The organism is Actinomadura sp. 9N215, from assembly GCF_044326345.1.
GTDB lineage: Bacteria > Actinomycetota > Actinomycetes > Streptosporangiales > Streptosporangiaceae > Spirillospora.
The window spans coordinates 171482-227943 of sequence record NZ_JBIRBA010000012.1 but is presented as its reverse complement, the minus strand read 5'-3'; the positions used below and the strand labels follow the sequence as shown (position 1 = coordinate 227943).

Annotated in this window: 54 protein-coding genes (2 of these 54 running past the window's edge); 21 read left to right on the top strand and 33 right to left on the bottom strand. The window is 73.1% G+C overall.

What is annotated here, in order from left to right; translation table 11 throughout:
- Positions 1-883: the 3' portion of a glutamate decarboxylase gene (locus tag ACH34T_RS21640; protein ID WP_395993995.1), read on the top strand. It extends 671 nt beyond the left edge of the window; only the last 883 of its 1554 coding nucleotides appear in the window; its start codon lies beyond the left edge, outside the window; the stop codon is at positions 881-883.
- Here the strand turns inward: ACH34T_RS21640 and ACH34T_RS21635 are convergent.
- Both ACH34T_RS21635 and ACH34T_RS21630 read right to left on the bottom strand, forming a co-directional pair.
- Positions 857-2029 (bottom strand): acyl-CoA dehydrogenase family protein, encoded by a 1173-nt coding sequence (locus ACH34T_RS21635; protein WP_395993994.1) that lies wholly within the window; start codon positions 2027-2029, stop codon positions 857-859. The two genes, ACH34T_RS21640 and ACH34T_RS21635, sit on opposite strands and share 27 nt — an antisense overlap.
- Before the next feature lie 40 nt (positions 2030-2069).
- Positions 2070-3182 (bottom strand): acyl-CoA dehydrogenase family protein, encoded by a 1113-nt coding sequence (locus ACH34T_RS21630; protein WP_395993993.1) that lies wholly within the window; start codon positions 3180-3182, stop codon positions 2070-2072.
- A 168-nt stretch (positions 3183-3350) separates the two neighbouring features.
- Between ACH34T_RS21630 and ACH34T_RS21625 the strand changes: the two genes are divergently transcribed.
- The 3 genes from ACH34T_RS21625 (at position 3351) to ACH34T_RS21615 (ending at position 6123) form a co-directional block, all read left to right on the top strand.
- Positions 3351-3995 (top strand): TetR family transcriptional regulator, encoded by a 645-nt coding sequence (locus ACH34T_RS21625; RefSeq protein WP_395993992.1) that lies wholly within the window; start codon positions 3351-3353, stop codon positions 3993-3995.
- A 196-nt stretch (positions 3996-4191) separates the two neighbouring features.
- On the top strand, positions 4192-5631 hold the full coding sequence (locus ACH34T_RS21620; protein WP_395993991.1) for a S1 family peptidase: 1440 nt from the start codon (positions 4192-4194) through the stop codon (positions 5629-5631).
- A 258-nt stretch (positions 5632-5889) separates the two neighbouring features.
- Positions 5890-6123 carry a DUF397 domain-containing protein gene (locus ACH34T_RS21615; protein ID WP_187412408.1) on the top strand — a complete coding sequence of 78 codons (234 nt, stop codon included), beginning with the start codon at positions 5890-5892 and terminating at the stop codon, positions 6121-6123.
- Between the two features lie 57 nt (positions 6124-6180).
- Here ACH34T_RS21615 and alc read toward each other — a convergent pair whose 3' ends face one another.
- From alc to uraD, 9 genes are read right to left on the bottom strand one after another with little or no spacing between them, the layout of a single operon-like run.
- Positions 6181-7197: an allantoicase gene (alc, locus tag ACH34T_RS21610; protein WP_395993990.1), complete on the bottom strand. Its 1017-nt coding sequence runs from the start codon at positions 7195-7197 to the stop codon at positions 6181-6183.
- Positions 7194-8501 carry an allantoinase AllB gene (allB, locus tag ACH34T_RS21605; protein ID WP_395993989.1) on the bottom strand — a complete coding sequence of 436 codons (1308 nt, stop codon included), beginning with the start codon at positions 8499-8501 and terminating at the stop codon, positions 7194-7196. The genes alc and allB overlap by 4 nt, the downstream gene beginning before the upstream one ends.
- A 1-nt stretch (position 8502) precedes the next feature.
- On the bottom strand, positions 8503-10839 hold the full coding sequence (locus ACH34T_RS21600) for a molybdopterin cofactor-binding domain-containing protein (protein WP_395993988.1): 2337 nt from the start codon (positions 10837-10839) through the stop codon (positions 8503-8505).
- Positions 10839-12230 carry an 8-oxoguanine deaminase gene (locus ACH34T_RS21595; RefSeq protein ID WP_395994042.1) on the bottom strand — a complete coding sequence of 464 codons (1392 nt, stop codon included), beginning with the start codon at positions 12228-12230 and terminating at the stop codon, positions 10839-10841. Before ACH34T_RS21595 ends, ACH34T_RS21600 begins: the two co-directional genes overlap by 1 nt.
- Before the next feature lie 2 nt (positions 12231-12232).
- A complete protein-coding gene (locus ACH34T_RS21590) occupies positions 12233-12724 on the bottom strand; it encodes a (2Fe-2S)-binding protein (RefSeq protein ID WP_395993987.1) in 492 nt (163 codons plus the stop codon).
- A complete protein-coding gene (locus ACH34T_RS21585) occupies positions 12724-13602 on the bottom strand; it encodes an FAD binding domain-containing protein (protein WP_395993986.1) in 879 nt (292 codons plus the stop codon). Before ACH34T_RS21585 ends, ACH34T_RS21590 begins: the two co-directional genes overlap by 1 nt.
- A 13-nt stretch (positions 13603-13615) precedes the next feature.
- A complete protein-coding gene (gene pucL / locus ACH34T_RS21580) occupies positions 13616-14485 on the bottom strand; it encodes a factor-independent urate hydroxylase (RefSeq protein ID WP_395993985.1) in 870 nt (289 codons plus the stop codon).
- 4 nt (positions 14486-14489) lie between these two features.
- Complete coding sequence (uraH, locus tag ACH34T_RS21575; RefSeq protein ID WP_395993984.1) at positions 14490-14822, bottom strand: hydroxyisourate hydrolase; 333 nt, start codon at positions 14820-14822, stop codon at positions 14490-14492.
- Complete coding sequence (gene uraD, locus ACH34T_RS21570) at positions 14819-15274, bottom strand: 2-oxo-4-hydroxy-4-carboxy-5-ureidoimidazoline decarboxylase (protein ID WP_395993983.1); 456 nt, start codon at positions 15272-15274, stop codon at positions 14819-14821. Before uraD ends, uraH begins: the two co-directional genes overlap by 4 nt.
- A 111-nt stretch (positions 15275-15385) precedes the next feature.
- Here uraD and ACH34T_RS21565 point away from each other — a divergent pair, with 111 nt between their 5' ends.
- The gene (locus ACH34T_RS21565) at positions 15386-16912 is read left to right on the top strand and encodes a PucR family transcriptional regulator (protein WP_395993982.1); all 1527 of its coding nucleotides are present in this window, start codon (positions 15386-15388) and stop codon (positions 16910-16912) included.
- A 53-nt stretch (positions 16913-16965) separates the two neighbouring features.
- Here the strand turns inward: ACH34T_RS21565 and ACH34T_RS21560 are convergent, their stop codons facing one another.
- From ACH34T_RS21560 to ACH34T_RS21525, 8 genes are all read right to left on the bottom strand, one after another.
- Complete coding sequence (locus ACH34T_RS21560) at positions 16966-17826, bottom strand: alpha/beta fold hydrolase (RefSeq protein ID WP_395993981.1); 861 nt, start codon at positions 17824-17826, stop codon at positions 16966-16968.
- Positions 17827-17856: 30 nt separating this feature from the next.
- Positions 17857-18582, bottom strand: coding sequence for a Clp protease N-terminal domain-containing protein (locus ACH34T_RS21555; RefSeq protein WP_395993980.1), 726 nt, complete (start codon positions 18580-18582; stop codon positions 17857-17859).
- A gap of 50 nt (positions 18583-18632) precedes the next feature.
- Positions 18633-19550 (bottom strand): NAD-dependent epimerase/dehydratase family protein, encoded by a 918-nt coding sequence (locus tag ACH34T_RS21550; RefSeq protein WP_395993979.1) that lies wholly within the window; start codon positions 19548-19550, stop codon positions 18633-18635.
- The gene (locus ACH34T_RS21545) at positions 19547-21079 is read right to left on the bottom strand and encodes a class I adenylate-forming enzyme family protein (protein ID WP_395993978.1); all 1533 of its coding nucleotides are present in this window, start codon (positions 21077-21079) and stop codon (positions 19547-19549) included. The genes ACH34T_RS21550 and ACH34T_RS21545 overlap by 4 nt, the downstream gene beginning before the upstream one ends.
- On the bottom strand, positions 21076-22242 hold the full coding sequence (locus ACH34T_RS21540) for a cytochrome P450 (RefSeq protein WP_395993977.1): 1167 nt from the start codon (positions 22240-22242) through the stop codon (positions 21076-21078). Before ACH34T_RS21540 ends, ACH34T_RS21545 begins: the two co-directional genes overlap by 4 nt.
- Positions 22239-22991, bottom strand: a complete 753-nt coding sequence (locus ACH34T_RS21535) for a glycosyltransferase (RefSeq protein ID WP_395993976.1) — start codon at positions 22989-22991, stop codon at positions 22239-22241. Before ACH34T_RS21535 ends, ACH34T_RS21540 begins: the two co-directional genes overlap by 4 nt.
- Positions 22992-22993: 2 nt before the next feature.
- Positions 22994-23995: a 3-oxoacyl-ACP synthase III family protein gene (locus ACH34T_RS21530; protein ID WP_395993975.1), complete on the bottom strand. Its 1002-nt coding sequence runs from the start codon at positions 23993-23995 to the stop codon at positions 22994-22996.
- A 157-nt stretch (positions 23996-24152) separates the two neighbouring features.
- Positions 24153-24530, bottom strand: coding sequence for a hypothetical protein (locus ACH34T_RS21525; protein ID WP_395993974.1), 378 nt, complete (start codon positions 24528-24530; stop codon positions 24153-24155).
- Positions 24531-24708: 178 nt separating this feature from the next.
- On the opposite strand from ACH34T_RS21525, the gene ACH34T_RS21520 reads away from it, so the two are divergent.
- From ACH34T_RS21520 to ACH34T_RS21495, 6 genes are all read left to right on the top strand, one after another.
- Complete coding sequence (locus ACH34T_RS21520; RefSeq protein WP_395993973.1) at positions 24709-25869, top strand: steroid 3-ketoacyl-CoA thiolase; 1161 nt, start codon at positions 24709-24711, stop codon at positions 25867-25869.
- Positions 25870-25905: 36 nt separating this feature from the next.
- Positions 25906-26895, top strand: coding sequence for an MBL fold metallo-hydrolase (locus tag ACH34T_RS21515; protein ID WP_395993972.1), 990 nt, complete (start codon positions 25906-25908; stop codon positions 26893-26895).
- 172 nt (positions 26896-27067) lie between these two features.
- On the top strand, positions 27068-28324 hold the full coding sequence (locus ACH34T_RS21510; RefSeq protein ID WP_395993971.1) for a cytochrome P450: 1257 nt from the start codon (positions 27068-27070) through the stop codon (positions 28322-28324).
- Positions 28325-28523: 199 nt separating this feature from the next.
- A complete protein-coding gene (locus tag ACH34T_RS21505) occupies positions 28524-29801 on the top strand; it encodes a glycosyltransferase family 4 protein (protein WP_395993970.1) in 1278 nt (425 codons plus the stop codon).
- Between the two features lie 58 nt (positions 29802-29859).
- Positions 29860-30624, top strand: a complete 765-nt coding sequence (locus ACH34T_RS21500; RefSeq protein WP_395994041.1) for a class I SAM-dependent methyltransferase — start codon at positions 29860-29862, stop codon at positions 30622-30624.
- Complete coding sequence (locus ACH34T_RS21495) at positions 30614-31726, top strand: prenyltransferase (RefSeq protein WP_395993969.1); 1113 nt, start codon at positions 30614-30616, stop codon at positions 31724-31726. Before ACH34T_RS21500 ends, ACH34T_RS21495 begins: the two co-directional genes overlap by 11 nt.
- On the opposite strand, the gene ACH34T_RS21490 is transcribed toward ACH34T_RS21495, so the two are convergent.
- On the bottom strand, positions 31707-32432 hold the full coding sequence (locus ACH34T_RS21490) for a class I SAM-dependent methyltransferase (protein ID WP_395993968.1): 726 nt from the start codon (positions 32430-32432) through the stop codon (positions 31707-31709). The two genes, ACH34T_RS21495 and ACH34T_RS21490, sit on opposite strands and share 20 nt — an antisense overlap.
- A gap of 125 nt (positions 32433-32557) precedes the next feature.
- Between ACH34T_RS21490 and ACH34T_RS21485 the strand changes: the two genes are divergently transcribed.
- The 3 genes from ACH34T_RS21485 to ACH34T_RS21475 all read left to right on the top strand — a co-directional run bounded on the left by ACH34T_RS21485 (position 32558) and on the right by ACH34T_RS21475 (position 34227).
- On the top strand, positions 32558-32749 hold the full coding sequence (locus ACH34T_RS21485; protein WP_395993967.1) for a ferredoxin: 192 nt from the start codon (positions 32558-32560) through the stop codon (positions 32747-32749).
- A gap of 82 nt (positions 32750-32831) precedes the next feature.
- Positions 32832-33917: an alcohol dehydrogenase catalytic domain-containing protein gene (locus ACH34T_RS21480; protein ID WP_395993966.1), complete on the top strand. Its 1086-nt coding sequence runs from the start codon at positions 32832-32834 to the stop codon at positions 33915-33917.
- Between the two features lie 124 nt (positions 33918-34041).
- Positions 34042-34227, top strand: coding sequence for a hypothetical protein (locus tag ACH34T_RS21475; protein ID WP_395993965.1), 186 nt, complete (start codon positions 34042-34044; stop codon positions 34225-34227).
- A gap of 223 nt (positions 34228-34450) precedes the next feature.
- Here the strand turns inward: ACH34T_RS21475 and ACH34T_RS21470 are convergent, their stop codons facing one another.
- On the bottom strand, positions 34451-37072 hold the full coding sequence (locus ACH34T_RS21470) for a hypothetical protein (RefSeq protein ID WP_395993964.1): 2622 nt from the start codon (positions 37070-37072) through the stop codon (positions 34451-34453).
- 286 nt (positions 37073-37358) lie between these two features.
- Here ACH34T_RS21470 and ACH34T_RS21465 point away from each other — a divergent pair, with 286 nt between their 5' ends.
- The 4 genes from ACH34T_RS21465 (at position 37359) to ACH34T_RS21450 (ending at position 40553) form a co-directional block, all read left to right on the top strand.
- Positions 37359-37943 (top strand): Uma2 family endonuclease, encoded by a 585-nt coding sequence (locus ACH34T_RS21465; protein WP_395993963.1) that lies wholly within the window; start codon positions 37359-37361, stop codon positions 37941-37943.
- Between the two features lie 75 nt (positions 37944-38018).
- Positions 38019-38954 carry an NADP-dependent oxidoreductase gene (locus ACH34T_RS21460; RefSeq protein ID WP_395993962.1) on the top strand — a complete coding sequence of 312 codons (936 nt, stop codon included), beginning with the start codon at positions 38019-38021 and terminating at the stop codon, positions 38952-38954.
- Positions 38955-38995: 41 nt separating this feature from the next.
- Positions 38996-39694: a cupin domain-containing protein gene (locus ACH34T_RS21455; RefSeq protein ID WP_395993961.1), complete on the top strand. Its 699-nt coding sequence runs from the start codon at positions 38996-38998 to the stop codon at positions 39692-39694.
- A 4-nt stretch (positions 39695-39698) separates the two neighbouring features.
- Complete coding sequence (locus ACH34T_RS21450; protein WP_395993960.1) at positions 39699-40553, top strand: LLM class F420-dependent oxidoreductase; 855 nt, start codon at positions 39699-39701, stop codon at positions 40551-40553.
- 171 nt (positions 40554-40724) lie between these two features.
- On the opposite strand, the gene ACH34T_RS21445 is transcribed toward ACH34T_RS21450, so the two are convergent.
- The 11 genes from ACH34T_RS21445 to ACH34T_RS21395 all read right to left on the bottom strand — a co-directional run bounded on the left by ACH34T_RS21445 (position 40725) and on the right by ACH34T_RS21395 (position 52700).
- Positions 40725-41747, bottom strand: coding sequence for a sugar phosphate isomerase/epimerase family protein (locus ACH34T_RS21445; RefSeq protein WP_395993959.1), 1023 nt, complete (start codon positions 41745-41747; stop codon positions 40725-40727).
- 1 nt (position 41748) lies between these two features.
- On the bottom strand, positions 41749-42903 hold the full coding sequence (locus ACH34T_RS21440; RefSeq protein ID WP_395993958.1) for a Gfo/Idh/MocA family protein: 1155 nt from the start codon (positions 42901-42903) through the stop codon (positions 41749-41751).
- Positions 42904-43049: 146 nt separating this feature from the next.
- Positions 43050-44108 carry an ABC transporter substrate-binding protein gene (locus ACH34T_RS21435; protein WP_395993957.1) on the bottom strand — a complete coding sequence of 353 codons (1059 nt, stop codon included), beginning with the start codon at positions 44106-44108 and terminating at the stop codon, positions 43050-43052.
- 37 nt (positions 44109-44145) lie between these two features.
- The gene (locus ACH34T_RS21430) at positions 44146-45207 is read right to left on the bottom strand and encodes an ABC transporter permease (protein ID WP_395993956.1); all 1062 of its coding nucleotides are present in this window, start codon (positions 45205-45207) and stop codon (positions 44146-44148) included.
- Positions 45204-46754: a sugar ABC transporter ATP-binding protein gene (locus tag ACH34T_RS21425; protein WP_395993955.1), complete on the bottom strand. Its 1551-nt coding sequence runs from the start codon at positions 46752-46754 to the stop codon at positions 45204-45206. The genes ACH34T_RS21430 and ACH34T_RS21425 overlap by 4 nt, the downstream gene beginning before the upstream one ends.
- Before the next feature lie 71 nt (positions 46755-46825).
- Positions 46826-48019 carry an ROK family protein gene (locus ACH34T_RS21420; RefSeq protein WP_395994040.1) on the bottom strand — a complete coding sequence of 398 codons (1194 nt, stop codon included), beginning with the start codon at positions 48017-48019 and terminating at the stop codon, positions 46826-46828.
- 210 nt (positions 48020-48229) lie between these two features.
- Positions 48230-48838 carry a GTP-binding protein gene (locus tag ACH34T_RS21415; protein ID WP_395993954.1) on the bottom strand — a complete coding sequence of 203 codons (609 nt, stop codon included), beginning with the start codon at positions 48836-48838 and terminating at the stop codon, positions 48230-48232.
- The gene (locus tag ACH34T_RS21410; RefSeq protein WP_395993953.1) at positions 48819-49208 is read right to left on the bottom strand and encodes a DUF742 domain-containing protein; all 390 of its coding nucleotides are present in this window, start codon (positions 49206-49208) and stop codon (positions 48819-48821) included. The genes ACH34T_RS21415 and ACH34T_RS21410 overlap by 20 nt, the downstream gene beginning before the upstream one ends.
- Before the next feature lie 3 nt (positions 49209-49211).
- Positions 49212-49658 (bottom strand): roadblock/LC7 domain-containing protein, encoded by a 447-nt coding sequence (locus ACH34T_RS21405; RefSeq protein WP_395993952.1) that lies wholly within the window; start codon positions 49656-49658, stop codon positions 49212-49214.
- Positions 49655-52210 (bottom strand): nitrate- and nitrite sensing domain-containing protein, encoded by a 2556-nt coding sequence (locus ACH34T_RS21400; protein ID WP_395994039.1) that lies wholly within the window; start codon positions 52208-52210, stop codon positions 49655-49657. The genes ACH34T_RS21405 and ACH34T_RS21400 overlap by 4 nt, the downstream gene beginning before the upstream one ends.
- Before the next feature lie 82 nt (positions 52211-52292).
- Positions 52293-52700: a roadblock/LC7 domain-containing protein gene (locus ACH34T_RS21395; protein WP_395993951.1), complete on the bottom strand. Its 408-nt coding sequence runs from the start codon at positions 52698-52700 to the stop codon at positions 52293-52295.
- Between the two features lie 347 nt (positions 52701-53047).
- Between ACH34T_RS21395 and ACH34T_RS21390 the strand changes: the two genes are divergently transcribed.
- Entirely contained in the window at positions 53048-53911 is an 864-nt protein-coding gene (locus tag ACH34T_RS21390) for a sirohydrochlorin chelatase (RefSeq protein ID WP_395993950.1), read from the top strand.
- A gap of 291 nt (positions 53912-54202) precedes the next feature.
- On the opposite strand, the gene ACH34T_RS21385 is transcribed toward ACH34T_RS21390, so the two are convergent.
- A complete protein-coding gene (locus ACH34T_RS21385) occupies positions 54203-55102 on the bottom strand; it encodes an SDR family oxidoreductase (protein WP_395993949.1) in 900 nt (299 codons plus the stop codon).
- 232 nt (positions 55103-55334) lie between these two features.
- Here ACH34T_RS21385 and ACH34T_RS21380 point away from each other — a divergent pair, with 232 nt between their 5' ends.
- Entirely contained in the window at positions 55335-56402 is a 1068-nt protein-coding gene (locus ACH34T_RS21380; protein ID WP_395993948.1) for a dihydrodipicolinate reductase, read from the top strand.
- Between the two features lie 26 nt (positions 56403-56428).
- Positions 56429-56462, top strand: the beginning of a protein-coding gene (locus ACH34T_RS21375) for a glutathione S-transferase family protein (protein ID WP_395993947.1). 875 nt of this gene lie beyond the right edge of the window; 34 of the gene's 909 nt are visible here — the first part of the coding sequence; its start codon is at positions 56429-56431; the stop codon falls past the right edge of the window.

Sequence of the window (56462 nt, the reverse complement as noted above, 5' to 3'; positions counted from 1 at the left end):
CGAGCTGTGCGACGAGAACACGATCGGGGTCGTCGCCGTCCTCGGGTCCACGTTCGACGGCAGCTACGAGCCCGTCGCCGATATCGCGGCCGCGCTCGACGACCTGCAGCGGCGCACCGGCCTTGACGTCCCGATCCACGTGGACGGCGCGTCCGGCGCGATGGTCGCCCCCTTCCTCGACCCGGACCTGACCTGGGACTTCCGGCTGCCGAGGGTCGCGTCGATCAACACGTCCGGGCACAAGTACGGCCTGGTCATGCCCGGCGTCGGCTGGGCGCTGTGGCGGGACGAGGACGCACTCCCCGACGACCTGGTCTTCCACGTCAACTACCTCGGCGGGGACATGCCGACGTTCGCGCTGAACTTCTCCCGTCCCGGCGCGCAGGTCGTCGCCCAGTACTACACGTTCCTGCGGCTCGGCTTCGACGGGTACCGGCGCGTCCAGCGGACGTGCCGGGACGTCGCCACCCGCCTCGCTGCCGAGATCGGCGGCCTCGGCCCGTTCGAGACGCTCACCGACGGCGGCGAGCTCCCGGTGTTCGCGTTCCGGGTGCGGGACGACGCCGACCGGTTCACCGTCTTCGACGTGTCCGCGGCGCTGCGCGAGAGCGGCTGGCTGGTGCCCGCCTACACCTTCCCCGAGAACCGCACCGACCTGGCCGTGCTGCGCGTCGTGGTGCGCAACGGGTTCAGCCACGACCTCGCCGACCTGCTCCTGGACGACCTGCGCCGCGTCCTCCCCCGGCTCCGCGCGCAGGACGCGCCGCGTCGGCACGCCGCCGACGCCGACGCCGCGGGCTTCGCGCACGGCACCGAACCGAAGAAGGTGAGCGCCGAGCCGCGCAAGGCGCGGGGGTCAGCGCGGGGCTCGGGGCAGGCCTAGGCCGATCATCGCGATCAGCTCGCGCTGGATCTCGTTGACGCCGCCGCCGAACGTCAGCACGAGCGCGCCCTTCGCGAGCCGGTCGGCCGCCTCGGCGAACTCCGCGGTCTCCGGGTCGCCGGGGTCGCCGTGCCGGGCAAGGACGTCGCCGACGATCCGGCCGACCTCCTGCATCCGCTCCGAGGCGTAGATCTTGGTGGCGGACGCGTCCGGCGCGCCGAGCCAGCCGAGGTCCTGGTTCGCGGCGACCTGCCAGTTGAGCAGCTCGTTGACGCGCAGGTACGCGTACACGCGCGCGACCGCGCGGCGGACGGCGGGCGTCTCGATCAGCGGCCGTCCGTCCGGGCCGGCGGTGGTGCGGGCCCAGCGGTCGAACCGGACGTGGACGCGCCCGATGTTCCCGGCCGGTCCGAGCGTGACCCGCTCGTGGTTGAGCTGGCTGACGATGAGGTCCCAGCCCTTGTTCTCCTCGCCGATCAGCATGTCCGCCGGGACGCGGACGTCCTGGAAGTACGTCGCGTTGGTGTGGTGGCGGCCGTCCATCGTGATGATCGGCGTCCAGGAGAAGCCGGGGTCGGCGCAGTCGACGACGAACATCGAGATGCCCTTGTGCTTCTTCGCGTCCGGGTCGGTGCGGGCGGCGAGCCACACGTAGTCGGCGGTGTGCGCGGCGGACGTGAAAATCTTCTGGCCGTTGACGACGTAGTGGCCGCCGTCCCGGACGGCGGTGGTGCGCAGCGCGGCGAGGTCGGTGCCCGCGCCCGCTTCGCTGTAACCGACCGCGAAATGGCACTCCCCCGCGAGGATGCGCGGGATGAAGAACGCCTTCTGCGCGTCCGTCCCGTACTGGAGGATCGTCGGCGCGACGGAGTTCAGCGTGATCAGCGGATAGGTGACCTCGGCGCGGGCGATCTCGTTGGCGAAGATCGTCTGCTCGACCGGGCCGTAGCCGCGGCCGCCGTACTCCTCCGGCAGCGCGACGCCGAGCATCCCGTCGCGGCCGAGGCGGCGGCAGTGCGCCAGGTAGGCGGGGCCGAACGGGTCGTCCAGGATGGCGGCGCGCTGCTCCTCGTCCAGGCAGTTCTCGAAGTACTCGCGCAGTTCGGCGCGCAGCCTCTGCTGCTCGCCGGTCAGGTCGATGAACATCGCGCCCTGCCTTCTCGGATTCGGACGACGTCGATGAACGTCACGCCGCGCCTTTCTGGGCGAGAAGGTCGCCGAGCGCGTCGAGGCGGTCGTCCGCGCCGCCGAGCAGGTGCGCGCACTGCCTGCCCCAGGCGAAGTAGCGGTGCAGCGGGTACGTGACGTCCAGGCCGATGCCGCCGTGCAGGTGCTGGCAGGTGTACAGGGCCTCCACGACGGGGCCGCAGGCGTTGTAGGCGGCGACCGCGAGGACCTCGTCGGTGTCCGCGGCGCCTTCGGCGAGACGCCACACGCCCGCCCAGACGGCCACGTCCAGCGCGCGCTTGGCGATGTAGACGTCGCCGATCTGCATGGTGACGGCCTGGAACTGCGCGAGGACGCGGTCGAACTGCTCGCGCGTCCCGACGTACTCCCTGGTCAGCTCCAGCGCGCCGTCGATCACGCCGGACGCGACCGCCACCGCTCCGGCGACGGCGGTGCGGCGCAGGGTGTCCCAGGTGACGCCGTCCGCGGTGCCGCCGAGCAGGGCGTCCGGGCCGACGCGGGCGCCGTCGAGCGCGACGCGCGACAGCGGCTCGGTCGTCGCGGACGGCTGCCGTGTGATCGTCACGGCGGACGGCTCCACGAGGAAGACCCCGATGCCGTCGTCCTCGACGCGTGCGGGGATCAGGATGCGCGACGCCTCCCGCGCGTACGGCACGAACGTCTTCACCCCGTCGAGGACGAAGCCGCCGCCGTCCCGCCGCGCCGTCGCCGTGACCTCTCCGACCGGGCCGACCTCGCGGTACGCGCCCGTCAGGACCGTCTCCCCAGCGGACAGCGGGCCGAGCAGCGCGCGCTGGGCGGCGGTGCCGTGCCGTCCGATCGGGACGGCGGCCAGCGCGAGCGACGCGTACAGCGGGACGGGCGCGACCTTCGCCCCCGCCTCCCGCAGGACGACGGCCAGTCCGACCGGCCCGAGCCCCGCGCCGCCGACCGTCTCCGGCAGGACGGCCCCGAGCAGCCCGGCCTGGGCGAGGGCCTTCCAGGTCGCGGCGTCGTACGGCGCGCCGCCCCGCTCGAACGCCGCCAGCCGGTCCCGCGCCGCCTCGCGGGCGAGCAGGCCGGCCGCGAGGTCCCGGAGCTCCCGCCGGGTCTCGTCGAGGTTGAAGTCCACCCATCCGCTCCCTTCCGGACAAAGCGAAAGTAGAACAGATTCTAGTCTGTGTCCAGGGGACGGCATCGGGCCACACGACCACGCTCAGCCGATCTGATAACACGTTCTTGTGAGGCCTGTATCCTTGGAGGACGCGCCGGGTGACCGACCGCAGAGAAGGGAACGACCGTGACCGCAGAGCCGACAGTGACCGGGGACGGGGCCCGGGGGCAGGCGGCCGGCCCCGCACGCCAGCCGGGGGTGCGCTCCCGCAACCAGCACCAGCGGCGCAAGCGTATCGTCCAGGCCGCCGCGGCGCTCGCGTCGCGCGGCGGCATCGAGGCGATGCAGATGCGCACCGTCTCCGAGCGGGCCGGAGTCGCCCTCGGCACCCTCTACCGCTACTTCCCGTCCAAGATGGACCTGGTCGTCGCCGTCGTCAGCGAGGAGCTCGACCTCCTCGAAGGCAGCATCGAGCGCCGCCCGCCGAGCGCCGGCGACCCGCCGCAGCGCGCCGTGGAGGTGCTGATGCGCGCGACCCGCGGGCTGATGCGCGAGCCCGAGCTGGCGGAGGCGCTGATCCGCTCGCTGCTGCTGTCGGACGTCAAGACCGACTTCGGCGACCGGATGACGGGCCTGCTCCTGCGCGCCGCGTCCGGCGGCCCGGACGAGCTCCCCGATGTCCCGGCCGACGATCCGCGCCGCCTCGTCGCCCGCGCGCTCGCCGGCATCTGGACCATGGAGATGATCGAGATGCTGCGCGGCAACGCCACCGCCGAGGAGATCCAGGCCCGGCTGGAGATCTCCGCCGCCCGCCTGCTCATCGACGCCTGACGCGCCCCGTCCCCCGCCCCCGCGCGGCCGCCGCCTCGCCGCGCCCGGCTGCCCACGCGGCGTGGTTCGAGTCGAATCGAATCAACATTGAAATACCACTTGGAAGCGATTTATTGCTGCGGGTTATGGGCCGCCTTACAGTCCCGGCATTGGGCGCCCACCTCTCCCAACCCCCACCCCCATTCAGGAGAGTCACATGGCCCGCAAACACCTGCTGCTGGGCATCACGGTCGGGACCTGCCTGGCCGCAGCGCTGGCGACCCCGGCGCTCGCGGACACGGCGTCCCCGGCCGCGCAGGCACACACCGCGGCAAAGGCGCCGCGGCCGCTGGGACCCGTCGGCAAGACCGCCGCCATCCAGAAGCGTCTCCGGATGTCGCTCGGATCCGAATTCGGCGGCGCCTGGGTGAAGAACGGCTCCCAGGTCGTCGTCGCCACCACCGACGCCTCCGCCGCCCCCGCGATCAAGGCGGCGGGCGCCGAACCGAAGGTGGTGAAATACAGCGAGAGTGAACTCGGCGGCGTGCTGACGAAGCTGAACCGGCACTCCCGATCGGCCGCGAAGTCGGTCACCTCCTGGTACGTCGACGCCGAGAGCAACACCGTCGTCGTCAACGCGTCCAGCGGGACGGCCGCGAAACGGTTCGTCAAGGCCAGCGGTGTGAACGCCGCGGCGGTCCGCATCGTCCACTCGGCGGCGAAGCCCCGCCTCGTCCACGACGTCATCGGCGGCGAGCGGTACTGGACGACCCAGTACGGCTGCTCCGTCGCGTTCTCCGTCACCGGTGGGTTCATCACCGCCGGGCACTGCGGCGACACCGGCGAGACGACGGAAGGCGCCAACCGGGTCGCGCAGGGCACGTTCGGCGGCTCCTCGTTCCCCGGCGACGACTACGCCTGGGTCGACACCAACAACCAGTGGACGCCCACCCCCAAGGTCAACAAGTACGACGGCACGTACGAGACGATCAGCGGCGCGACCGAGGCGCCCGTCGGCACCCGGGTGTGCAGGTCGGGCGGCACCACCAGCACGCAGATCTGGTGCGGCCCCATCCAGCAGCGGAACGCGACCGTCAACTACCCCGAGGGCACCGTCACCGGCCTGATCCGCGCCAACGTCTGCGCCGACCCCGGCGACTCCGGCGGCGCGCTGTTCACCCAGACGGGCGGGCAGGCGCAGGGCATCACGTCCGGCACGTCCGGCAGCTGCAACAACGGCCAGGACAGCAGCGACCAGACCTGGTTCCAGCCCGTCGGCGAGGTCCTGCAGATCCTCGCGCAGGACGGCCGTGAACTCGTCACCGAGGGCGGCGGCCCCGGTCCGGGCGCCTGCGACGGATACCAGACCAAGGTGACCGACTCGCTGACGTCCGGCGCCAGCGACTACCAGCCGAACGGGAACTACACCACGACGTCCACCGGCGCGCACACCGCGTGCCTCGACGGCCCTGACGGCGTCGACTTCGACGTCTACCTGCAGAAGCTGAACGGCAGCACCTGGCAGACCGTCGCCCAGTCGATCAGCCCGACGCCGGACGAGACCATCAACTACAACGGCGCCGCGGGCACCTACCGGTACCGCGTCCACGCCTACACCGGGACCGGCGAGTACACGTTCGGTTTCAGCAAGCCGTAACGGTCCGCCGTAGCAAGCCGTGAGATCTTCCCCGGCCGTTCTCTCCCCTTTGGACGGCCGGGGATGCTTTTTGACGGGACCGCGCCGTCCCTTGTCGCCGTCCGGCGGCCGGGGACGGGTTCCCGTGTGCCGTGCGCCCCTTCCCCAGTAGCCTGGATCCTCGACAAGCGCCAGGACGAACCCCGGCCGCTGCCAGGACGACCCCCGGTCGGCGCCGGGTCGAGCGGCCGGCCGGTTCCAGGATGAGAAGGTGTGCCAGTGACCGAGCAGGAACCGATCCTCAGCGACGGGGTCATCATCGAGTTCGTCGATGGCAAGGACGTCCCCGTCCAGCACAAGGACTTCGGTGAGCGGGCCGTCGTCATGCGTGACGCGAAGAACCCGGAGGGCCCCATCCTCTACTTCACCGAGGCCGAGTGGGACGCCTTCATCGCCGGCGTCAAGGACGGCGAGTTCGACGACCTCCTGGAGGACCCCACCGAGGCCCCCTGACCCCACGATGAGCATGCCCCCGGCGCCGACATGGCCGGGGGCATCGTCATGGAGCGGCTAGGGGCGGGTGAGGGCGCGCCATCGGGCCAGGAGGTCCTGTTCGGTGTCCGGGGCCAGGTCGCCGAGGAGGCGGAGCCTGGCGACGCCGCCGTCCGGGTGGATGTCGAGGCGGACGCTGGTGACCTCGGGCGTCGAGAGCCGGAAGCGGTGCCGGGTGTCGGGCTGGAGGCGGGTCCGCGGAATCAGGGTCCAGGACGGCGCCCGGTCGCCGGGCGGACGGCGGTCGTCGAAGCCGGTCAGCGCGAACTCGGCGGGGGCGTTGAACTTGAGGTTCGCGGTGTCGATCTCGGCGAACCTGATCACGCCCGGGGCGGCGAGGCGGATCAGGGCCCAGTCGTGGCCGTCGTCGCGGCGCCGCGCCGTCTCCCAGCCTTCGGCCTGGTTTCGCGCCAGCCCCGGGAACAGCATGTTGTCCGGCGAGGAGTAGAACATGTCGGAGCATTCGACGACGCGGGCGCCGTTCTCCAGGGCGGCGAGGTCGACGGTCAGCCCGGTCAGGAACTCGGGGTTCGGGACGACATGCCCGTGGACGCGGAGCCGCGCGATGCCGCCGTCCGGGAACATGGCCAGCCGGACGTGGGTGAACACGCGGCCGGGCTCGGCGGCGGCGAACTCGTGGGCGGCGTCCCCTCCGAGGGGGCTCTTGGGGACGATCTCGACCCAGTCGGCGTCCTCCAGCTCGGCGGGCGACGGATGGCCGTCGGCGAAGCACGCCTCCACGGACGCGTACGGCGGGAAGTTGCCCTTGAACCACGCGGTGTCGATGACGACGCCGAGGATCCTGCCCGGAAGGCCGAGGCGGATCAGCGCCCAGTCGTGTCCCTGGTCGCGGCGGCGCGCGGTCTCCCAGCCGTCGTACTCCTGCCCCTTGGGGCCGAACGTCTCCGGCCGGAACGCGGGGGCCCACGGGTTGAGGAGATTCTCCTTCGCCGCGAACGACTCGTCGCTCGCCGCCATCACCGAGCCCCCGAGGGTGCGGACGGCCAGATCGGGCAATGCAGTGAAGTCGGTCATGGCGCTTCCGGTCGGCTGAGCAGGCGTCCGGCGGGCGCGTCCGTCGCGGGGACTCCGCGCAGCCAGGTGGACTGGACGATCCCGGTCAGCGTCCGGCCCTCGTAGGGGGTGACGGGATGGCGGTGGTGAAGGGCGGCGGGATCGACGGTGAAGGTCGCGGCCGCGTCGAACGCGACGAGGTCGGCGTCGTTCCCCACGCTGATCCCGCCCTTGCCGGGGATGCGGGCGAGGGCGGCGGGGCCCTCCGACATCCAGCGGATGACGTCGTGCAGGCCGTGGCCGCGTGCTCGGGCCTCCGTCCAGACGGCGGGCAGCCCCAGCTGGAGGGACGAGATCCCGCCCCACGCGGTGGCGAAGTCGCCGCGCTTCAGCTCGGGCGTGCAGGGCGAATGGTCGGTGACGACGCAGGAGACGACGCCCGAGGCCAGGCCCTGCCAGAGCAGTTCGCGGTTGGCGGCGTCACGGATGGGCGGGCAGCATTTGTGCGCCGGGCTCCGGGCGTCCTCGCCGCAGAAGGTGAGGTAGTGCGGGCAGGTCTCGGCGGTGACCGGCAGGCCGTCGGCCTGCGCCTTCGCGAGGACGTCCAGGCAGTCGGCGGCGGACAGGTGCAGGATGTGGGCCCGGACGCCCGTCTCCTCCGCCAGCCCGACGACCCGCTCCACCGCGAGACGTTCGGCCGACGCCGGACGGGACGCCAGGAACTCCGCGTACCCGCCGCCGGACGGCGCCGTCAGCGACCCCGGGTCCTCCGCGTGGACGATGACCAGCCCGCCGAACGAGGCGATCTCCCGGAACGCCGCCCGCATCTCCCCGACCGCGAGCGGCGGGAACTCCGGGACGCCGGAATCGGACGTGAAGCACTTGAAGCCGAACACGCCGAGGTCGTGCAGCGGGCGCAGCGAGGCGAGGTTGCCGGGGACGGCGCCGCCCCAGAACCCGACGTCCACCGCGCACGCGCCCTCCGCCGCCTCGCGTTTCGCCGCCAGCGCGGCCGGGTCGACGGTCGGCGGAAGCGAGTTGAGCGGCATGTCGACGAGCGTGGTGACGCCGCCCGACGCGGCGGCGCGGGTCGCGGTGGCGAAGCCCTCCCATTCGGTGCGGCCCGGCTCGTTGACGTGCACATGGGTGTCGACGAGGCCGGGCAGCAGCGCGACGCCGTCCAGGTCGATCGACTCCCGGGCGGCGGGCGGGTCGGCGGCGTAGGGGGAGATCGCGGCGATCCGGCCGGCGCGGACGGAGACGGCGGCGGGCCGCTCCCCGTCCGGCAGGACGGCCCGGCGGGACCTGATCACGAGATCGTCCACGTCACGCCCCCCGGACGATGTGCTCCGGCCGGACGGGCACGCGCGTCAGCGCCCGGCCCGTCGCGTCGCGGATCGCGGCGACGATCGCGGGCGTGGACGACAGCGTCGGCGGCTCGCCCGCCCCGCGCAGCCCGTACGGCGCCTCCGGGTCGGGGTTCTCCAGGATGTCGAGCCGCATCGGCGGCATGTCGAGGATCGTGGGGATCAGGTAGTCGGTGAAGGACGGGTTCCGGACGACGCCGTCCGCCACGACGATCTCCTCCATCACCGCGAGGCCGAGGCCCTGCGCGGACCCGCCGTGGATCTGCCCCTCCACGCCGATCCGGTTGATGATCTTGCCGACGTCCTGGACGGCGGCGAGCTCGACGACCTTGACGAGCCCGAGGTCCGTGTCCACGTCCACGACGGCGCGGTGGACGCACAGGGCGAGCTGCGTGTGGCTGCGTCCCTGCCCGGTGACCGGGTCCATCGCGGCGGTGGGCCGGTGGCGGTACTCGCGGGTCTCCTCGATGACGGCGTCGCCGAGGACGTCCTCGACCGTGCCGAGCACGCCGTCCGCCCGTGAGACGATCTTCCCGCCGGCCACGGCGAGGTCGGTGCGGTCGGTGCGGTCGAAACGCCGGGCGGCGAGCGCGAGGAGCTCGGCGCGGACCGCCTCGCAGGCCGTCTTGACCGCGCCGCCCGACATGTACGACTGGCGCGACGCGCTGGACGAGCCCGCGTCGCCGACCCGGTTGTCGGCGGGCGCGATCGTGACCCGCTGGACGCCCAGCTCCGTCCGCGCGATCTGCGCCTGGATCGTGACGAGACCCTGCCCGACCTCCGCCGCCGCGGTGTGCACCAGCGCGGTCGCCTCGCCGCCGATGACCTCCAGCCGGACACGCGCCGTCGAATAGTCGTCGAACCCCTCGGAGAAGCAGATGTTCTTGATGCCGACGCCGTACCCGACGCCCCGCACGACGCCCTCGCCGTGCGTCGTCTGCGACACCCCGCCCGGCAGGTTCCGCAGGTCGGACGGGTCGAGCGGCGGCGGCATCGGCGTCGCGTCCAGCCGGGCCAGCATCCCGGCGAGCGGCGCCGGGGACTCGATGACCTGCCCGGTCGCGAGCTTGGAGCCCTGCGAGACGGCGTTGCGGCGGCGGATCTCGAGCGGGCCGAGCCCGCAGGCCGCGCCGAGCCTGTCCATCATCGACTCGTAGGCGAAGCACGCCTGGACGGCCCCGAACCCCCGCATCGCGCCGCACGGCGGGTTGTTCGTGTAGACGCCGTACGCGTCGATCCTGATGTTGGGGATCTCGTACGGGCCGACGCCCAGGGACGCCGCGTTCCCGACGACGTTCTTCGTGGACGAGGTGTACGCGCCGCCGTCCAGGACGATCTCGACGTCGGCGTAGAGGAGCCGTCCGTCCGCCGTGGCGCCGTACTCGTACCGCATCAGCGCGGGATGCCGGTGGACGTGCCCGAAGAACGACTCGTACCGGTTGTACGACATCTTCACCGGCTTGCCGGTGTGCAGCGCCAGCATCGCGGCGTGGATCTGCATCGACAGGTCCTCGCGCCCGCCGAACGCGCCGCCGACCCCGGCGAGCGTCATGTGGACCTGGTCGTCGGCGAGGCCGAGGCACGGCGCGATCTGCTTGAGGTCGTTGTGGATCCACTGCGTGGAGACGTACAGGTCGACGCCGCCGTCGTCGGACGGGATCGCCAGCCCGGACTCCGGCCCGAGGAACGCCTGGTCCTGGATGCCGACCTCGTATTCGCCCGCGACGACTACCTGCGCCACGACCTTCGCGGCGGCCACGTCGCCGACGCGGACGGGCTGGTACCGGGTGATGCCGCCGAGCCCCTGGACCTTCAGCCCCTCCGGATCGGCGATCACGGCGCGCGGGTCGGTGATCGGCTCCAGCACCTCGTAGCCGACGATGATCTTCGCGAGGGCGCGGCGGGCCGTCTCGGGGTGGTCGGCGGCGACGAGCGCGACCGGCTCGCCCTGGTGCCTGACCTGGTCGATCGCGAGGACGGGCTGGTCCTCGACGTGGTCGATGCCGAACATCTTCCGGCCGGGCACGTCCTCGTGGGTGAGGACGGCGCGGACGCCGGGCGTCGCGACCGCCGCGCCGATATCGATCGACCTGATCAGCGCCCGGGGGTGCGGGCTGCGGAGCGTCGCGCCCCAGAGCATCCCGTCCATCCACAGGTCGGACGCGTACGCGAACTCCCCGGCGACCTTGAGCGTCCCGTCCGGGCGGAGCGGGCTCTCGCCCACGCCGCCCAGCCCCGGGGCCGTCACATGACCCGGGCTCTTCACGGGCGCTTCCCGGTTCTGCGGTGACGCCATCAGAGCACCTCCTCCGCGAGCCTCATCAGCCGGTGGTGGGCGGCGGCCCCGCGGCGGCCGGCCTCGTCCTGCGGGACGGTGACGAGCGTGTCGTCGTCGACGACCGTCCGCCCGCCGACGAGCAGGCGCTGCAGCGGCGGCGTCTGACCGAACGCGAACGCGACGACGGGGTCGTCGACGGCGGCGTGGAAGCCGTCCACCCGCCACAGCGCGATGTCGGCGAGCTTGCCCGGTTCGAGGGAGCCGAGCTCGTCCTCGCGGCCGAGGCAGCGGGCCCCGCCGAGCGTCGCCATCTCCAGCGCCTGCCGTGCGGTCAGCGCGGTCGGGCCGTACCGGGCGCGCTGCAGGTAGATCGCCTGGCGCAGCTCCCCCGCGAGCGGGACGAGCTCCGCCGACGCCGGGCCGTCCACGCCCAGGCCGACCGTCGCGCCCTCCGCGAGGAGGCGCGACACGCGGGCGATCCCGGCGCCGAGGCGGGCGTTGGAGCTGGGGCAGTGCGCCGTCCCCGTGCGGGTCTCGGCGAGCCGCTTGACGTCGGTGTCGTGCAGGTGGACGCAGTGCGCGAGCCACACGTCGGGGCCGAGCCAGCCGATCGAGTCCATGTACTCGGCCGGGGTCATGCCGAACTGCTCCCTCGTGTGCTCCTCCTCGTCCAGCGTCTCGGCCAGGTGGGTGTGGAGCCGCACGCCCTTGTCGCGCGCCAGCTCCGCGGACTTCAGCAGGAGTTCCCGCGTGACGGTGAACGGCGAGCAGGGGGCCACGGCGACGCGCAGCATCGAGCCGGGCGACGGGTCGTGATACCGGTCGATCGCGGCCTCGGTCTCGGCGATGATCGTGTCGAGGTCCTCGACCACCTCGTCCGGCGGCAGCCCGCCCTGCGACTCGCCCCGGTCCATCGAGCCCCGGCACGGATGGAACCGGACGCCGATCTCCCGCGCCGCCTCGACCTCCGCGGCGAACAGGTCACCGCGCCCCTTCGGGAACAGGTAGTGGTGGTCGGTGGACGTGGTGCAGCCCGACTTGGCGAGCCACCCGAGACCCGCCGTCGCCGCACCGGCCACGACCTCGGCGTCCATCTTCGACCACGGCTTGTAGAGCGTCGTCAGCCAGTCGAACAGGGTGCTGTCGACGGCCAGGCCCTGGCTCGCCCACTGGTAGAGGTGGTGGTGCGTGTTGATCAGGCCGGGGGTGGCGAGGCATCCGGCGGCGTCGATCCGTTCGGTGTCGCGGGTGGACGCGGACCCGGACGCGGACGCGGACGCGGACGCGGACGCGGATGCGGGCTCGGGTGCCTTTCCGGGGCCGACGGCCGTGATGCGGTCGCCGTCGACGACGATGTGGCCGTCCGGATATTCGGCGCCCGAGACCGTGACGACATGCGCGTTCTCGATGATCACTGTGCCGCCGCCTTCCGCTTGCGCTCCGCCGCCAGGCGCACCGCGTCCAGGATCTTCTCGTAGCCGGTGCAGCGGCACAGGTTGCCCGCGAGGGCCTCGCGGATCTCGGCGTCGGACGGCGCGGGGTTCCGCTCGATCAGGTCGTGCGACTGGACGATCAGGCCGGGCGTGCAGAACCCGCACTGGACGGCCCCCGTCTCCACGAACGCCTCCTGGACGGGATCCAGCCGCTCGTCGCCCGGCTGCCCCTCCGCCAGCCCCTCGACGGTGACGACGCGGCGCCCCTCCGCCTGACCGGCCGCGACCAGGCACGCGCAGGCCGGAACACCGTCCAGGTAGACGGTGCAGGAGCCGCATTCGCCCTGCTCGCAGGCGTTCTTGGAGCCCGGCAGTCCCATCCGCTCGCGCAGCATGTAGAGCAGGCTCTCGCCCTCCCACACGTCGTCGACGACCTCGTCCGAGCCGTTGACGGTGACGTTCACGCGCATCAGGAAGCCTCCCTCCTGGTCGTTCCGGTGGTGTGGTCTCTCCAGGCCCAGGTCAGCGTCCGGCGGGCCATCACCGACAGGGCGTGCCTGCGGTAGTCGCCCGTCCCGCGGACGTCGTCGATCGGCGACGCCGCCTCGGCGACGAGCTCCCCGAACCGCCGCGCCGCCGGTTCCCGGAGCGGGCCGCGGCCGTCCCAGTCGAGCTCCGCGGAGATGAACGCCTCGGCGGCGGTGGCGCGGAGCGGGGTCGGGGCGGCGGAGCCGAGGCCCGTGCCGACGCGCCGTTCCGCCGGATGCAGCGCGAGCGCGAACGAGCACACGGCGATCACCATCGCGTTCCTGGTGCCGATCTTGGCGAAGTACTGCGGGCCCGTCGCGGGCGCCGTCCAGAAGGCGCGGATCAGCTCGTCCGCGGCGAGCGCGTTCCGCTTCACGCCGGTGAAGAACTCCGTGATCGGGATCATCCGGACGCCGCGCGCCGCCGACTCCGCCTCGACCACCGCGTCGCCCGCCAGCAGCGGCGGATGGCCGTCCCCGGCGGGCGACGCCGCGCCGAGGTTGCCGCCCACCGTGCCGCGGTTGCGGATCTGCGGCGAGCCCACCGTCCGGGACGCCTGCGCCAGGCCGGGCAGGCGTGCGCCCAGTTCCGTGATCAGGCGGGTGTAGGGGACGGCCGCGCCGACGCGGAGCCGCCCGCCGGACGTCTCCCATTCGGCGAGCTCGCCGATCGTCGTCAGGTCGAGCAGCGCCTCCGGCCTGCGCTGATCGAAGTTGATCTCGACCATGACGTCGGTGCCGCCCTGAACGGGCAGCGCGCCCGGCAGCTCAGCCTTCGCGGCGAGCGCCTCGCTCCAGGTCGCCGGTCGCAGGAATTCCATTTCTCTCGATCCCCTAGGTCCAGGCGGACGCCGCGTGCGGCGCGTCGTCGGTGCGGACGGTGCCCTCGATCAGCCCGTACGGACGGTCCGCCGCGAAGTACACCTCGTTGTCGTTGTCCAGGCCGAACGGCTCCAGATCGACCAGGAAATGGTGCTTGTTGGGCATCGACAGCCGTATCTCGCACAGTTCGGCTCGTTCGTCCAATACGCGGCGGCCCATCTGGAACAGCGTCTGCTGAAGGGACAGGCTGTGCGTCTCGGCGAACGCGTGCAGCAGGTGGCGCCGAGCGGAGTGGTAGGAGTCGTCCCAGTCGCCGGATCTGGCGCTCCGGTGGCGCCATTGGGCGGTGACGGCGGTCGCGAGGATGCGGTCGTCGGTCGGGGCCAGCGTCGTGTATTCGTCTTGAACGAATCCGTGGAACTCGCTGCCCGTCGAATTCAGGACGACCAGGTCTTCGAGGCCGGAGACGACCGATTCGGCGCCGCCTTCGCCGTCGCTGTGGACCAGCGCCGTCCTGACCTCGCCGCCGTCCCGGACGAACGAATGGCCGCCCGTGATGCGATCCCACGAATACTCGTGGATTTCCACGCGGGCGTGGGAGATCGTCGGCTGCGAATCCACGAAATGGCGGGCGAGGAGGAGGCCGAAATCCTCGATCGCCTCGATGCCGTGCTTCTTCGCGAACGCGAACACGGTGTTCTTCTGGCTGTCGGTCGGCAGGACGGCCGCGTTGTCGCCGGTCAGGTGCGCGTCGTCCATCGCGCCCGAGAGCGAGACGCTGACGTTCACATCCTTGATCCGGTGCCGCGGACCGGAGCGGGTGACGCGGACGACGCGCGTCTCCGCCTTCCCGTAGCGGTTGGGGCCCAGCACGATGCCCATGTCGCTAGCTCCCTCGGTAGGTCGAGTAGGCGAACGGGCTGATCAGGAGCGGCACATGGAGATGCCGGTCCGGGTCGGTGATCGTGAACGCCACGGCGACCTCGGGGAAGAAGTCCGACAGGCCGGATGTGTCGAACACCAGGCGATGCGTACCGGCGTTCAGCGGGGTGTTCCACTCCCTGATCCGGCCGTCCTGGTCGGTGCGGATCTCGGCGAGCGTCGTCCAGCCGTCACCGCCACCGCCGTCGCCGCGCGCCGTGCGGCGTTGCAGCCGGACGGTCATCCCGGCCGCGGGCAGCCCTTTCGCCGCGTCCAGCACATGCGTCGAAAGACTCACAGATCCTCTTCCCCCACCAGTCTGATCAGGCGAAGGTCCACGATCTTCGCCAGTTCCCGCCGGACGACCGCCCGCTCGGCCTCGACGCCGTTCCCCAGCCGGGTCCGGAGGTCGCCGAGCATGTCCCCGGCCGTGCGGCCCGTCGCGCAGATCAGGAACACGTGGCCGAAGCGGTCCTCATAGGCTCGGTTCCCCTCGATGAGGGCGGCACGCACGTCCGACTCCGCGCCGTCCATGCCCGACTGCTCGGCCTTCGACCAGCCGTCCACGCGGTCTCCGATGCGCGGGTGCGCGTCCAGCGCCTCCTCCACGTCGGGCCATTCGAGCTCGTCCAGCGCGCTCGCGGCGGCCGCGCGCAGTTCGTCCAGGTCGCGCGGGCGCCGTGCGGCGACCGCGTCGATCCAGCGGCGGGACGCGCAGCACGCCGACAGGTCCGCGTCTGTGAGCAGCACCGATCCCTCCCTCGTCGCTTGCAGTACACACGGCCGCCCGGGAGCCGGTCGAGCCACAGGACGTCCGAACTCGGCTCCCCCGCGCCCGCGAGGCTTTGTAGGTTGCTACATATGAAGCTCCGCGCCCTGCTCGCCATGTCCGATCTGCGGCTGGAGGTCGTCGCCGGGGACGACGCCGCGCTGGACCGGCCGATCAGGTGGGTGGTCACCACCGACCTCCTCGACCCCGGCCGCTACCTGCGCGGGCGGGAGCTGGTCCTCACCGGGCTCGTCTGGCGGTCGGAGCCCGCGGACTCGGAGACGTTCGTGCGCGCCCTCGCCGACGCGGGCGTGTCGGGCCTCGCCGCCGGCGACCTCGCGTTCGGCACCACCCCGGACGATCTCGTCGACGCCTGCCGCCGCCACGGCCTCCCGCTGTTCAAGGTCCCGGAGGACGTGTCGTTCGCGACGGTCACGGAGGAGGTCGTCCGGCATCTGTCCGGCGCCCGCGCCGCCGATCTGACCGCCGTCCTGGACCGGCACCGGCGGCTCGTCGAGGGCACCGGGCTCGGCGCCGTCCTCGACCTGGTCGAACGCGATCTCGGTATGCGCTGCCAGGTCCTCACCGCCGCCGGACGCCTCGTGGCCGGTGCGCGCCCGCCCGATTCCGCCGCCCTGGCTAGGGCCTTCCTCAGCGCGTCCCGCCTGCCGCACTACACCTCGGACCTCGATGCGTCGATCTTCGCGGTCGGCGAGGGCGCCGTGTGCCGGGCGGCCGACTGGTTCGTCGCGTGCGCGGGCGACTTCGCCGACTGGCCCGCGGAGCGCCGCGCCCTCACCGGCGAACTCGCCGCCATCGTCGCGCTTGAGCGGGCCCGGCTGGACGACCGGCTGAGCACCGAAGGCCGCCGCGCCCAAGAGATCGTGACCGCCGTCATCGCCGGTGCCCTGGACGGCGGCGTCGCCGACGAGCTGGAACGGTCTGGGATGTCCGCCGGGGCCTCAGTGGTCGCGGTCGCCGCCTCCGGCCGGGGCGGGGTCGGGCCGGGCGAGGTGCAGACCGTCCTCGCCGAAATCCTTCCGGGGACACGCCCGGTGCTGGGCCTGGTGGACGACGAAGTCATCGGCCTCATCGCCCTCGACCACGACGACCACGACGGCCTGGCCGACCACGACGTCGTTGTCGGCCAGGTCGAGGACGCGCTCAACGCACTGGCGCCCGGCCTGACCGGCGGCGGTGTCGCGCTCGGCGTCAGCGACACCGCCCGCGTTCCCGATCTGCGCGGCATCGTCGAGGAGGCACGCCAGGCGCGTCGGCTGGCGGCCACCCGGAACTCGCCGGTCTGCGTCGTCCGGCATGACGAGCTCGCCACTCACGTGCTGCTGCTGGCCAGCGTTCCCGATGACGTCCGGCAGCTGTTCAAAGTGCGGCTCCTGGATCCGCTGCACGCTTACGACAAGGTCCACGGCGCCGACCTCGTCCGGACCCTGGAGACATTCCTCCAGTACTCCGGTTCGTGGACGCGTACCGCCGAGGAACTCCATCTGCACGTCAACTCGGTGCGTTATCGCATTCAGCGCGTCCAGGACCTGACCGGCCGCGACCTGTCGCGCCTTGAGGATCAGGTCGACTTCTTCCTCGCCCTCCGACTCGGATAGGCACGAGCAGCGAGCGGACGCGAACACGACCGGCCGCCTGACCGTCCACGGAGTCAGGACGTATGGCGGAGGACGGCCGGGACGACCGTGTTCCATGTTCGCCGTGGAAGTTCGTTGCCCATCCCCGGGACGGTCAGCAGTTCGGCGCCGGGAATCTCGGCTGCGAGGGCCTCGCCGTTGCCGAGCGGGAAGAACGCGTCGTCCTCGCCGTGGATCACGAGGGTGGGCGCGGTGATGTCGCCGAGACGCTCCCGCCAGCGGGGCCCGCTGTCGAGGGCGGCGAAGGCGATCGCCATCAGGTCGGCGCGGTGCGCCTTGCCGGGGTCAGGATCGGCGGGCGTCCGGTCGTGGATCCGTTCGATGTGCTCGCGGGCCTCGGCCTCATCGAAGGACTGGCCGGACAAGTGGCGGGCGTTCTCGACCATGAAGGCGACCACGGAGGCGCGGTCCGTCCAGTCGACCTCGGGCGGGTTCATGAAATGGGCCATCAGCTCGGGCCCGTGCTCGGGCAGGTCGGCGTCGTTCGGGCCGGGCGCGGTGGGCCTGGTGGCGATCAGCGTGAGCGTGGTGACGCGGGCGGGGTGGTCCAGGGCGAGCAGCTGCGCGATCCAGCCGCCGACCCCGAAGCCCACGACGTGCGCGGACGGCAGCTCGTGGGCGTCGAGCACCCCGGCGGCGTCCGCCACCAGGTCGCGCAGCGTGTAGTCCGGGGCCTCGGGGTCGGCGGACGCGGAACGGCCCGTGCCGCGCAGGTCGTAGCGGACGACGTACCTGCGCAGCGCGGCGACGCGTCCGCAGAGGTCGTCAGGCCAGGTGAGCATCGTGTTGCCGATGAGCAGGACGGGCGCGTCACCCGGATCGCCGAACGTCTCGGCGCACAGTTCCACCCCGTTGGCCTTGATGAGCTTCTCCATGAAGGGTTGGACCGGCCGGGCGTCCGGAATTCATCCCTGCTGGGCGATCGTGTCCAACGCGGCGGTGATGTTCGCCTCGGCGGCGGCCTTGTCGACGCCGAGGTCGGAGAGCACGCCGGTGCCGTCCTCGAACTCCAGGAGGGCGAGGAGGAGGTGCTCGGTGCCGACGTAGTTGTGGCCGAGGCGGAGGGCCTCGCGGAAGGTCAGCTCCAGGGCCTTCTTTGCGTCCGCGTCGTACGGGACGAGGTCGGGGACGTCGTCCGCCGCGGGCGGCAGCGCGGCGGTGGCGGCCTGCCGGACGGTGTCGAGCGGAACGCCCTGCGCGATGATCGCCTTGGCGGCGAGCGCGTCCGGCTCGGCCAGCAGCCCGAGGACGAGGTGCGCGGGACGGATCTGGTCGTTGCCCGCCGCCTTGGCCTCGTTCATCGACGACACGACGACGTTGCGGGCCCGCTGGGTGAACCGAGAGAAGCCTTGGGAGACGTCGAGGTCGGCGGCCTGCCCCTTCGGGACGAAGCGTTTCTGCGCGGCCTGCTTGCTGACTCCCATGCTCTTGCCGATGTCCGTCCAGGACGCGCCGGAGCGGCGGGCCTGGTCGACGAAGTGGCCGATGAGGTGATCGGCGACGTCGCCGAGGTGCTCGGCGGCGAGGACGGCGCTGGTGAGCTGTTCGAGGGCGTCGGTGTGGACCTTCTTGATGGCGTTGATCAGGTCGTCGAGGCGGACCTGGCCGGCCGCCGGCGTAGGTTCGGTCATGCGTCAACCATAGGTTGACGATCAAAACTGCGTCAACCCGTGGTTGACGATTACCAGGCGGAGGCGCCGGTGAAGGTCGTCCCGTGCGGGTCGTAGCCGAGGGCCTCGCGGGCGGCGGTGATGTCGAGGGTCCGCTCGACGGCCAGGTGGCTGATCGCGTAGCGGGTGACGCGCGGCGATCGCGAACTGCGGGCCAGGAGGAACGCGCCCTCGGCGACGGCGGCCAGCGGGCGGGCGGCGACGGCGGGGACGTAGACGGGCCGCGCCCGGACACCGCGTTCGCGGAGGATCTCGCGGAGCGCGCCGTCGATCGTGACCGGGGCCGCGTCCGCGATGTTGAAGACGCCCGCGGCGACGGGCCCGGTCGCGGCCAGCACGCAGGCCCGGACGAGGTTCTCGATCGAGGTCAGGCTGACGCGCTGGCGTCCCGTCCCGGCGACCGGGAGGACCGGGCCGCGCACGGCGGACAGCAGGCGCGGCAGCAGCGTCGTGTCACCGGGCCCGTAGACCGCGTGGGGACGCAGGACGATCGCGTCGCGGGGCAGGGCCCGTTCGGCGGCGGCCTTCGACGCGGCATAGGCGTTCAGGTAGCGGCGGACCGGCGCCTCGTCCTCGGTGACCATGACGCTCGGGCGGAACGGGTCGTACACGCTGGCCGTGCTGACGTGCACGAATCGCGCGTCGGGAAAGGTCGCGAGAGCGCTGCGGGTTCCGGTGAGGTTGGCGGCGAACAGGTCGGCGGCCGGTCCCCAGTCGGAGACGCTGCCCGCGCAATGGACGACCGCGTCGACGTCGGGGGCGTCCGGGAGCGGGCCGTGGGTGAGGTCCCACGACCGGTAGGTCGCGCCGTCCAGGTGGGTGGCGGCAGGGCGACGCCCGTACGCGAACGTGGTGACGCCTTCGGAGATGAGGGCCCGGCACACGGCGCCTCCGACGAAGCCTGAGGCGCCCGTCACGGCGATTCTCATGGCGTCTCTCGTGACGTCTCTCGTGGCGTCACGAGTTCGCGGAGGCGGTCGCGGTCGAGCTTGCACGTCCGGCCGGTGCGGGGCAGCTCGTCCAGGACGACGATGCGGTCCGGGAGCGCATCGTGGTCGACGACGTCCGGGAGGATCCGCCGGAGCCGGACGGGGAGATCGCCGGTGCCGACCACTGCCAGGACCACCTCTTCGTCTCCGGTCCCAGGGTCGGGGACTCCGACGATCGCGGCCTCCGCCACACCGGGCAGCGCGGCGATCGACGGTTCGTACAGGCCCGGGTAGAGGTTGAACTTGCCGCGGATCAGCATGTCCTTCTTGCGTCCGACGAGGACGAGGCGGCCGTCGGCGAAGCGCGCCAGATCACCGGTCGGGAGCTCGGAGACGGGGTCCGCGCCGAGGTACCCACGACACAGGTTCGGGCCGTACAGCAGCAGTTCGCCGTCGTCGGCCAGGCGGGCGCCGACGCCGGGCAGCGGGCGTCCGAGAAGGTCGCCGGGGGCGGTGTGGGCGAGCTTCTCCTCCGCCGACGCGATCGCCACCGGAAGGATCTCCGTCATCGCGTAGACGGACAGGACCTCGGCGGACGGCGCCGCCCCGACGGCGCGCCGGAGGATCCCCGCGGGCGCGGGCGCGGCGCCGAGCAGCACATACCGCAGGGTCGGCGGCAGGTCCGGGGAGGCGTCCAGGATCTCCGCCAGGTGGACGGGGACGCAGAACGTGTGGGTGGCCTCCCGCTCGCGCAGCAGGCGGGCGAAGTCGGCGGGCGCGCAGGACAGCGGCGGCATCGACCAGCGCGCCCCGGCGACCAGCGCGGGCAGCCCGAGCATGAGCTGGTCGGTGTGGACGACGTCGCCCGGCCCGAGCGGCATCCGCGTCCGGAACAGGTCGAGCGCCGCCGCCAGCGACGCCTGGGTGTGGACGACGGCGCGCGGGTCCGACGTCGTCCCCGAGGTGAAGATCACGGCGGCGGGCGCGTCCGGGTCGGCGTCCGGGACGGGATCTGCCGGGTCTCCCTGGGCGAGGCGCTTGAAGGACAGCGCGTCTCGCGGGACGCCGGGCAGGCGAGGCCCGACTCGGATGTGCCGCATCGGACCTTCGCCCGGGATCCGCAGGTCCGCGAGGTTCGGCAGCAGCAGCCCGCGCCGGCGGGCAAAGGCCCGGACGGGACGCAGCCGGCTGCCCGCGTACAGGATCGATTCCGCCGCCGACCAGCGCGGACGCGCCAGCCGCAGCCGCGCGCCGAACATCTCGGGCCCGGCTCCCGGATCGGCGAACACGACCACCCCGCCCGCGGCGACCACGCCCAGCGCCAGCACCAGCGACTCCGGCGACGGACGGACGGAGAACAGCACCCCGTCCCCCGCCGCCAGCCCCGCGGAAAGGAGCCCGTGGCGCACGGCGAGCACCTGCCGCCGCAGCTCACCGTAGGTGAGTTCCGCGCCCGTCCCGGAAACGAGCGCGACGCTGCCGGGCGGCGTGCGGGCGGCCTGGTCCAGCAGCCGTCGGACGAGAGTCACGCCACTCCCCTCCCCAACCGGACGCCCAAGTGGCGATAAGTCGGAATCAGCACGCCCCGGGCGGCGGCCCGGCGCGTGATCGTGAGCGGCCCGGCGGCGAGGAGCGTCCGGGCGACCCGGCGGAGCTGGGCCATGGCCAGCGGATATCCGAGGCAGAAGTGCGGTCCCGCGCCGAACCACAGCCGCCGCAGCTCGGGCGGGTGCGGACGGTCCAGATCGAACGGCCCGAGGGCGCGGCAGCAGTTGTGCGTGACGATCAGCACCCGCTCGCCCGGACGGATCGCGACGCCCCCGACCGTCGCGGGCCGGTGGACGCTGCGCAGCATGACCGGTGTCGGCGTCGTCACCCGCATCGCCTCGTCGATGGCCCGGTCGAGCAGTGCGCCGTCGGCGGCGACGCGGGCGAGCTGCCCGTGGTCGGCGAGCAGGGCGATCAGGCGCGGCAGGAGCGTGGCGACCGTTTCGGTGCCGGTCAGGAAGAACGCGCCCGCGGCCCCTCTGGCCTCGTCCTCCGAGAGGCCGAGGGCCCGCATGCGTCCCATCACCGTGGATTCGTCGCCTGTGAAGTACGCCTTAGCGGCGACGTCGCCGAGCGGGTCCAGGACGGCCCGCGCCCGCCGCACCTGGGACGGGGAGAGCCGCCGCGTCCGCAGCGAGACCGTCGACACGACGCGCTCCCCCTGCTCGAACAGGTCGCGGTAGGCCGCTTCGGTCCGGGTGTCCAGGCCGATGACCTCGGCGATGACCGTCCCGGCGAGCAGGCGGGCCGCGTCCACGAGGTCCACGGTCGCGCCGCGCCGCAGGCGATCGGTGAGCCGGGCCAGCGGTTCGTCCAGGACGCGGGCGCACAACGCCTCGGTATAGGACGGGACGAACAGCTCGGCGAGCCGTCGGCGCAGCACCCGATGCGCCTCGCCCTCCATGTTGAGCAGCACGGACGGGCCCAGGACCGGCGTCCACAGCTCACCCGGCGAACCCGGGCCGTCCTTCCGGAACGTCTCGCCGTCCATCAGGACCCGGCGCGCGAGGGACGCGTCGTTCACGACCACGCCGACACCCGGCACGCGCACGATCGGGCCCCGCCGCGCTGCGGCGCGCAGCAGCGGATACGCGAACGGATGCGCGGCCGTGTAGAGCCGCCGTTCCCAGTCGCGGGCCTTCATCGGATGTCCACGACGGGCGGCCGGTAGCGGTGGTCGGCGTACCAGCCGAGCGTCCTGACCAGGCCGTACGCGCGCAGACGCCGCACCGACCCGTACACGACGACGTCGTCGCGGAGCCCGTAGGCGCCGGTGAGGTAGCGGACGCGGTTGACGAGCGCGCGGTCCTCGTGGACGTCCTCGATGCGGGTGCGCGGGAACCCGCCCGCCCGTTCGTACAGGTCGGCGGTGATGGCGACGTTGCAGCCCGGCATCATCACGTAGGGGCCGAGGTAGAGCGGGTCCTGGTTGCCCGGCCGGAGGCGTCCGAAGAGGGCGGCGAGGTCGATGACGGCGGGCAGCAGGCGGCGCTCCCAGAACTTCAGCGGGAACTCGTCGGTGCGCGGCAGCAGCGGCCCGGACACCATCTCCAGCCCGTCGCCGAACGCGCGCTTCAGCGCCGCGACCCAGCCGCGGTGCGGGAGGCAGTCGGCGTCGGTGCGGGCGACGTGCGTGGCCCCGGCGGCGACGGCGTGCCGGACGCCGGTGTCGGCGGCGGCGCCCGTCCCCTTCTCCGGCTCGTGGACGATCCGCACGTCGAACGCGCCATTCTCCGCCGCGAACTCCTTGACGACCTGCGCGGTCCCGTCCGTGCTGCCGTTGTCGACGACGACGAGCGTGAACCCGGTGTCGGTCTGCTCGGCGAGGCGGCGCAGCGTCGCGCCGATCGAGCGTTCCTCGTCATAGGCGGGAATGACGACCCAGAACCCCATGGTCACAGCTCCGCGAACATGACGCCGAGGCTGATGCCGCCCGCCAGCCCGACGAGCGCCACACGGTCGCCGGGCCCACACCGCCCTTCGGCGACCGCGGTGGCGACCTGCAACGGCAGGCTCGCGGACGCGACGTTCCCGTGCTCGGGCAGCGTCACGACCAGACGATCAGCCGGGACGCCGAGGGCCGAGCGCAGCGCCTCCAGATACGGGACCGTCACCTGGTGGACGGCGACGACCGCGAAGTCGTCCCAGGTCAGGCCGGTCTTCTGCAGCGCGGTCGTGAAGAGCTCCGCGCCGCCCGCGACGAACGCGTCCTTGAGCCGCCGCCCGTCCCCGCTGAAGTAGCCGAAGTCGGGGTCGCGGGGATGCATCGAGCCGCCGCCGGGGAGCGTCCCGATGGGCCACGCGGCGGAGACGGCGGCGAAGTCGCGGTAGAAGATCCCGCCGTCCGGGGCGGCCTCGACGAGCATCGCGGCGCCGCCGTCGGAGAGGGTGTAGCCGGCGAAGGCGTCCGCGAACTGGGCGCGGTCGCGCACCTTCCAGCGGATCGCGCGGGACGGGCTCTCGCCCGTGCAGACCAGCACCCGCTCGTGCTGCCCGGTGCGGATCAGCGCGTCCGCCAGCTGCAGCCCGTTCAGGAAGCCGTTGCAGGCGTTCTTGACGTCGAAGACCGGGCAGGCCGCGCCGAGCTTGGCGGCGACGATGTGCGCGGTGGCGGGCTCGATCAGGTCCTGCGACGCCGACCCGAAGATCAGCAGGTCGAGCCCGGCGGGGTGGGTCCCGCGCTGGGCCAGGACGCGGCGGGCCGCGGCGACGGCCAGGTCGGACGCCTGCTCGCCGTCGCGCATCACATGCCGCGCCCGGATGCCGGTCAGCCGCTGGACGATCGTCGGACGCGGACGGTACCCGCCGCTCTCGGCCGCGACGCGGGCCTCCACCTCGGCGCTGGTGACCGTCCGCTCGGGCAGGTGCGCGGCGATGGCGGTGATGCGGGCTCTCATAGCCAGGGGTCCCCCGGTTCCTCGTGTTCCGTGGAACCGCCAGCGTCGCCGGTCGCGGCCGCTCCCGGACAGCGCGACCATACGGAACCCGAGATGGGCGTTGTACCCCCGTTTGAGGTGAGTACTGGAGCCCATCCCGCCTGAGCCAAACGGCGGGTCAGACCTCGGGGATCTCCGTCGGGGCGGCGGTCGTGGGAGGCGGCGCCGGGGAGTTCGTGATCGTCGGGACGATCGGCTGCACGGGCTCCTCGTCCCTGGAGCCCGAGTTCCACCACCAGAGCGCGAACGAGATCGCGAACAGCACGAGGATGCCGGCGAGGACCTGGAACACCGCCAGCCGATGGCTCGGCTCGCGCCGCCGTCGCCGCCGGAACCGGAGGCCGCCGGAGCCGGCGGCGCGTCTCGCGGCCCGCCGGTCGCGCCGCCGCTCGCGCCTGCCGGGCGGCCGGGCCCGCTCGCGCGCGGACGGCTCGGTGAACGTTGCGCTCTTGACGAAGTCGTCGTCGAACACGGGCTCGTCGAAGTCTGCGGCCATGAGGATCTCCGGCGCGGGGGGCGGCGGTCGCTTCCAGGCTAGTCGACCCTCGCGCGGCCCGGTCCCCGCGGCCGGGCCGGCCCCGGCCCGGCCCGTCCTGCTAGCCGGGACCGGCCGCGCGACCGAAACCTAGAACCCGTTACAGTCATGGCCGAACCGTGTTCGATAAGGAGACCGCATGGGTACCCCGGTGATCGTCGAGGCGGTGCGCACACCGCTCGGCAAGCGCGACGGCTGGCTCGCGGGCCTCAAGCCGACGGCCGTCCTCGCGCACGCCATGACCGCCGCCGTCGACCGCTCCGGCATCGACGCCGCCGAGGTGGAACAGGTCTTCGCGGGCTGCGTGACGCAGGCGGGCGAGCAGGGCGGGCACGTCGGCCGCTACGCCTGGCTGTACGCGGGCCTGCCCTGGCAGGCCGGGGTCACGACGATCGACGCGCAGTGCGGGTCGGCGCAGCAGGCCGTCCACCTCGCCGCGTCGCAGATCGCCGCGGGCGTCGTGGACGTCGCGCTGGGCTGCGGCGTCGAGGTGATGAGCCGCGCGCCGCTCGGCACGAACGTCCGGCCCGCCAGGCCGCGGCCCGACGACTGGTCGCTCGACATGCCGGACCAGTTCGAGGCGGCCGAGCGCATCGCCGCCCGGCGCGGCATCACCCGCGCCGACCTGGACGCGTTCGGCGCCCGCTCGCAGCGGCTCGCCGCGAAGGCGTGGGCGGACGGCCGCTTCGACCGCGAGGTCGCGCCCATCACCGCGCCCGTCCTGGACGGCGAAGGTGACCCCACGGGCGAGACCCGCGAGGTGACCCGCGACCAGGGCCTCCGGGAGACCACCGAGGACGGGCTCGCGCGGCTCAGGCCCGTCCTCGGCCCCGGCGCGCTGCACACGGCGGGCACGTCGTCGCAGATCTCGGACGGCGCCGCCGCCGTCCTGCTGATGTCGGAGGAGAAGGCGAAGGCGCTCGGCCTGCGCCCGCGCGCCCGGATCAGGACCCAGGCCCTGGTCGGCGCCGAGCCGTACTACCACCTGGACGGCCCCGTCCAGGCGACCGAGCACGTCCTGCGCCGGTCCGGCATGACGATGGGCGACATCGACCTCACCGAGATCAACGAGGCGTTCGCGTCGATCGTGCTGTCGTGGGCGTCCGTCCACGAGCCGGACCTGGACACGGTCAACGTCAACGGCGGCGCGATCGCGCTCGGCCACCCGGTCGGCGCGACCGGCGCCCGCCTGATCACGACGGCGCTGCACGAGCTGGAGCGCCGCGACGCCGGGACGGCCCTGGTCACGATGTGCGCGGGCGGCGCGCTGTCGACCGCCACCGTCCTCGAACGGATCTGAAGGATCTACCGACTCCTGGCGCGAAAGGCGGTCCTGTTGCGGCCGGAACCCGAAGACCTCGGCGACGGGCTGTGGAGCGTGCCCGTCCCCATCCCGGACAACCCGCTGGCCTACACGCTCGTGTACGCGGTGGAGAGCCCCCGGGGCCCCGTCCTGATCGACGCCGGCTGGCAGCACGAGGACGCCTGGACGGCCCTCCGCGACGGCCTCGGCACGTTCGGGATCGAGGTCGGCGACGTCCACGGCGTTGTCGTCACGCACTTCCACCCCGACCACTCCGGCCTGGCCGGACGCGTCCGCGAGGCGTCCGGCGCCTGGATCGCCATGCACCACGCGGACGCGGAGATCGTCCGGCTGTTCCACAATGTCGGCCAGGGCGGCCGCCGGGCCTTCGAGCTGAGCGCGCTGCGCCGCGCCGGGGCCGCCGAGTCCGAGCTGACCGGTTCGGCCCGGCAGACCCCGGTCGCGCCGCCCGCGATCCCGGACCGCGAGCTGTCCGACGGCGACCTCGTCGACCTGCCGGGACGCAGGCTGCGGGCCGTCTGGACGCCCGGCCACTCCCCCGGCCACATCTGCCTGCACCTGGAGGACGGCGGCCGCATCTTCACCGGCGACCACGTCCTGCCGCGCATCACCCCGCACATCGGCCTCTACCCGTACGACACCCCGGACGTCGACCCGCTCAGCGACTTCCTCGGCTCCCTCGACAAGGTCTCCGCGATGGCGGTGGACGAGGTCCTGCCCGCGCACCAGTTCCGTTTCACGGGACTGTCCGGCCGCGCGCGGGAGATCATCGGGCATCACGAGGAACGGCTCGCCGAGGTGGCGGCATTGCTGTCGTCCACTCCCCTCACTCTCTGGGACCTCACGGCGGGCCTCACCTGGCGCCATCCGTGGGCCGATATGCACCAGGGCGCCCGCCGCATGGCCGCCGCCGAGGCCGCCGCGCACGTCCGCACGCTGGAGACCCGGGGCGTCGCCCGCCGCGACGGAACCGACGACCCCATCCGCTACACACTGCGCTGAGTTAGTCACCTTTCGTGGTGAAAGCCATGTGCGGTGCAGGTCACTCATGGACACTGGACTCTTGATGAGACGGGAGTCTCATGTTAGAACGTGTTCTAGGTCCCAGGACCCGAGCAAGCGCTCAGTTCGGCGCCGGCGCGCTCGGTCCCGTCCCCGGCACGAAGGATCCTCCATGGCACTTGCGACCCCGTCCGCCTCCGCCGCGCGGACGTTCCGGGCCCCTGAGATCGACATCATCGACCCCGGCGTCTACGAGCGCGGGGGCATCCCGCACCGGCAGTTCGCGTGGCTGCGCGACAACGACCCCGTCCACTGGCACCGGGACCCGAACGACGGCGTGCCCGGCTTCTGGGCGGTCACCCGGCACGAGGACGTCGTGCAGGTGTCGCGGCGCGCCGACCCGTACTCGTCCCACGAGCGGACGGCGATGTTCGAGGAGTTCACCGACGACGACATCGCCCTCTACGGGCAGATGATGCTGTTCCAGGACCCGCCGGACCACACCCGCCTTCGCGCCATGGTGAACAAGGGCTTCACCCCGCGCATGATCGGCAAGCTCCGGGACCACGTCCGCGACATCTGCCACCGGCTGATCGACGAGGCCGCGCCGCTCGGCGAGTGCGACTTCGTCGAGTACTTCGCCGCCCCGCTCCCCCTCTACACGATCTGCGAGCTGCTCGGCGCGCCGCTGGCGGACCGGCAGAAGATCTTCCACTGGTCGAACAAGCTGGTCGCGTTCAACGACCCCGACTACATCGGCGACCGGACGGAGTCGGCCCTGTTCGCCGCCGAGTTCGCGGGCTGGGCCGGGGAGCTGGCGCGCGCCCGGGCGTCGACGCCGCGCGACGACATCGTCACCAAGCTCCTCACCCCGGACGCGGACGGCAACCGCATCAGCGAGGAGGAGTTCTCGCTCTTCGTGATCATGCTGTCGATCGCCGGGAACGAGACGACCAGGACCGCGACGGCGGGCGGCATGCAGGCGTTCTTCGAGCGTCCCGAGCAGTGGGAGCGGCTGCGGGCCGACCGGAGCCTGCTGCCGTCGGCGGTGGAGGAGATCGTCCGCTGGGTGAGCCCTATCAACCAGTTCCGCCGGACGGCCCTCGGCGACGCCGAGCTGGGTGGCAAGCAGATCAAGGCGGGCGACAAGGTCGTCCTGTTCTACGGGTCCGCGAACCGGGACGAGCGGGTGTTCGACGACCCGTTCGCGTTCGACGTGGGCCGCGACCCCAACCCGCACCTCGGCTTCGGCGGCGGCGGCCCGCACTTCTGCCTGGGCACCCACCTCGCCCGCATGAACCTCCAGATCATCTTCGAGACGATCCTGGACCGGACGCCCGACATCCGCCCGGCCGGCGAGCCGCGCCGCCTGCGGTCGAACTTCGTCAACGGGCTCAAGGAACTGCCGGTGCGCTTCACCCCGTCCTGACCCGTGCCCGCCGCCGCCTCCGCCCGCGCGAGCAGGCACGACGATGCCCGACTCGGGCCGAGTGTGCTTTTCGAAACACTTTTGGACGCCATGCCCAATATTGAACTCAGCGGTAACGTACGGAGGCTAAGGTCTAGTTTCATCGGCGGCATCGAGCGGATGCCCAGGCGACGGGAGAGCTGCGTGGGCGGGTGCTGGTGTGGGTGAGGCAGGCGAGTCGGGCACGCTGCGCGTCGGTCTGCTGTCGTACCGGAGCAAGCCGCACTGCGGCGGTCAGGGCGTCTACCTCCGGCATCTGAGCCGCGAGCTCGCCGACATCGGGCACACGGTGGAGGTCCTGTCCGGGCAGCCGTATCCGGAGCTGGACCGCGACGGGATCGTCCTCACCAAGATTCCCAGCCTGGACCTGTACAACGACGACGACCCGTTCCGCACCCCGTCCCTCGGCGAGTTCCGCGACTGGGTCGACGTCCTGGAGTTCGCGCACATGCGGACGGGCGGCTTCCCCGAGCCGCTGACGTTCAGCCTGCGGGCGCTGCGGCTGCTGCGCCGGCGGCGCGGCGACTTCGACGTCGTCCACGACAACCAGGTCCTCGGCCTCGGCAACCTCGGCATCGCCCGGCTCGGGCTGCCGCTGGTGACGAGCATCCACCACCCGATCAGCGTCGACCGCCGCATCGAGCTTGAGGCGGCGCGGGGCGTCAAGCAGAAGCTCGGCAAGCGCCGCTGGTACGGGTTCGTCGCGATGCAGTCGCAGGTGTCGCGGCGGATCGGGCCCGTGCTGACGGTGTCGGAGTCGTCCAAGGTCGACATCGTCAAGGACTTCAAGGTCGACCCGCGCGACATCGAGATCCTGCCGCTCGGCGTCGACACCCGCATCTTCCACCCGCGCGGGGAGCGCGTGCCCGGCCGGATCGTCGCGATGGCCAGCGCGGACGCGCCGATCAAGGGCGTGGACGTGCTGCTGCGCGCGGTCGCCAAGCTCGCCACCGAGCGGGACGTGCACGTGATCGTCGTGAGCCGGCCGCAGAAGGACGGCCCGACCGAGAAGCTCGTGCGAGAGCTGGCGCTCGGCGAGCGGGTGCGGTTCGTCCACGGGATCAGCGACGACGAGCTGGGCGGGCTGATGGCGTCGGCGGAGATCGCGGTCGTCCCGTCCAGGTACGAGGGGTTCTCGCTGCCGGCGGTGGAGCACATGGCGTCCGGGACGCCGCTCGTCGCGAGCCGCGCCGGGGCGCTGCCCGAGGTCGTCGGCGACGCGGGCGTGCTGGTCGCGCCCGGGGACGTGGAGGAGCTGGCCGCGACCCTGCGCCGCCTGCACGACTCCGCCGCCGAGCGCGAGCGCGCCGGCGCCGCCGGGTTCGCGCGCGTCCAGGAGCGCTTCGCCTGGCCGGCGGTGGCGAAGGCCACGGTCGAGCACTACCGGGCCGCCATCGCCCAGCAGCACTACCGGCGGCTCGCGCGCGGGACCGAGTGAGGCACGCGGCCAACTGAGGGAATGCTTTCCGCGTCCCCCGTACGGAAGGAGCACGACCCTGCTGACCGTGGATTTCCAGCGGTTCCGCGTCACTCCCGGAGACCGCGTCCTCGACCTGGGATGCGGCGCCGGACGGCACGCCTTCGAGCTGTACCGCCGGGGTGCGCACGTCGTGGCCTTCGACCAGGACGCCGGCGAGCTGGCCGAGGTCGAGAAGATGTTCGGGGCCATGCGCGTCGAAGGCGAGGCGCCCGAGGACGCGAAGGCCGAGACCGTGCGGGGCGACGCCCTCGACCTGCCCTTCCCGGACGACCACTTCGACGCGATCGTCGCGTCGGAGGTGCTGGAGCACATCCCGGACGACATGCGGGCTATGCGCGAGCTGCTGCGCGTCCTCAGGCCGGGCGGGAAGCTGGCCGTGACGGTGCCGAGCTGGCTGCCCGAGCGGGTCTGCTGGGCGCTGTCGGAGGACTACCACACCGCGCCCGGCGGGCACGTGCGGATCTACACGCGCGCCGAGCTGGAGGCCAAGCTGAAGTCGATCGGCTTCCGGGTCGGCGGCCACCACCACGCGCACGGCCTGCACGCCCCCTACTGGTGGATCAAGTGCGCGGTCGGGGTCGGCAACGACGGCCACCCGCTCGCCAAGGCGTACCACCAGGTCCTCGTCTGGGACATCATGAAGCGGCCCCTCGCCACCCGCCTCGCCGAGCGCGCGCTGAACCCGCTGATCGGCAAGAGCGTCGTCGTCTACTTCGCCAAGCCCCCAGCGGCGGGCGGGGCACCGGCCGCGCCGGTCGAGGAGACGGCGGATGCGGGCTGAGACCGGCCCGCCCGCGCTGCCGGGTGTCCTGTCGCCGGACGACGTCGTCGCGACGGCCCGGAGCATCACGGCGCAGCAGGAGGAGTCCGGCGCGATCCCCTGGTTCGCCCCGACGGCGGGCGTCCCCGGGCACGTGGACGCCTGGAACCACGTCGAGGCCGCGATGGCGCTGACCGTCGCCGGTTTCGCGGACGAGGCCCGCCGCGCGTACGAGTGGCTGCGCGGCGTCCAGCGCCCGGACGGGTCGTGGCCCGCGAAGTGGGTGCTTGGCGAGGTCACCGAGCCGGGCGGCGAGTCCAACCACGCCGCCTACGCCGCGGTCGGCGTCTGGCACGAGCTGCTGATGACCGGCGACGAGGAGTTCGCGCTGCGGATGTGGCCGGCGGTGCGGCGCGCGATCGACTTCACGCTCGGGCTCCAGACCCGGCGCGGCGAGATCATCTGGATGCGGCACGAGCGCGGCCATCCGTCCGACCACGCGCTGCTGACCGGTTGCTCGTCGATCTACCAGTCGCTGCGCTGCGCGGTCGCGCTCGCCGAGCACCTCGGCGAGCCGGAGCCGGAGTGGGAACTGGCCGCCGACCAGCTCGGGCATGTGGTCGCCGCACATCCGGAGGCGTTCGCCGACAAGAGCCGCTGGTCGATGGACTGGTACTACCCGGTGCTCGGCGGTCCCGTCCGCGGCGCGGCGGCGGCGCGGCGGTTCGCCGACGGCTGGGAAACGTTCGTCGTGCCGGGCCTCGGCTGCCGCTGCGTGTCCGACCAGCCGTGGGTGACGGCGGCGGAGAGCTGCGAGCTGGTGATGGCGCTGGACGCGGCCGGCGACCGCGACCGGGCGCTGGAGCTGTTCACCACCATCCAGCATCTGCGGCACGAGGACGGCTCGTACTGGACGGGCTGGCAGTTCGAGAACCGGCGGCACTTCCCCGGCGACCGCTCCACCTACACGGCGGCGGCGGTGATCCTCGCGGCGGACGCGCTGGCGGACGCCTCGCCCGGCGCCCGGCTGTTCAAGGAGATCGCGGGACGTCCGCTCGGGCCGTGCGCGGCGTCCGACCCGATCGCCTGCGGCTGCGCGCTCGTCACCGTGGGCCGGATGTGACGAAGCCGGATGTGACGGGGCCGGGCGTGAGGGGGTCGGTGTCGTCGACCCGTTCCAGGACGCGGAGCGAGCCGGTCGCGCCGCGCTCCTCGAACGCGCCGCTCGCCAGTGCCCGGAGGTAGATGTGGTACGGCGGCCGCCCACCGTCCTTGGGGTCGGGGAAGACGTCGTGTATGACGAGAGCCCCGCCGACGGCGACGTGCGGCGCCCACCCCTCATAGTCGGCCTGCGCGTGCTCTTCCGCGTGGCCGCCGTCGATGAACAGCAGGGCGAGCGGCGTCCGCCAGAAGGCGGAGACCGTGCGGGACTGGCCGACGACGGCGACGACCTCGTCCTCAAGGCCGGCGGCGGCGATCGTCTTGCGGAACGTGGGCAGCGTGTCCATGCGTCCTGTGCGCGGATCGACAAGGGACGGGTCGTGGTGCTCCCAGCCGGCCTGGTTCTCCTCCGAGCCGTGGTGGTGGTCGACGGTGACGACGACCGTCCCGGCCGTCCTCGCGGCGGCGCCCAGGTAGACGGCGGACTTGCCGCAGTAGGTGCCGACCTCCAGGAGGGGCCCGGCGCCGGGCGGGCGGGTCGCGTACTGCAGGGCCGTCCGGTAGAGGGCGAGGCCCTCGTCGTCCGGCATGAAGCCCTTGGCGTGGCGTGCCGCGCGCAGCAGCTCCGCGGGCATCGCGGGGGCGGCGGACGCCTCGGTGTCGGTCATCGATCTCCCTCCGTCCGGGCACGATATACGAGACGCCCTGCCCCGCGGCGGGAGCCTTGCCCGGCAAGACTGGAACGTGTTCTACTTTCGTCCTGGCGGGCGCGGACGGTGAAACGGAGGAGACGATGAGAGTACGGGTCGACCCGCTGGTGTGCGAGGCGAACGCCGTGTGCGTCGGGCTCGCGCCCGGGGTCTTCGACCTCGACGACGAGGACGAGTTGCAGATTCTCCAGCCGGACGTCCCGCCGGAGGAGCGGGACCGCGTCCGGCACGCGGTGCGGTCGTGCCCCAAGGCCGCCCTGACGCTGGACGAGTGACCGCCGCACCCTTGCCCTGAAGCTCCGTGGTCCCCTAATACTTTATGGACCTCAACGGCACATAGAGTATAGAGGAGGCTCCATGGCGTACGCCGCGGTCCTGCACGCGGTCGGCGACGAACTCGACCTGCGCGACGACGTGTCGACGGTCGCCCCGGGTCCCGACCAGGTGAAGGTCAGGATCAAGGCGACCGGGGTCTGCCACACCGACCTGTCCCTGATCAGCGGCGTGCTCCAGCAGCCCCTCCCCATGGTCATCGGCCACGAGGGCGCCGGGATCGTGACGGAGACCGGCGACCGGGTGACCGGCGTCCGGCCCGGCGACCACGTCGTGATCAGCTGGATGCCCGACTGCGGCGAGTGCGCCGAATGCCTGCGCGGCGAGCCGTACCTGTGCCAGACCCTCCGCGCGCAGGCGCGGTCCGAGCCCAGATTCCGGCTCGCGGACGGCGCCCCCGCGTACGGAATGTCGGGCACCGGCACCTGGGCGGAGGAGCTGATCACGCACCGGCGCAGCGTGATCAAGGTGGCGGAGGACGTCCCGTTCGAGTACGCGGCGCTGCTCGGCTGCGGCATTCCGACCGGCGTCGGCGCGGTGATCAACACGGCGAGGGTGGAGCCGGCGTCGACGGTCGCGGTGGTCGGCGCGGGCGGCGTCGGGCTCTCGGTCATCCAGGGCGCGCGGCTCGCGGGCGCGACCACGATCCTGGCGATCGACCCGAACGAGGCCAAGCACCCGATCGCCGAGCGGTTCGGCGCCACGCACACCACGACACCGGACGGCCTGGAGGAGGCGGCCGGGCTGCTCACCGGCGGCGCGGGCTTCGACTACGCCTTCGAGGTCGTCGGCAGGTCCGCCGCGGTCACCACGGCCTGGGAGGCGACCCGGCGCGGCGGCGACGTGATCATGGTCGGCGCGGGCGCCGCCGACGACCTGTGGAGCCTGCCCACGTCCAGGCTGCTGTTCGAGGGCAAGAACCTCAGGTCGTCCCTCTACGGCGGCTGCGACCTCAGGCGCGACATCCCGCGGTTCGTCGACCTGTGGCGGGCCGGGCGGCTCGACATCGAGGGCCTCATCACCAGCCGGATCGGCTTCGGCGACCTCAAGGACGCCGTCCGCACCCTGGCGAACGGCGACGCGATCCGACAGGTCGTCCTGTTCGACTAGCGTCCGCCATTTAGGACGCATCAAAGGGTTGTTTCGGCATGACCCTGAATAGTGCCGGAGTTTTCTGCCGAACCCGTGGGGCACCGTCCGGTCGCCACACCCCCACGGAAGGAGACGCCTTCCAATGGCGACCCGATACCGGCCGCACATCAGCCTGGTCGGCCTCATCTACCTCATCATCGGCCTGTTCATCGCATGGGACCGCGGCTACATCGACGCGAGCCTGATCCGACGCGTCGGCAGCGCGCTGCTGGCCATATTCCTCTGGTTCCTCATCCTGCTGGGCGTGGACCTGCACATCCGCGCCTAGGGCCCGCCTCGCCGGCGGGCCCCGCGAGCCGGGCACGGGCCGTCCGTACCCCGCCACGGGACGGCCCGTGTCCTTCGCGACAGCCCCCCGTCCCGCCCCGGCCATAGACCGCAAAGCGGGGCAGAGGCTACTTTCCGCCCATGATGAAAAAAGACTGTAGTTGCGGACATGGCAGCGGCTGCTCCTGCCCGAAGGGCTGCTCCTGCGGCTGCAACGGCTGACCCTACTTCGGGACGGACGCGTACCAGAGGAGCGGAGACTCGGAGCGTGCGCCGGACGTCGTCCCGACGGCCAGGACGGCGGATCCCGCGGCGGTCAGCGCGGTGAGCCGCTGGTCGCCGGGCCCGGACAGGCCGGGGACCTGGATGCGGCTCCACGTGACGCCGTCCGCCGACGCGAGGACGGCCCCGTCCCCCTTCGAGGTGCTCGCCGCCACGACGAAACCGTCCGGCGTCACGGTGACGGCGGTGGCGGTGACGTCCGCGCCCAGGCCATGCGGAGCCCATGTCGTACCGCCGTCGGACGAGACCAGCGCCGTGGCTCCGGCGCCGATCGCCACCAGGACGTCGCCGTGGGCGGCGATCTCGGTGAGCGGGCCGGTGGCGAGGCCGGACGGGAGCCTGGCGGGCGTCCACCTCATGCCGTCCGGGGACGTCCACACGGCGGGCGCCTTGCCGCGGCCGCCGACCACCACGTACTTGCCCGTCGCCGTGGCGGTGACGTCGGCGGGGACGCCGTCCAGGAGGGTGCGGCGCCACGCTCTGAGATCGGCGGAGCGCCAGGCCGCGCCCGTCCCGACCGCGACGTAACCGGCCGGGCCCGAGGTGGCCGCCACGGGCGGCGGGCCGCCGGGGAACGGCGACTTGCGCCAGGTCAGGCCGCCCTGCGACGTGAGCGCGAGCGGTCCGGGAGACGCGCCGGACGTGCGCCCCACGGCGAGCCAGCCCTTGCCGCCGTGGACGACGTCCGAGAGCCAACCGCCGGTGCCGGGGAACCTCGCCCGCGTCCATGCGCGGCCGTCGGGGGCCGTCCAGAGCGCCGTGCCGCCGTTGGTGCTGCCGACCGCGACGGTACGGCCGGGCGCGGCGGCGAGTGACCTGATCGAGCGTTCCGGACGGACCGCGCCCGGAACAGTCCGCAGATCCACGCCGGAGAGGTAGGCGTCGTTGCCCTGCCGCCCGGAGATCACGGGCGTGCGGGCGGCGATCGTCAGGCCGCTGCTCTCCACCGCCGCCGGGACGGCGCCGCCCGACCGCCAGGTGCGGCCGTCATCGCTCTGCAGAATGGTGCGCGCGCCTTTCGCGCCCTGCACCAGGACGGCCACACCGCCGCCACCACTCCCGCCGCTCCCGCTCCCGCCGAACCGCTCGATGCCGTGGCCGTCGAACCGGCTCGCGGCCTGCCAACGCTGGCCGTCGACCGAGGTGAACAGGACTCCGAACTGCTGCGTCCTGCGCTTCTTCTTCCGGCCGATCGTCCGCTTCCCCTCGCGGACGGTCGCGAACCAGCCCGGACCGGCCGCCAGGCCCTTCGTCGGGCCGTACGAGCCCTGGGCCTGCGGGACGGTCACGAGCGTCCACGTGCGTCCGCCGTCCGCCGACCGCCAGAGGCCGTCGGAGCGCACGGTACGGGTGACCTTCTTCCGGCCCTTCTTCGCAGTGACCCTCCTGGAGTAGATCCCGTGCACGACCAGGACGTTTCCGTGCGAGGCCACGCGGTCGAGGTTCGTGACCCCCCTCGGGCCCTCGGTGCGCTGCCACGTCCGGCGGTCGGCGGTCGTCCAGACGACGGCGCGGCCGGCCGACGTGCCCGCCGCGACGAAAGCGCCGCCGTCCCCGTCGCCGTGGGTCAGGGCGTTCACCGTGTCGGACGGCTTGAACGGCGCGGCGAGCGGCTGCCGCGTCCAGGTGTCGCCGGTCGCGCTCGTCCACGCCACCGGGCCGCCGTCGGACGAGCGGCCGAGCGCCAGCCAGTCGCCCGCCGAGCCGGCGACATGGCGCGGGCCGTCGCCGGTCGGGGGCGCGGAGCCGTCCGCCGAACGCACCTCGGCGACCGACCAGGCGTGCCCGCCGTCGCGGGAGACGAGGAACCGGGGACGCTCCCGGCCGGGAACGCCGTCACCCTCGGCGCCCGCGGCGACGATCGTCCCGCCGGTGGAGGCGACGGCGGTCAACTCCTGGACGAGCCCGTCCGTCGCGGCGGCCGGGTCGGTGGCGAACAGCGCGTCCGCCGCGACCGGGCCGGGGACGCCCGCCGGCGTCGCGGGCTTCTCGTCGCCCCAGGACGCGCCGACGACCACCCCACCGGCGACCACGACGAGCCCCACCGCGACCGCGAGCCGCGACCGCAGCCCCGACAGCGCCTCGGGCGCGGGCTTCGGAGGCCCCGCCACCAGCACGTCACCGGGATCGGGCTTCGCCCTGCCCCCCGCAGTCCCGCGCGACGCGGGCTGACGCTTGGCACCCTTCGGCGTGGCGGGCTCCCGCTTGGCGGGCTTCGGCTTGGCAGGCTTCGGTTTGGTGGCTTTGGGGTTGGCGGGCTTCCGCTCGGCAGGTTCCGGTTGAGCGGATTCCGGCGCACGGGACTCCGGCTTGGCGGGCTTCGGGGCGTCCGGCGCATCGGCGGGTCGTTCGGTGCGCTGCCGGGGCGGGGCGCCGTGGCCCCAGCGCAGCCCGGCGGCGCGCCACGCCTCGTACGCGCGCTGCCAGGGCGACAGCGTCGCGGGCATGCCCGCGAGATCGCCGGCGACGCCGAACGTCAGCCGCCGCCGGACCTGGCGGGAGCCGGCGGGCTCCTCCTCGGCCGTCCGCCGGGCCTCGTCCTGCTCCGGGGTCCTCGCCGTCACACGCGCTCCTTCACGGTCCTGTCGGACCACCATCAAATCGCGCCACGCCGGTCCATGTACGGACATCCGCGTGAACGGCGGCCGATGGGGCCGCGGGAGCGTTCTATCACCTCACGACCGGTGTATACGATCTTTCGCTCCGATCAATCCCTTGTAGGCATAACAGCGGATATGGACGACCGGTACCTCGGCGGGCGGGACGCGCCGACGCGCGATCTTGCCTGCCGCTCCGCCGGGCGTCCGTCCGCTAGATTCGGAAGCGGCCAGCACCGAGGGGGGACGATCGATGGGCGGGACGCTCGGCCGCGCGCACGGTCCGTACACGCTGTACGACCTGGACGCGCTCCCCGAGGACGGCCGCCGCTACGAGCTCGCCGACGGCTGGCTGAACGAGCTGCCCGGCGACCTGTGGCACGACCACGCCGCCGACCAGCTCAGGGCCGTCCTCAAGGAGGCGGCCCGGCAGGCGGACGCCGACGTCCACATCGCCGGGGCCCCGCAGGACGTGACCACCCCGGCCGGCGTCCGCAAACCGGACGTGTTCGCCGTGGCCCGCGACACGGCCCGCGCCGCCCTGGAGCGCCAGACCCGCACCTACTACGGCCCCGACCTTCTCCTGGTCGCCGAGATCGTCACGCCCCGCACGGTGAACGAGCAGATCGACCGCGTCCGCAAGGTGGACGAGTACGCCGCGACCGGCATCCCCCACTACTGGATCGTCGACCTGGAGCCCCGCCCCACCGTCACCCTCCTGGAGCTCGCGGACGGCCGGTACGAGCTCACCGGCAAGGCCCGCTCCGGCGAGACCGTCACCCTGGACCGTCCCTTCCCCATGGCCTTCGACCCCGCGCGCCTCTCCGAAATGGATTGACCGGCCGAGGAATGGACTGACCGGCGGAGCCGGTGGGGAAGACTGAAGCCGCGTAGTCGATCAAGGAGGGTCGCGATGGCGGAGGTCATGCGGGCGGTTCGGCAGGACGTGGCCGGCGGGCCCGAGGTGCTCGGGGTGGTCGAGGTCGAGCGGCCGGAGCCGGGGCCCACCGAGGTGCTCGTGCGGGTGCGGGCGGCGGGCGTGAACCCGACCGACTGGAAGCACCGGGTGGGCGGCGGGTTCCTCGTGCCGCCGTTCGTCCTGGGCTGGGACGTGTCCGGCGTGGTGGAGAAGACCGGCGTCGGCGTGACGATCCACAGGCCGGGCGACGAGGTGTTCGGGATGCTGAGGTACCCGTTCGGGGGCGGGTCGCACGCCGAGTACGTCGTCGCGCCGTCGCGGACGTTCGTCGCCAAGCCGCCGGAGATCGACCACGTGCAGGCGGCCGCGCTGCCGCTGGCGGGGCTGACCGCGTGGCAGGCGCTGGTGGACACGGCGGAGGTGAAGCGCGGGCAGCGGGTGCTGATCCACGCGGCGGCGGGCGGCGTCGGGCATCTGGCGGTGCAGATCGCCAAGCACATGGGCGCCCACGTGATCGGGACGGCGAGCGCCCCCAAGCACGATTTCCTGCGCGGCCTCGGCGTGGACGAGCCGATCGACTACCGCGAGACCGACTTCGCCGACGCCGTCGCGGACGTCGACGTCGTCCTCGACACGATCGGCGGTGACTACGGGCCGCGTTCGCTGCGCACCCTGCGGCGCGGCGGCGTGCTGGTGTCGCTGGTGCTCAGCAGGCTCGACGCGATCGACGCCGAAAGGGCCGGGGTGCGCGCGGAGAGCCTGCTGGTCGAGCCCGACTTCCACGCGATGACACGGCTCGCCGCGCTCGCGGCGGCCGGGTCGCTGCGCGCCGAGATCGACTCGGTCTTCCCGCTGGAGGACGCCGCGAAGGCGCATGAGCGGGGCGAGACCGGCCGCGTCGCGGGCAAGATCGTCCTCACCGTCGGCTGAGCCGTCGGGCGCGCCCCCCGGCCGGGTCTAGGCTTGATCATGTGCAGTTGCTGACGACGCTTGACGGCTGGCGGGCTCAGGCCGGGCCGAGGTTCGTCCTGTCCGAGGCGGGCGCGGTGTGGGCGCCGGACGACGCGGCGGGGGCGCTGGCCATCGCCGACGACGCGTTCGCGGACGGGCAGGTCATCGCGGTCGCGCTCGAGCCGGAGCCCGGCGCCGCGCCGCAGCGCGGGGTGATCGACCGGACGGCGGCGTCCCGCGTCCGGTACGCGCGGCGCGGCCCGGACGGACGGCACGTCGCCCTCCTCGACCGGCCCGCGACCGCCGAGGCCCTGGACCTGCTGCCGCATCCGGAGGGCGGCTGGTACCGGGAGACGTGGCGCTCGGACGCGGCCTTCACCCCGGACGGATACCCGGGCGAGCGGGCCGCCGCCACCGGCATCTACTTCCTGCTGCCGCCGGGCGAGGAGTCGATGTGGCATGCCGTCCGGTCCGCCGAGATGTGGCTGTGGCATCGGGGCGGCCCGCTGGCGCTGCTCCTCGGCGGCGGCGGGGACCGGCCGTCCGAGGCGCCGGAGGCGATCACGCTGGGGCCCGGCGTGACGGACGGGCAGGTGCCGCAGGCCGTCGTGCCGCCCGGAGTCTGGCAGGCGGCCCGTCCGGCGGGGGCGGAGGAAGTGCTGGTCAGCTGCGTCGTCGCGCCCGGCTTCGACTTCGCCGACCTGAGGTTCGATCATTGATCCCATGGCACCGACGCTCGGACTCTTCGCCGTCAACCTGCACGCCTGCGCGGAGCCGCGCACGGCGGGCCGCATCGTCCGGCTCGCCGAGGACCTCGGGTACGACTCGGTCTGGGTCGGCGACCATGTCGTCCTGCCCAGCCCGCGCGTCGACCCGTCGCCCGAGGAGCCGGACGCCCCGTTCCTCGACCCGCTGATCGCCCTCGCGCACCTCGCCGCCCGCACCGAGCGGATCGCGCTCGGCACCGGCGTCGTCGTCCTGCCGCAGCGCAACCCGCTGGTGCTCGCCAAGCAGCTCGCCAGCCTGGACGTCCTCAGCGAGGGACGGCTGATCTTCGGCACGGCCGCCGGATATCTGGAGCCTGAGCTGCGCGCGGTCGGCGTCCCGCCGGAAGGGCGCGGGGCCCGCACCGACGAGTATCTGGCCGCGATGCGGTCGCTCTGGTACGACGACAAGCCCGCCTTCCACGGGCGGCACGTGAGCTTCGAGGACGTGGACGCCTACCCGCGTCCGGTGCAGCGCCCGATCCCCGTGGTGACGGGCGGGCACAGCCCGGCGGCGCTCCGGCGGGCCGCGCGGCACGCGGACGGCTGGTACGGCTGGATGCTCGGCCGCCGCGCCGCCGCCGACCAGATCGGACGGCTCCGCGCCGCCGCCGACGAGGCCGGACGGACGCGTCCGCTGCACATCTCGGTGAGCCCGCCCCGCCTGCCGGACGCCGAGTTCGTCCGGGCCTACGGCGAGCTGGGCGTGGATCGGCTGATCGTCGTCCCGCCGATGGGCGTCCCGGCGTCCGACGTGGAGCGGTTCGTGGCCGAGCACGCACCGCGCAAACTGGGCGCCCAGCCCGCCGAATGACAGAACCCGGCGCCCGGCCCGCCGAATGACAGAACGCGGCGCGCGGCCCGCCGAGTGACGGGACGCGGCGCGCGGCCCGCCGAATGACGGGACGCGGCGCGCGGCCCGCCGAGTGACGGGACGCGGCGCGCCGCCCCCGTGCGTGGCCTCACAGGGGCGACGCGCCGCAGGTCATGGGGAAGGCTCAGGCGGATCGGAGGAGAACGCGGCGTCGAACGCGGCCGCCGGGGACCGCGTCGCGTTGAGCGCGCGGACGAACTCCAGGGCCTCGGGGGCGCCTTGCAGGCGGTCCATTCCGGCGTCCTCCCATTCGATCGAGACGGGCCCGGCGTAGCCGATGGAGTTGAGGGCGCGGAACACGTCCTCCCACGGGACGTCGCCGCGTCCGGTGGAGATGAAGTCCCAGCCGCGCCGCAGATCGGCCCACGGCAGGTGCGACGACAGGCGCCCGCGGCGGCCGTCGCCCGTGCGGATCTTCGTGTCCTTGCAGTCGACGTGGTAGATCCGGTCGCGGAAGTCGAGCAGGAAGCCGACCGGGTCGAGGTCCTGCCAGACGAAGTGGGACGGGTCGAAGTTGAGCCCGAACGCGGGACGGCGCCCGATCGCGTCCAGGGTCCGGACGGTCGTCCAGTAGTCGTAGGCGATCTCGCTCGGGTGGACCTCGTGCGCGAACCGGACGCCGGCCTCGTCGAACACGTCCAGGATCGGGTTCCAGCGGTCGGCGAAGTCGGCGTAGCCGCGCTCGACCATCGCGTCGGGCACGGGCGGGAACATCGCGACCGTGTGCCAGATCGAGGAGCCGGTGAACCCGACGACGGTGCCGACGCCGAGCGCGGCGGCGGCGCGGGCGGTGTCCTTCATCTCGGCGGCCGCGCGGCGCCGGACGCCCTCGGGCTCGCCGTCGCCCCAGATGCGCGGCGGCAGGATCGCCTGGTGGCGTTCGTCCGGGATGTCGCAGACGGCCTGCCCGACGAGATGGTTGGAGATCGCCCACACCTTCAGGTCGTGCTTGGCGAGCGTCTCCAGCTTGCGCGGGACGTAGGCGTCGTCGGCGAGGGCCCGGTCGACCTCGAAGTGGTCGCCCCAGCAGGCGATCTCCAGGCCGTCGTAGCCCCAGCCGGACGCGAGCCGGCAGACCTCCTCGAACGCCAGGTCCGCCCACTGGCCGGTGAACAGGGTGATCGGTCGTGCCATCTCAGTCGCTCCCTTCGATGTCGACCCAGCGCCGCGCGGCGGCGCTGTCCGCGACCGCGGCGAGGACGCGCTGCACCTGGAGCCCTTCGGCGAACGACGGGCTCGGGTCGGCGCCGTCCGCGATGGCGGTGAGCAGGTCGGCGATCTGGTGCGTGAACGTGTGCTCGTACCCCAGCAGGTGGCCGGGAGGCCACCACCGCCCGGCGTACGGATGGACGGCCTCGGTCACGACGATCCGCCGGAAACCGGACGTCGCCGGGTCGTCGTCCGCGTCGTGGAACCACAGCTCGTTCAGCGACTCCAGGTCGAACGCCAGCGCGCCGGACGAGCCGCTGACCTCGATGCGCAGCGCGTTCTTGCGTCCGGTGGCGAACCGGGTGGCCTCGAACGTGGCGAGCGCGCCGCCGTCGGTGCGGCCGATGAACAGGGCGGCGTCGTCCACCGTGACCCGGGCGGTGCCGCCGCCGGGCAACGGGCGTTCAGGGACGAACGTGTCCAGCAGCGCCGACACCCCGACGAGCGACTGCCCGGTGATGAACTGCGCGATGTCGACGATGTGGGAGGCGATGTCGCCGAGCGCGCCCGACCCGGCCCTGTCACGATCCAACCGCCAGCTGTGCGGGGCCCGCGGGTCGGCCAGCCAGTCCTGGAGGTACTGCGCGCGGACGTGCCGGACGGTCCCGATGCGGCCCTCGTCCACCAGCCTGCGGGCGAGCGCGACCGCCGGGACGCGCCGGTAGTTGAACCCGATCATCGACCGGACGCCGCGCGCCCGCGCCCGCTCCGCCGCCGCGGCCATCGCCTCCGCCTCAGCGACCGTGTTCCCGAGGGGCTTCTCGCACAGCACGTGCTTGCCCGCGTCGAGCGCGGCGACGGCGATCTCGGCGTGGGTGTCACCGGGCGTGCAGATGTCGACGAGCTGGACATCGTCGCGGCGGAGCAGTTCCTTCCAGTCGGTCTCCACCGACGCCCAGCCGAGCGACGCGGCGGCCGCGCCCGCGCGCGCGGCGGAGCGTCCGGCCAGGGCGGTCATGACGGGCGTCAGCGGCGGCCCGAAGAACGGCCCGACGCTGCGCCACGCCTGCGAGTGCGCGCGCCCCATGAACGCGTGCCCGACCATCCCGACCCCGACCATCCCGGTCCCGACCGTCGTCATATCTGCTCCCCTGATCTGTTTCGTCCGCTGGGGAAGCCCCCAGCCCCCAGCGGTGCGACGGGTCGGCGCGCCCGCCCCCCGCCGGACGGGCGCGCCGACGCCCCCGTGCCCCCGGTCTCGACCGCGTCCCGGGACACGGCCGCGCCTCAGGACTCGAAGCCGAGCGGCATGTAGCGGTCGACGTTGGACTTGGTGACGGTCTCGGACGCCAGCGTGAGCGACTGCGGCACCTGCAGCTCGACCAGGTCCGCCATGCCCTTGCCCTGCGCGATCAACCGGCCCAGCCTGATCGCGGACGCGGCCATCGTCGGCGGGTAGGTGACGGTCGCCTCCAGCACCCCGCCCGACCTGATCTCCCGCATCGCGTTGGCCGAGCCCGCGCCGCCGACCATGAAGAACTCCTTGCGCCCCGACTGCTTGATCGCGGCGAGCACGCCGACGCCCTGGTCGTCGTCGTGGTTCCACAGCGCGTCGATCTTCTTGTGCGCGCGCAGCAGGTTGGACGCGACCTGGTTGCCGGACTCGACGGTGAACTTCGCGTCCTGCTTCGCGGTGACGGCGAAGCCGTACGACTTCAGCGCGTCCGCGAAGCCCTTGCTGCGGTCCTGCGTCAGCGGCAGCGTCGCGATGCCCTGGACCTCCACGATCACCGGGTCGGTGACGCCCTTGTCCTTCAGCTTCTTCCCGACGTAGTGCCCGGCGGAGACGCCCATGCCGTAGTTGTCGCCGCCGATCCACGACCGGTACGACAGCTTGTCGGGGAAGACGCGGTCGAGGTTGACGACCGGGATGCCGGCGTCCATCGCCTTGCGGGCGACCTGGTTCAGCTGCTCGCCGTCGTTCGGCAGGATCACCAGCGCGCCGACCTTCGCGCGGATCAGCGACTCGACGGCGGAGATCTGCTGGTTGATGTCGTTGGTCGGCTCGACCGGCTTGAACGTCACGTCCGGGTACTTCTTGGCCTGCGCCTCCGCGTTCTTGGCGATCGCCGCGATCCAGCCGTGGTCGGCGGCGGGCGCGGAGAACCCGAGCGTGACCGGCTTACCGGGCTTGTCGTTGTCGCCGCCGGCCGCGCCCGCCTGCGCGGCCGGCGCCGGGTCGTCCTCGCTGTTGCTGGTGCAGGCCGCGGCGAGGGTGCCGGCCGCGACGACCGCGCCGCCGAACAGCACCCCTCTCCGGGACGGACGAGATGTCTGGTCGCTCATGACGTGCTCCTGGTCGAGGGGGGTGGGGACGGGGTGGTCAGCCGGGCGAGCGGAGCCCGCGGCGCTGCAGCAGCACGGCGATCGCGATGATCGCGCCCTTCGCGATGAGCTGGTCGCTGGTCTGCAGGCCGTTGAGGATGAACAGGTTCGTGATGAGCGTGAACATCAGCACGCCGAGGATCGACCCGGCGACGGTGCCGCGCCCGCCGGTGAGCAGCGTCCCGCCGATGATGACGGCGGCGATCGCGTCCAGCTCGTACAGGTCGCCGTGGGTGCTGGAGCCGGTGGTGGTCTGCGCCATGATGATGATCGCGGCGATCCCGCAGCAGAACCCGGACAGCGCGTACAGCAGCAGCGTGTGCCGCCGGACGTCGATGCCCGCGAGCCGGGCCGCCTCCCGGTTCCCGCCGACCGCGAACGTCCGGCGGCCGAACGTGGTGCGGTTGAGCAGCACCCACCCGGCGGCGGCGACGGCCGCGAAGATGTACACGACCAGCGGCAGCCCGAGCACCTTCGTCGTGGACAGCGCCTCGATCGCGTCGTTCTCCGGACGGATCAGCTGCGTCCTGCGGTCCGACATCCGCTGCGCCAGGCCCCGCGCGGCGACGAGCATCGCGAGGGTCGCGATGAACGGCACCATCCGCCCGTAGGAGATCAGCAGCCCGGTGACGACGCCCGACCCGGTGCCGACGAGGATCGCGCACATCGCCATGACCGCCGGGCCGTACGACTGCGTCGCGACCGTCGTCGCCCACACCGACGCCAGCGCCATCACCGACCCGACCGACAGGTCGATCCCGCCGCCGATGATCACGAAGGTCTGGCCGACGGTGATCACGCCGATGGTGGCGGCGAGCACGAGGATGCCGACCGCGTTCCCGGACGTCGCGAAGTTCTCCGGCTCGGTGATCAGGCCGACGGCGCACAGCAGCGCCAGCGCCGCGACCAGCCCCAGATGCCGGATCTCGCCGACGCCGGCCGCGGGGCCGTTCCCGGCCTTCTTCGTCAGGGAGACGAGGGCCCCACCGGGCCGGTCCAGTCCCGCGTCTTTCCGGGGGGCCTGGGGGGTCGTCCCCCCAGAATGACGCGTCTTGGTCACAGCGCGCTCCCTTCCATGATCATGTTGAGGACGGCGCGCTCGTCGAGGTCGCGGGCGGCGCCGGTGTGCACGACCCGGCCCTCCCGGACGACGAGGACCCGGTCGGCGAGCCCGAGCACCTCGGGGACCTCGCTGGACACCAGCAGCACCCCGATGCCGCGCCCGGCCAGCGCGCGGATCAGCGCGTACAGCTCGGCGCGGGCGCCGACGTCGACGCCGCGGGTCGGCTCGTCCAGGATCAGCAGCCGCAGAGCCGTCGCGCCCTTGCCGGTGGCGCCGAGCAGCCAGCGGGCGAGGACGACCTTCTGCTGGTTGCCGCCCGACAGCGTCACGACGGGACGCCCCGGGTCGGGCGGGCGGATGTCCAGCGCCTCGATCTGGCGGCGGACGTCGGTGAGCTCGCGGCGGCGGTTCAGCCAGCCGAACGACGCGTACCGCGACAGCCCGGCGACGCTGACGTTCGCCGCGACGGTCTCGTTCGGCAGCAGCGCCTGGCTCTTGCGCTCCTCAGGCGCCATGCCCATGCCGCGCCGCACCGCCGCGCCCGTGTCGCCGGGACGCACCGGACGGCCGTCGACGATCACCCGCCCCCGCGCCGGACGCCGCACCCCGTAGACGGTCTCCAGGATCTCCGAGCGCCCGGACCCGACGAGCCCCGCGAGCCCGACGATCTCGCCCGCGCGGACGGTGAGCGACACGTCCTCGAACGATCCGGGCAGCGTGAGGCCCTCGACGCGGAGGATCTCGGGCCGGTCATCGCGCAATTCGTCTGGGCGTTCCGCGCGCTCCGGGAAGACGTACTCGACGTCCCGTCCCGTCATCAGCGACACGATCTCGCCGGTGGACGTGGTCCGCGCCGGCAGCCCGACCGCGACGGCCCTGCCGTCCTTGAGGACGGTCACCCGGTCGCCGACCTGCCGGATCTCCTCCAGCCGGTGCGAGATGTAGACGACCGCGACCCCGGCGCCGGTCAGCTCCCGGATGATGCGGAACAGGTTGTCCACCTCGTCGTGGGCGAGCGCGGCGGACGGCTCGTCCATCACGATGACGCGCGCGTCGTGCGACAGCGCGCGGGCCATGCTGACGACCTGCTTGCCCGCCGCCGGCAGCCGCCCGACCTCGCGGCGCGGCGGGATCTCGGCGTGCCCGAGCCGGCCGAGCAGCTCCCGCGCCGCCCGCTCGGCGTCGCCGCGCCGGGTGAACCCGAACGTCGCCCTCTCGTGGCCGAGGAAGATGTTCTCCGCGACGGACAGGCCGTCCACCAGGTCCAGCTCCTGGTAGATGGTCGCGATCCCGGCCCGCATCGCGGCGGTCGGCCCGGCGAGCCGGACCGGCGCGCCCGCGAGGACGATCTCGCCCGCGTCCGGCTGGTGCGCGCCCGCGAGCACCTTGATCAGCGTCGACTTCCCGGCGCCGTTCTGCCCGAGCAGGCAGTGCACCTCGCCTGGGCGGACGTCGAGGTCGACGCCGTCCAGCGCGCGGACGCCGGGGAACCGCTTGACGATCCCGCGCATCACCAGCAGCGGTTCGGGTTCGGACGAGCCCATCGGGCCTCCTCGGGGGCGGGAGGAACGAAGTCGAAAGGGACGGGCGGAGTCGGTCGGGCGGAGGGAGTGGGTCAGGCGGGGGCGGCGGAGAAGACGTGGTCGCTGATGAGCCGGGCACCGCCGACCACGCCGGCGGTCCCGGCGAGCTCGGACAGCACGATCGGCAGGTTGCCGGTCGCGAGCGGCGCGGACCGGCGGTAGACGACGCTGCGGATCTCGGCGAGCAGCGCGTGGCCGAGCCCGGCGACGCCGCCCGCGATGATGACGAGGCCCGGGTTGAAGAAGCTGACGAGCCCGGCGAGGACCTGCCCGACATGCCGTCCGCCCTCCCGGATGAGCCGCACCGCGACCGGGTCGCCGGCGGCGGCCGCCTCGCCGACGTGCTCGGCGGCCAGGTCCCCGTGGGTCTCCAGGAGGGCCGCGAGCCGCGGCGACGCCCCCGAGCGTGCCGCCGCGGCGGCGTCCCGCGCGAGCGCCGCGCCGCCGAAGAACGCCTCCAGGCAGCCGGCGTTGCCGCACGCGCAGATCGGTCCCTCGTCGTCGACCCGGATGTGGCCGATGTCCCCCGCGCTGCCGGACACGCCGCGGTAGATGGCGCCGTCCACGACGATGCCGCAGCCGATCCCGGTGCCGATCTTGACGAGCAGGAAGTCGTCGACCGAGCGGGCGAGGCCGGCGTGCAGCTCGCCGAGCGCCATCAGGTTCACGTCGTTGTCGACCAGCACCGGGCAGCCGAGCTCCTGGCCGATCGCGTCCCGCACCGGGAACCGGTCCCAGCCGGGCATGATCGGCGGGACGACCGGCATGCCGTCCCGGAAGCTGACCGGCCCCGGGACGCCGATGCCGGTGCCGTGCACCCGCGGGATGAGGCCCTCGTCGCGCAGCTTGCCGAGCAGGTCGAGGGCCCGCTCGAGGACGACGGTCGCGCCCTGCCGCACGTCGCACTGCTCGCTGACGTGGCCGAGCACGTCCAGCGCCCCGTCGGTCACGACGACGTCGATCGAGGTGGCGCCGATGTCGAAGGCGACGAACCGCAGCCGCGGCGACAGCCGGACGATCCCGGACCGCCGCCCGCCCCGGGACGCGGCCAGCCCCGCGCCCTCCACCAGCCCGAGCTCGACCAGCCGGTCCAGCTCCACGGCCAGCTTCGACCGCGACAGCCTGACGACGTCGCCCAGCTCGGCGCGCGAGCGCGGGCCTTCGTCGCGCAGCAGCCGCAGCAGGCGTGCCTGATGCACGTTCTGCGGACGAGCCGACATGCGCATCACGCCGTCCTCTCCTGGCCGGGCCCCAGGGTTGCGGGGGCCTGGCGAGAAGGTAACCGGCTTTCGCCGCGCTGAGAAGACCTTTCCTCTAGATCATCTGAACTTTTTCCACTCAGAGGACAAAGATCGGCGAACGACGGCCCCCGCGGCGGTCACCGCGGGGGCCGTCGGTACTGCTCTCGGTGGTGCGGCCGGTCGGGCCGCCGGCCGCTAGTAGCTGATCGTCGCCTGGCGGCCGCTCATCGTGCGCATGATGTGCTCGACGAGCGTGATCAGCACCTGCTTGGCGTCCTCCCGGTCGCGCACGTCGCAGGAGATCACCGGGATGTCGGGCGACAGGTCGAGGGCGTCGCGGACCTGCTCGGCCGAGTGCCGCCCCGCCCCGTCGAACCGGTTCACGCCGATGATGAACGGCACGCCGCGCCGCTCGAAGTAGTCCACGGACGCGAAGCAGTCGGCGAGGCGCCGGGTGTCCACGAGGACGACCGCGCCCAGCGCTCCCTTGGCCAGTTCGTCCCACATGAACCAGAACCGGTCCTGCCCCGGCGTCCCGAACACGAACAGCACGAGGCCGTTCGGCAGGGTGATGCGGCCGAAGTCCATCGCCACGGTCGTCGTCGTCTTGTTCATGACGGCCGAGGTGTCGTCGATCCCGATGCTCTTCTCGGTCAGCGCCTCCTCGGTGCGCAGCGGACGGATCTCACTGACCGCGCTGACCAGGGTGGTCTTGCCGACACCGAAACCACCTGCCACGAGGATCTTCACCGTCAGCGCGGAATCGCCCGGTGCGGCGTCCGCGTCAGAGCGCACGGATTCCATCGATCACTTCCTTGAGTACGCGCTCGCTGGGGAACTGCGCCACCGGCGCGGGTCGCCGGACCTGAATCAGCGAGCGGTCGAGCAGATCGCCGAGCAGGACACGGACGACCCCGAGGGGGAGTTCCAGATCCGACGCTATCTCGGCGACCGACAGCGGTGTGCGGCAAAGCTCCAAGATCATGTCATGCTCGGGGGACGCGGGAGGCGGCGGAGGGGCGTCCGCCGCGGGTTCCGGCGCCGGCACGGCGGCGATCAGGGCGACGAGATCGAACTCGTCGCCCCCGTAGTGCGTGCGGCCTCCCGTGAGCGCGTAGGGCCGGACGACCGGCCCCGCCGCGTCCTCGTCGTCGTACCAGGCGGCGTCCCCCATCGGTCATCCGCCGCCCGGCTCGGCCGCGGCGGCCCGCGGGTCCGCCGACAGGTGCTGCCCGACGCGGGCGACGAGCATCGCCATCTCGTAGGCGATGATCCCGAGGTCGGCGTCCGCCGCGGCGAGGACGGCGAGGCACGCGCCCTGCCCGGCGGCGGTGACGAACAGGAACGACGACTCCATCTCCACGATCGTCTGCCGGACCGGCCCGCCGCCGAACGACTCCCCCGCCCCGCGCGCGAGGCTCTGGAAGCTGGCGGCCACCGCTGCCAGGTGGTCGGACTCCTCGCGGGCCAGCCCGCTGGACGCCGCCATCCGCAGCCCGTCGCTCGACAGCACCACCGCGTTCTGCACCGGCGCGACCCGCTGGACGAGGCTGTCCAGCAGCCAGTCCAGCTCGCGACCGGGTCCGCCCTGGACGTCCGCGCCGGGGTGCTGGGCCTCTGTCATGGGGTGTCGTCCTCCTGGTCGCCTGGTCTCCGCGCGGCGTCGGCGTCGGCGCCGGCCGCGTCCTGCCTGCCGCGCTGCCAGCCGCGCTGCATGGCGGACATCATCGATCGCATCGTCTCGGGTGAGCGTTCGGCGCCGTCGTCCGGGGCCTGGTCCGGTTGCGCGTCCGCGGGCGCGCCGTCGTCCGCCGGGACGGGCGCGGACAGCGGGACCGTCCCCGCGGGCTCCGGCTCCGGCTCCGGTTCCGGCTTCGGCTTCGGCTTCGCGGGCGGAGGCTGGCCCTGGGCGGCCAGCCGCTCGTCGATCCGCCGTTTGAGCTGCGGCGCCAGATGCTGCTGCCGCCGCCGCTTGGGCAGCTCGCCCTTCTTCGGCGGAGGCCCCGGCTCGGCCTCGGACGCGGCAGGCTCAGCCTCAGCCTCCACCCGCACCTCGGCTTGGACCTCAGCCTGAACTTCGGTCTGGGTCTCGGTCTCGGCGACCAGCCGGACGGCGCCGCTGGACGCCGGCAGCACGGCCTCCTGGTTCGGCAGCACGGCCTCCTGGTTCGGCAACGCGGGCATCGGCCCGGTGAGCCGCCGCGCCGCCGGCTCCTGATCGGCGTTCTCCACGACGAGAGAGCCGGGGATCAGCGCGACCGCCGTCGTCCCCCCGTACGGGGACGGGCGCAGCGTGACCGTGATGCCGTGCCGCTCCGCCAGCCGCGCCACGACGAACAGCCCGAGCTGGGCGCTGTCGGACGGGTCGAACTCAGGCGGCCGTTCGAGCCGCTCGTTGGCGGCGCGCAGCGCCTCCTCGGTCATGCCGAGGCCGCGGTCCTCGACCTCGATCGCGAACCCGTTGGCGACGGGCTGGCCGCCGACCCGCACCGGCGACTGCGGCGGCGAGAACGTGGTGGCGTTCTCCACCACCTCGGCGAGCAGGTGGATGACGTCGGCGACCGCGGAGCCGAGCAGCGCGATCCGCGGCAGCGGCTGCACCCGGACGCGCGGGTAGTCCTCGACCTCGGCGACCGCGCCGCGGACCACGTCCACCAGCGGGACGGGACGGCGCCACCCGCGCCCGGCCGTCTTCCCGGCCAGGATGACCAGGCCCTCGGCGTGCCGCCGCATGCGGGTGGCGAGGTGGTCGAGGCGGAACAGGTCCGACAGCTCGGACGGGTCCTCGGTGCGCCGCTCCATCGTGTCGAGCAGCCCGAGCTGGCGGTGCAGCAGCGCCTGGTTGCGGCGGGCGAGGTTGACGAACACCTCGCTGATGCCGCGGCGGGCCGCGACCTCGCCCTCGGCGGCCGCGAGGACGGCGTCGCGGGCCCGGTCGAACGACTCGGCGATCTGCCGGATCTCGTCGATGCGGTAGTCGACGTCGGGCGCGGGCTCCGGCTCGGCGGGCCGTCCGGCGCGGACCTGCTCGGCGAGCTTCGGCAGCCGCTCGCGGGTGAAGTCGACGACGCCGGCGGCGAGCGTCCGGCACTCGCGCAGCAGCCGCCGCGAGACGCGGGCGGCGATGAACGCCGACGCCGCGATCGCGAGCAGCCCGAGGCCGCCGGCGAGGCCGAGCCGCCAGAACGCGCTGACCGCGATCTCCCTGGCGTGCCTGGTGACGTCGTCGAGGACCTTGTTCTCCAGGTCGTACAGGCGGCCGTTGGCGGCGTCGGCGGCGTCCCGCCACGCGGACGGCTCGATGACCGGCACGCGGGCGGCGGCGCGCCCGGCGGCCTGCCCGGCCCCGGCGGGCGTCCGCGTCCTCCTGGACTCGGCCCGCGCGAGCGGCTCGGCGCCGCGGATGACCTGGTCCTCCAGCTCGCGGAGCCGGCTGAACTGCGGGGACGCGACGAGCTGCTCGTAGCGGACGCGGTCGGCGTCCGGCAGGTTCGCGGCGGTGTCGTCGTACAGCATCCGCTGCGCGCCGACGAGCTGCGCGAACAGTCCGCGCTCGGCGGCGGTGACGTGCCCGGTGGCGAGCGCCCCGGTCAGCAGCGCGTCCTCGCGGGCCATGAACTCGCGGGCGCGGCCGAGCGAGGTGAGGGTGCGGGCGTGCGCGGTGATGGACCCGTCCCCCGGCGTGGTCGCGTTGTAGATGGCGAAGCCGGTGTCGATGAGGTCGCCGTACTCGCGGAGCACCTCGCCGCGGTCGGCGATCCGCTGGTCCACGCCGCGGCGGACGTTCTGCAGCGTGCCCAGTCGCTGGACGAGCGCGTCGAGCCGCCGGACGATCTCGGGCTGGATCGCGCCGCGCAGCCCCCCGTCGCGGCTGCCGGCGCGGACGTCCGCGGCCGCCTTGTCGGTGGCCCGCCGCTGCTCCCGCATCGCGCCGGGGGCGGCGACCCGGGCGCCGCCGAGCTCGGCCATCGACAGGCGCCGCTCCTTCTGCAGTCCGTCGATGAGCCGCTGCATGGGCAGCACGGTCTTCTGCTGGAACTTGCGGCTCTGCAGGAGTTCGTTCGCGTCGCCGTAGGTGATGCCGGTGAGGAATGCCCAGAGCGAGGCCAGCGCCAGCAGCGGTACGAGGACCAGCAGACTGGTCCTGGCCCGGATGGAGGAGAAACGGGGAACCATCACGGTTTCGGCGTTCTGGGGCGGCGGGACATGCGGGGGAATCCTCCCGTTGCGTGGGAGTAAGGGGGTGTGCGGGAGCCTACTACGTCAGGGGCGTCCCGGCCCTCGGGCTTGCTTGCATGTGCCTGCCGGCCCGCTTGATCAGCACCGCCATTTCGTAGGCGACCAGGCCGGCGTCGGCCTCCGCGTCGGCGAGGACGGCGAGGCACGTCCCGTCGCCGGCGGCGGACACGAACAGCAGCAGCGCGTCCATCTCGATGATGCTCTGGCGGACGTTCCCGCCCCCGAAGTGCCGCCCGGCGCCGCGCGCGAGGCTCTGCACGCCGGACGCCAGCGCGGACAGGTGCTCGGCGTCCTCGCGGCCGAGCTCCCCGGACGCGGCGACCGCGAGGCCGTCGCGGGAGAGGATCACCGCCTGCCGCACGTTCGTCACGCGCTGCGCGAAGTCGTTGAGCAGCCAGTTCAGCTCACCGGTCACGGTGTCGTGCATCATCGTGCTCCCTCGCCCCCACGTCCGGCACGGGGGGTCCATGGATCATAAAGGCCGTCCGCGACGGGGCCGCAACCTCTTTGACCCCTTTCGCGCGCATTGCCGCTATTACCGCCAGCTGCAACTATGGATCGCGGGGCGTACGGGTGCGCAAGCAGATAGCGACAAATCAGGACAATTTACTTCATTTCCCTCTGTTGTCCGGGGCCATTGCGCCATACTCTGCTTCTTCACCCATACTGCGCCTCGCAGCCGGGACGGGAAGGAGCAGCACGATTCACTCAGGCAACGACGGCGGCCGGGACGGGAGGCCGACCTCCTGGCCGGAGGGCGTTACGATGCCCGCCGTGAGTCCCGAAAGCCAGCCATCCGAGGCACTGCCGTCGCGACGGCGCCGCGCCCCCCGCGGCGGCCGCCACCGCGGCGACGAATCGTTCCTGCTTCCCCCCGGATCCCCCACGCTGGTCCTGGCCGTCCCCGGCCCCGCCCGGCCGGCCGCCGCCGAGCCCGCCGCAGAGCTCGCGCGGCTCGTCGAGCTGGAGCACACCGGCCAGCCCGCCCGCGTCGGCTACCTGGAGGGCGAGGAGGCGAACCTGCGCACCGTCCTCGCCGGGCTGCGCCCCGACCCGGACGACCCGGACGAGCTCGCGGCCGTGGTGGTGCCGCTGTCCACCGGCCCCGACCCGGCCCTGGACGCGGCCCTGGACGACGCCGTGCGAGCGGCCACGGCGGGCGGCCCGCCGCACGCCGTCGCCGCCGAGCCGCTCGGCCCGCACCCGCTCATCGCCGAGGCCCTGCACGACCGGCTCGCCGACGCCGGCCTCGCCCGCGCCGACCGGATCAGGCTGATGACGATGGTGACCGCCGCGTCCGGCGTCATCGTCGCCACGCCCGGCGACGCCACCGCCGTCCGGCAGGCCGAGGTCACCGGCGTGCTGCTCGCCTCCCGCCTCGCGGCGCCCGTGTTCACCGCCTCGCTGAACGACGAGGCGTCCGTCAAGGCCGCCGCGGAGCAGCTCCGCGCAGCCGGCGCCACGTCCATCGCGCTGGCGCCGCACGTCGTCGGCCCCGAGCCGGACACGGACCGGGTGCCGTCCGCCGCCGCCACCGTCGGCTGCGCCTACTCCGCCCCGCTCGGCGCCCACCCGGCCGTCGCCCGCCTGGCCGCCCTCCGCTACGTCGAGGCACTCTCCATGGCCCTGGCTGATTAGCCCAGGGGGGCGACCCCCTGGAACCCCCGTCACGGCCGGGCAGCCGTTTCCCGAGCCGCTGGCGCGTCTCGCGAAACAGCGCTTCTAGCCCAGGGGGCGACCCCTGGAACCCCGTCACCGGACGGCGAACCGTTTCCCGAGCCGCTGGCGCGTCTCGTGAAACGGCCCGCCGTCCGGCGGGTCGTGCGGCCTCCGGCGCTGGGCGCCTCCGGCCGCACGAGCCGTGACCCCGGCTGAGGTTTGGTCCACGTAAGAGGCTGGGGTTGGTCCATGCAATCGTAAGAACGATCTCTAGCCGAGCTGGTGGATCAGGGGGCCCATCTGGTCCATCGCGTTGCCGTGCACGGTCATCGGCGCGTCGGCGCTGATGGCGGCCCAGTTGTCGCGGACGTCCTCCACCGACAGCGTCTCGTTCTGGCCGTAGCCGGGGCCCTCTGTGACGAAGATCTTCGCGATGCGGCCGCCGCCGACGGTGTAGACCTCGCCCGAGTCCTGGTTGGACTCGTGGACGAGGTAGGCGACGAGCGGCGTGACCTGCTCGACGCCGAGCTTGTCCGCGAAGTCGGCGGGAAGGAGGTCCTCGGTCATCCGGGTCCACGCGACCGGGGCGATCGCGTTGGCCTTGATGTCGTACTTGGCGCCCTCGTGGGCGAGGGTCTTGGTGAACCCGACGAGGCCCATCTTGGCGGTGGAGTAGTTGGCCTGGCCGAAGTTGCCGAACAGGCCCGCCGGGGACGAGGTGTTGACGATCCGCCCGTGACCGTTCTCGCGCAGGTGCGGCCAGGCGGCGCTGGTGACGAGGAACGAGCCGCGCAGGTGGACGGCGATGACCGCGTCCCACTCGTCCGGGGTCATGTTCTTGAACGACCTGTCGCGCAGGATGCCCGCGTTGTTGATCAGGATGTCGATCTTGCCGAACGCGTCCAGCGCGCTCTGGACGATCGACCCCGCGCCCTCCGGGGTCGCGACGTTCCCGGGGTTCGCGACGGCCTCGCCGCCGTTCTTCTTGATCTCGTCCGCGACCTCCTGCGCGGGCCCGGCGGACGCGCCGGCGCCGGACCGGTCGCCGCCGAGGTCGTTGACGACGACCTTGGCGCCGCGCGCGGCGAGTTCCAGCGCGTGCCGCCGGCCGAGGCCGTGGCCCGCCCCGGTCACGACCGCGACCCGGCCGTCGTAGCGCAGTTCCGACATCTCAGTCTCCTCACGTGCGGGGCACCGACCGTCCCAGGTAATCATCCGGGGGTTACCCAGTGGTACCACTGAACCGAATCCCGCTCGGCCGCGCCCCCGGCCGCCCGCCGCGCTGGACGTCACTTCATTCCGGCGTACGATGGCATATGGGAGGAAAGTTGCGAGGAATGCCACTTTTCACCCATTGCTGGGCGTAGTCTCCTCGCGCAGAGCAACGGAGGTCCCCGTCCCGATGATCCCCGCCGACGCGTTCGCGCCGCACCCCCGCCCGTACCGGGTCGTGCAGTGGGCGACGGGCACGCTGGGCCGCTGCCTGATCAGGGGCGTGCTCGACCGGCCCGACATGGAGCTCGCCGGCGCCTGGGTGCACACCCCGGCCAAGGCGGGCGTGGACGCCGGGACGCTCGCCGGCCGCGCCCCCGCCGGAGTCACCGCGACCCGCGATCTGCAGGACGTCCTCGACCTCGACGCCGACTGCGTCGTCTACGCCCCGACCCCGGCCCTCGACCGGTACGCCGAGCTCGACCTGATCTGCGCGCTGCTGTCGTCCGGGAAGAACCTGATCTCCACCAACGGCTACGTCTACCCGCACGCGCACGGCCCCCAGTTCGTGACCGAGCTGGAGCAGGCGTGCAAGCGCGGCGGCGCCTCCGTGCACGGCAGCGGCGTCAGCAGCGGGTTCATGGCGGACGTCATGCCGCTCGTGCTGTCGCGGCTGTCCCGGGGGATCACCCACGTCTACGCCCGCGAGTGCTCCGACTTCGCCCGGCACCCGTCCTGGCAGATGGTCCACCACACGGTCGGCTTCGGGAAGGACGAGGACGCCTACCTGCGGGCGCTCCGCCCCAACCGGACCGCGATGCGGGCGCTGTTCGCCGAGAGCCTGCACCTGGTCGCCGCCGGCCTCGGCGCCGACCTGGACGAGATCGACATGGACGTCGAGCACCGCCTCGCCCGCACCGACCTCGCCACCGCCGCCGGGCCGATCCCGCGCGGCACGGTCGCCGCCGCCCGCTGGACGTTCAGCGGCCTCGTCTCCGGACGGCCCGTGATCACCGTCGAGATCGTCCACAAGGCGGACGCCGCCGCGATGCCCGACGAGTGGGGCGGCCCCGGGTACTCGCTCCGCGTGGACGGCCGCCCGGCGCTCACGCTGACGGCCGACGAGAACTGGGTGTCCGACCCGATCGCGGGCGCGGCCGCCCACGTGCTCAACTCCGTCCCGGTCGTCTGCGCCGCCCCGCCCGGCATCCGCACCTACCTGGACCTGCCGATGATCTGCGGCCGCATGCGCATCTGAAAGAGCACACGGAAGGGAGCCAGGCGATGACCGCACAGGAGGTCGAAGGCGGACGGTTCG

Coding starts and splice junctions, on each gene's coding strand:
- ACH34T_RS21635 (WP_395993994.1), bottom strand. CDS start 2,029: ATGTTCATCGACCTGACCGGCGAGCAGCAGAGGCTGCGCGCCGAACTG.
- ACH34T_RS21620 (WP_395993991.1), top strand. CDS start 4,192: ATGGCCCGCAAACACCTGCTGCTGGGCATCACGGTCGGGACCTGCCTG.
- alc (WP_395993990.1), bottom strand. CDS start 7,197: ATGACCGACTTCACTGCATTGCCCGATCTGGCCGTCCGCACCCTCGGG.
- ACH34T_RS21600 (WP_395993988.1), bottom strand. CDS start 10,839: ATGGCGTCACCGCAGAACCGGGAAGCGCCCGTGAAGAGCCCGGGTCAT.
- ACH34T_RS21590 (WP_395993987.1), bottom strand. CDS start 12,724: ATGCGCGTGAACGTCACCGTCAACGGCTCGGACGAGGTCGTCGACGAC.
- ACH34T_RS21585 (WP_395993986.1), bottom strand. CDS start 13,602: ATGGAATTCCTGCGACCGGCGACCTGGAGCGAGGCGCTCGCCGCGAAG.
- pucL (WP_395993985.1), bottom strand. CDS start 14,485: ATGGGCATCGTGCTGGGCCCCAACCGCTACGGGAAGGCGGAGACGCGC.
- ACH34T_RS21565 (WP_395993982.1), top strand. CDS start 15,386: ATGAAGCTCCGCGCCCTGCTCGCCATGTCCGATCTGCGGCTGGAGGTC.
- ACH34T_RS21560 (WP_395993981.1), bottom strand. CDS start 17,826: ATGGAGAAGCTCATCAAGGCCAACGGGGTGGAACTGTGCGCCGAGACG.
- ACH34T_RS21555 (WP_395993980.1), bottom strand. CDS start 18,582: ATGACCGAACCTACGCCGGCGGCCGGCCAGGTCCGCCTCGACGACCTG.
- ACH34T_RS21550 (WP_395993979.1), bottom strand. CDS start 19,550: ATGAGAATCGCCGTGACGGGCGCCTCAGGCTTCGTCGGAGGCGCCGTG.
- ACH34T_RS21540 (WP_395993977.1), bottom strand. CDS start 22,242: ATGAAGGCCCGCGACTGGGAACGGCGGCTCTACACGGCCGCGCATCCG.
- ACH34T_RS21535 (WP_395993976.1), bottom strand. CDS start 22,991: ATGGGGTTCTGGGTCGTCATTCCCGCCTATGACGAGGAACGCTCGATC.
- ACH34T_RS21530 (WP_395993975.1), bottom strand. CDS start 23,995: ATGAGAGCCCGCATCACCGCCATCGCCGCGCACCTGCCCGAGCGGACG.
- ACH34T_RS21525 (WP_395993974.1), bottom strand. CDS start 24,530: ATGGCCGCAGACTTCGACGAGCCCGTGTTCGACGACGACTTCGTCAAG.
- ACH34T_RS21520 (WP_395993973.1), top strand. CDS start 24,709: ATGGGTACCCCGGTGATCGTCGAGGCGGTGCGCACACCGCTCGGCAAG.
- ACH34T_RS21510 (WP_395993971.1), top strand. CDS start 27,068: ATGGCACTTGCGACCCCGTCCGCCTCCGCCGCGCGGACGTTCCGGGCC.
- ACH34T_RS21495 (WP_395993969.1), top strand. CDS start 30,614: ATGCGGGCTGAGACCGGCCCGCCCGCGCTGCCGGGTGTCCTGTCGCCG.
- ACH34T_RS21490 (WP_395993968.1), bottom strand. CDS start 32,432: ATGACCGACACCGAGGCGTCCGCCGCCCCCGCGATGCCCGCGGAGCTG.
- ACH34T_RS21485 (WP_395993967.1), top strand. CDS start 32,558: ATGAGAGTACGGGTCGACCCGCTGGTGTGCGAGGCGAACGCCGTGTGC.
- ACH34T_RS21480 (WP_395993966.1), top strand. CDS start 32,832: ATGGCGTACGCCGCGGTCCTGCACGCGGTCGGCGACGAACTCGACCTG.
- ACH34T_RS21475 (WP_395993965.1), top strand. CDS start 34,042: ATGGCGACCCGATACCGGCCGCACATCAGCCTGGTCGGCCTCATCTAC.
- ACH34T_RS21465 (WP_395993963.1), top strand. CDS start 37,359: ATGGGCGGGACGCTCGGCCGCGCGCACGGTCCGTACACGCTGTACGAC.
- ACH34T_RS21460 (WP_395993962.1), top strand. CDS start 38,019: ATGGCGGAGGTCATGCGGGCGGTTCGGCAGGACGTGGCCGGCGGGCCC.
- ACH34T_RS21450 (WP_395993960.1), top strand. CDS start 39,699: ATGGCACCGACGCTCGGACTCTTCGCCGTCAACCTGCACGCCTGCGCG.
- ACH34T_RS21445 (WP_395993959.1), bottom strand. CDS start 41,747: ATGGCACGACCGATCACCCTGTTCACCGGCCAGTGGGCGGACCTGGCG.
- ACH34T_RS21440 (WP_395993958.1), bottom strand. CDS start 42,903: ATGACGACGGTCGGGACCGGGATGGTCGGGGTCGGGATGGTCGGGCAC.
- ACH34T_RS21435 (WP_395993957.1), bottom strand. CDS start 44,108: ATGAGCGACCAGACATCTCGTCCGTCCCGGAGAGGGGTGCTGTTCGGC.
- ACH34T_RS21425 (WP_395993955.1), bottom strand. CDS start 46,754: ATGGGCTCGTCCGAACCCGAACCGCTGCTGGTGATGCGCGGGATCGTC.
- ACH34T_RS21420 (WP_395994040.1), bottom strand. CDS start 48,019: ATGCGCATGTCGGCTCGTCCGCAGAACGTGCATCAGGCACGCCTGCTG.
- ACH34T_RS21415 (WP_395993954.1), bottom strand. CDS start 48,838: ATGGAATCCGTGCGCTCTGACGCGGACGCCGCACCGGGCGATTCCGCG.
- ACH34T_RS21410 (WP_395993953.1), bottom strand. CDS start 49,208: ATGGGGGACGCCGCCTGGTACGACGACGAGGACGCGGCGGGGCCGGTC.
- ACH34T_RS21405 (WP_395993952.1), bottom strand. CDS start 49,658: ATGACAGAGGCCCAGCACCCCGGCGCGGACGTCCAGGGCGGACCCGGT.
- ACH34T_RS21400 (WP_395994039.1), bottom strand. CDS start 52,210: ATGGTTCCCCGTTTCTCCTCCATCCGGGCCAGGACCAGTCTGCTGGTC.
- ACH34T_RS21395 (WP_395993951.1), bottom strand. CDS start 52,700: ATGCACGACACCGTGACCGGTGAGCTGAACTGGCTGCTCAACGACTTC.
- ACH34T_RS21385 (WP_395993949.1), bottom strand. CDS start 55,102: ATGTCGGAACTGCGCTACGACGGCCGGGTCGCGGTCGTGACCGGGGCG.
- ACH34T_RS21380 (WP_395993948.1), top strand. CDS start 55,335: ATGATCCCCGCCGACGCGTTCGCGCCGCACCCCCGCCCGTACCGGGTC.